The 57,671-nt window shown below is 71.4% G+C and carries 44 protein-coding genes (1 of these 44 running past the window's edge); 22 read left to right on the forward strand and 22 right to left on the reverse strand.

What is annotated here, in order from left to right; genetic code table 11:
* Positions 1 to 769 precede the first annotated feature (769 nt).
* Together ABIA35_RS42840 and ABIA35_RS42845 are read right to left on the reverse strand one after the other, a co-directional pair.
* A complete protein-coding gene (locus ABIA35_RS42840; RefSeq protein WP_370361834.1) occupies positions 770 to 2,047 on the reverse strand; it encodes an MAB_1171c family putative transporter in 1,278 nt (425 codons plus the stop codon).
* A gap of 25 nt (positions 2,048 to 2,072) precedes the next feature.
* Positions 2,073 to 2,597 (reverse strand): hypothetical protein, encoded by a 525-nt coding sequence (locus ABIA35_RS42845; protein WP_370361835.1) that lies wholly within the window; start codon positions 2,595 to 2,597, stop codon positions 2,073 to 2,075.
* 100 nt (positions 2,598 to 2,697) lie between these two features.
* On the opposite strand from ABIA35_RS42845, the gene ABIA35_RS42850 reads away from it, so the two are divergent.
* Complete coding sequence (locus tag ABIA35_RS42850) at positions 2,698 to 3,651, forward strand: D-2-hydroxyacid dehydrogenase family protein (RefSeq protein WP_370361836.1); 954 nt, start codon at positions 2,698 to 2,700, stop codon at positions 3,649 to 3,651.
* 86 nt (positions 3,652 to 3,737) lie between these two features.
* Positions 3,738 to 8,072, forward strand: a complete 4,335-nt coding sequence (locus tag ABIA35_RS42855; protein ID WP_370361837.1) for a hypothetical protein — start codon at positions 3,738 to 3,740, stop codon at positions 8,070 to 8,072.
* A 5-nt stretch (positions 8,073 to 8,077) separates the two neighbouring features.
* On the opposite strand, the gene ABIA35_RS42860 is transcribed toward ABIA35_RS42855, so the two are convergent.
* Positions 8,078 to 9,352 (reverse strand): cytochrome P450, encoded by a 1,275-nt coding sequence (locus ABIA35_RS42860; RefSeq protein ID WP_370361838.1) that lies wholly within the window; start codon positions 9,350 to 9,352, stop codon positions 8,078 to 8,080.
* A 176-nt stretch (positions 9,353 to 9,528) separates the two neighbouring features.
* Positions 9,529 to 12,444, reverse strand: a complete 2,916-nt coding sequence (locus ABIA35_RS42865; RefSeq protein ID WP_370361839.1) for a cell wall-binding repeat-containing protein — start codon at positions 12,442 to 12,444, stop codon at positions 9,529 to 9,531.
* A gap of 359 nt (positions 12,445 to 12,803) precedes the next feature.
* Between ABIA35_RS42865 and ABIA35_RS42870 the strand changes: the two genes are divergently transcribed.
* Entirely contained in the window at positions 12,804 to 14,714 is a 1,911-nt protein-coding gene (locus ABIA35_RS42870; protein WP_370361840.1) for a BTAD domain-containing putative transcriptional regulator, read from the forward strand.
* Positions 14,715 to 14,812: 98 nt separating this feature from the next.
* Here the strand turns inward: ABIA35_RS42870 and ABIA35_RS42875 are convergent, their stop codons facing one another.
* Positions 14,813 to 15,256, reverse strand: a complete 444-nt coding sequence (locus ABIA35_RS42875) for a MarR family winged helix-turn-helix transcriptional regulator (protein ID WP_370361841.1) — start codon at positions 15,254 to 15,256, stop codon at positions 14,813 to 14,815.
* Positions 15,257 to 15,339: 83 nt separating this feature from the next.
* Between ABIA35_RS42875 and ABIA35_RS42880 the strand changes: the two genes are divergently transcribed.
* The gene (locus ABIA35_RS42880; RefSeq protein ID WP_370361842.1) at positions 15,340 to 15,696 is read left to right on the forward strand and encodes a VOC family protein; all 357 of its coding nucleotides are present in this window, start codon (positions 15,340 to 15,342) and stop codon (positions 15,694 to 15,696) included.
* 65 nt (positions 15,697 to 15,761) lie between these two features.
* On the opposite strand, the gene rhaS is transcribed toward ABIA35_RS42880, so the two are convergent.
* The 5 genes from rhaS to ABIA35_RS42905 form a co-directional block, all read right to left on the reverse strand.
* The gene (gene rhaS, locus ABIA35_RS42885; RefSeq protein WP_370361843.1) at positions 15,762 to 16,844 is read right to left on the reverse strand and encodes a rhamnose ABC transporter substrate-binding protein; all 1,083 of its coding nucleotides are present in this window, start codon (positions 16,842 to 16,844) and stop codon (positions 15,762 to 15,764) included.
* A gap of 23 nt (positions 16,845 to 16,867) precedes the next feature.
* Positions 16,868 to 17,875 carry an ABC transporter permease gene (locus ABIA35_RS42890; protein ID WP_370344418.1) on the reverse strand — a complete coding sequence of 336 codons (1,008 nt, stop codon included), beginning with the start codon at positions 17,873 to 17,875 and terminating at the stop codon, positions 16,868 to 16,870.
* On the reverse strand, positions 17,868 to 18,887 hold the full coding sequence (locus ABIA35_RS42895; RefSeq protein WP_370361875.1) for an ABC transporter permease: 1,020 nt from the start codon (positions 18,885 to 18,887) through the stop codon (positions 17,868 to 17,870). Before ABIA35_RS42895 ends, ABIA35_RS42890 begins: the two co-directional genes overlap by 8 nt.
* 32 nt (positions 18,888 to 18,919) lie before the next feature.
* Positions 18,920 to 20,470 (reverse strand): sugar ABC transporter ATP-binding protein, encoded by a 1,551-nt coding sequence (locus ABIA35_RS42900; RefSeq protein WP_370361844.1) that lies wholly within the window; start codon positions 20,468 to 20,470, stop codon positions 18,920 to 18,922.
* A gap of 126 nt (positions 20,471 to 20,596) precedes the next feature.
* On the reverse strand, positions 20,597 to 23,251 hold the full coding sequence (locus ABIA35_RS42905) for a trehalase family glycosidase (RefSeq protein WP_370361845.1): 2,655 nt from the start codon (positions 23,249 to 23,251) through the stop codon (positions 20,597 to 20,599).
* Between the two features lie 337 nt (positions 23,252 to 23,588).
* Here ABIA35_RS42905 and ABIA35_RS42910 point away from each other — a divergent pair, with 337 nt between their 5' ends.
* The 14 genes from ABIA35_RS42910 (at position 23,589) to ABIA35_RS42975 (ending at position 39,168) form a co-directional block, all read left to right on the forward strand.
* Positions 23,589 to 24,350 carry a DeoR/GlpR family DNA-binding transcription regulator gene (locus ABIA35_RS42910; RefSeq protein WP_370344421.1) on the forward strand — a complete coding sequence of 254 codons (762 nt, stop codon included), beginning with the start codon at positions 23,589 to 23,591 and terminating at the stop codon, positions 24,348 to 24,350.
* Positions 24,347 to 25,462 (forward strand): 1-phosphofructokinase family hexose kinase, encoded by a 1,116-nt coding sequence (locus ABIA35_RS42915; protein ID WP_370361846.1) that lies wholly within the window; start codon positions 24,347 to 24,349, stop codon positions 25,460 to 25,462. Before ABIA35_RS42910 ends, ABIA35_RS42915 begins: the two co-directional genes overlap by 4 nt.
* A 152-nt stretch (positions 25,463 to 25,614) precedes the next feature.
* Positions 25,615 to 26,754 (forward strand): mannitol-specific PTS transporter subunit IIC, encoded by a 1,140-nt coding sequence (gene mtlA, locus ABIA35_RS42920; RefSeq protein ID WP_370361848.1) that lies wholly within the window; start codon positions 25,615 to 25,617, stop codon positions 26,752 to 26,754.
* Positions 26,751 to 27,059, forward strand: coding sequence for a PTS lactose transporter subunit IIB (locus ABIA35_RS42925; RefSeq protein WP_370344424.1), 309 nt, complete (start codon positions 26,751 to 26,753; stop codon positions 27,057 to 27,059). Before mtlA ends, ABIA35_RS42925 begins: the two co-directional genes overlap by 4 nt.
* Entirely contained in the window at positions 27,052 to 27,513 is a 462-nt protein-coding gene (locus ABIA35_RS42930; protein WP_370344425.1) for a PTS sugar transporter subunit IIA, read from the forward strand. The genes ABIA35_RS42925 and ABIA35_RS42930 overlap by 8 nt, the downstream gene beginning before the upstream one ends.
* On the forward strand, positions 27,510 to 28,550 hold the full coding sequence (locus ABIA35_RS42935; RefSeq protein ID WP_370344426.1) for a zinc-dependent dehydrogenase: 1,041 nt from the start codon (positions 27,510 to 27,512) through the stop codon (positions 28,548 to 28,550). The genes ABIA35_RS42930 and ABIA35_RS42935 overlap by 4 nt, the downstream gene beginning before the upstream one ends.
* Positions 28,551 to 28,578: 28 nt before the next feature.
* A complete protein-coding gene (locus ABIA35_RS42940) occupies positions 28,579 to 28,860 on the forward strand; it encodes an HPr family phosphocarrier protein (RefSeq protein ID WP_370344427.1) in 282 nt (93 codons plus the stop codon).
* On the forward strand, positions 28,853 to 30,613 hold the full coding sequence (gene ptsP / locus ABIA35_RS42945; RefSeq protein WP_370361849.1) for a phosphoenolpyruvate--protein phosphotransferase: 1,761 nt from the start codon (positions 28,853 to 28,855) through the stop codon (positions 30,611 to 30,613). Before ABIA35_RS42940 ends, ptsP begins: the two co-directional genes overlap by 8 nt.
* A gap of 85 nt (positions 30,614 to 30,698) precedes the next feature.
* Positions 30,699 to 32,336 carry an APC family permease gene (locus ABIA35_RS42950; RefSeq protein WP_370344429.1) on the forward strand — a complete coding sequence of 546 codons (1,638 nt, stop codon included), beginning with the start codon at positions 30,699 to 30,701 and terminating at the stop codon, positions 32,334 to 32,336.
* 74 nt (positions 32,337 to 32,410) lie between these two features.
* Positions 32,411 to 33,628 (forward strand): TetR/AcrR family transcriptional regulator, encoded by a 1,218-nt coding sequence (locus ABIA35_RS42955; RefSeq protein WP_370361850.1) that lies wholly within the window; start codon positions 32,411 to 32,413, stop codon positions 33,626 to 33,628.
* 31 nt (positions 33,629 to 33,659) lie between these two features.
* On the forward strand, positions 33,660 to 34,805 hold the full coding sequence (locus ABIA35_RS42960; RefSeq protein ID WP_370361851.1) for an acyl-CoA dehydrogenase family protein: 1,146 nt from the start codon (positions 33,660 to 33,662) through the stop codon (positions 34,803 to 34,805).
* Between the two features lie 49 nt (positions 34,806 to 34,854).
* Positions 34,855 to 36,072, forward strand: coding sequence for an acetyl-CoA C-acetyltransferase (locus tag ABIA35_RS42965; protein WP_370344432.1), 1,218 nt, complete (start codon positions 34,855 to 34,857; stop codon positions 36,070 to 36,072).
* Between the two features lie 17 nt (positions 36,073 to 36,089).
* Entirely contained in the window at positions 36,090 to 38,243 is a 2,154-nt protein-coding gene (locus tag ABIA35_RS42970) for a 3-hydroxyacyl-CoA dehydrogenase NAD-binding domain-containing protein (protein WP_370361852.1), read from the forward strand.
* Between the two features lie 166 nt (positions 38,244 to 38,409).
* Positions 38,410 to 39,168: a DsbA family protein gene (locus ABIA35_RS42975; RefSeq protein WP_370361853.1), complete on the forward strand. Its 759-nt coding sequence runs from the start codon at positions 38,410 to 38,412 to the stop codon at positions 39,166 to 39,168.
* 17 nt (positions 39,169 to 39,185) lie between these two features.
* Here ABIA35_RS42975 and ABIA35_RS42980 read toward each other — a convergent pair whose 3' ends face one another.
* Together ABIA35_RS42980 and ABIA35_RS42985 are read right to left on the reverse strand one after the other, a co-directional pair.
* Positions 39,186 to 40,310: an epoxide hydrolase family protein gene (locus ABIA35_RS42980; protein ID WP_370361854.1), complete on the reverse strand. Its 1,125-nt coding sequence runs from the start codon at positions 40,308 to 40,310 to the stop codon at positions 39,186 to 39,188.
* 65 nt (positions 40,311 to 40,375) lie between these two features.
* Positions 40,376 to 40,852 carry a hypothetical protein gene (locus ABIA35_RS42985; protein ID WP_370344436.1) on the reverse strand — a complete coding sequence of 159 codons (477 nt, stop codon included), beginning with the start codon at positions 40,850 to 40,852 and terminating at the stop codon, positions 40,376 to 40,378.
* A gap of 161 nt (positions 40,853 to 41,013) precedes the next feature.
* Here ABIA35_RS42985 and ABIA35_RS42990 point away from each other — a divergent pair, with 161 nt between their 5' ends.
* A complete protein-coding gene (locus ABIA35_RS42990) occupies positions 41,014 to 42,984 on the forward strand; it encodes a glycoside hydrolase family 9 protein (RefSeq protein ID WP_370361855.1) in 1,971 nt (656 codons plus the stop codon).
* Between the two features lie 40 nt (positions 42,985 to 43,024).
* On the opposite strand, the gene ABIA35_RS42995 is transcribed toward ABIA35_RS42990, so the two are convergent.
* The 6 genes from ABIA35_RS42995 to ABIA35_RS43020 form a co-directional block, all read right to left on the reverse strand.
* Complete coding sequence (locus tag ABIA35_RS42995; RefSeq protein ID WP_370344438.1) at positions 43,025 to 44,806, reverse strand: WD40 repeat domain-containing protein; 1,782 nt, start codon at positions 44,804 to 44,806, stop codon at positions 43,025 to 43,027.
* Positions 44,807 to 44,827: 21 nt separating this feature from the next.
* Complete coding sequence (locus ABIA35_RS43000; RefSeq protein ID WP_370344476.1) at positions 44,828 to 45,256, reverse strand: GtrA family protein; 429 nt, start codon at positions 45,254 to 45,256, stop codon at positions 44,828 to 44,830.
* Between the two features lie 245 nt (positions 45,257 to 45,501).
* Complete coding sequence (locus ABIA35_RS43005; protein ID WP_370344439.1) at positions 45,502 to 46,698, reverse strand: ROK family protein; 1,197 nt, start codon at positions 46,696 to 46,698, stop codon at positions 45,502 to 45,504.
* Positions 46,699 to 46,743: 45 nt separating this feature from the next.
* A complete protein-coding gene (locus ABIA35_RS43010; RefSeq protein WP_370344440.1) occupies positions 46,744 to 48,078 on the reverse strand; it encodes a KamA family radical SAM protein in 1,335 nt (444 codons plus the stop codon).
* Between the two features lie 9 nt (positions 48,079 to 48,087).
* Positions 48,088 to 49,245, reverse strand: coding sequence for a hypothetical protein (locus ABIA35_RS43015; RefSeq protein WP_370361856.1), 1,158 nt, complete (start codon positions 49,243 to 49,245; stop codon positions 48,088 to 48,090).
* 27 nt (positions 49,246 to 49,272) lie between these two features.
* The gene (locus ABIA35_RS43020; RefSeq protein ID WP_370361857.1) at positions 49,273 to 50,079 is read right to left on the reverse strand and encodes an SDR family oxidoreductase; all 807 of its coding nucleotides are present in this window, start codon (positions 50,077 to 50,079) and stop codon (positions 49,273 to 49,275) included.
* Between the two features lie 88 nt (positions 50,080 to 50,167).
* Between ABIA35_RS43020 and ABIA35_RS43025 the strand changes: the two genes are divergently transcribed.
* The 3 genes from ABIA35_RS43025 to ABIA35_RS43035 all read left to right on the forward strand — a co-directional run bounded on the left by ABIA35_RS43025 (position 50,168) and on the right by ABIA35_RS43035 (position 54,723).
* Positions 50,168 to 51,349 (forward strand): NADH:flavin oxidoreductase, encoded by a 1,182-nt coding sequence (locus tag ABIA35_RS43025; RefSeq protein WP_370361858.1) that lies wholly within the window; start codon positions 50,168 to 50,170, stop codon positions 51,347 to 51,349.
* 36 nt (positions 51,350 to 51,385) lie between these two features.
* Positions 51,386 to 54,004: a cell wall-binding repeat-containing protein gene (locus ABIA35_RS43030; protein WP_370361859.1), complete on the forward strand. Its 2,619-nt coding sequence runs from the start codon at positions 51,386 to 51,388 to the stop codon at positions 54,002 to 54,004.
* Positions 54,005 to 54,258: 254 nt separating this feature from the next.
* On the forward strand, positions 54,259 to 54,723 hold the full coding sequence (locus ABIA35_RS43035; RefSeq protein WP_370344445.1) for a DUF2690 domain-containing protein: 465 nt from the start codon (positions 54,259 to 54,261) through the stop codon (positions 54,721 to 54,723).
* A gap of 151 nt (positions 54,724 to 54,874) precedes the next feature.
* On the opposite strand, the gene ABIA35_RS43040 is transcribed toward ABIA35_RS43035, so the two are convergent.
* The 4 genes in view from ABIA35_RS43040 to ligD (ABIA35_RS43055) are tightly spaced (at most 30 nt apart) and all read right to left on the reverse strand, a layout consistent with a single transcriptional unit that may run on beyond the window.
* The gene (locus tag ABIA35_RS43040; RefSeq protein WP_370344446.1) at positions 54,875 to 55,504 is read right to left on the reverse strand and encodes a histidine phosphatase family protein; all 630 of its coding nucleotides are present in this window, start codon (positions 55,502 to 55,504) and stop codon (positions 54,875 to 54,877) included.
* Complete coding sequence (locus ABIA35_RS43045; RefSeq protein WP_370361860.1) at positions 55,504 to 56,175, reverse strand: HAD family hydrolase; 672 nt, start codon at positions 56,173 to 56,175, stop codon at positions 55,504 to 55,506. The genes ABIA35_RS43040 and ABIA35_RS43045 overlap by 1 nt, the downstream gene beginning before the upstream one ends.
* Before the next feature lie 30 nt (positions 56,176 to 56,205).
* The gene (ligD, locus tag ABIA35_RS43050; RefSeq protein ID WP_370361861.1) at positions 56,206 to 57,084 is read right to left on the reverse strand and encodes a non-homologous end-joining DNA ligase; all 879 of its coding nucleotides are present in this window, start codon (positions 57,082 to 57,084) and stop codon (positions 56,206 to 56,208) included.
* Positions 57,074 to 57,671, reverse strand: the final stretch of a protein-coding gene (gene ligD, locus ABIA35_RS43055; protein ID WP_370361862.1) for a non-homologous end-joining DNA ligase. The gene runs 863 nt beyond the window's last position; the window shows 598 of its 1,461 coding nt (coding positions 864–1,461); its start codon lies beyond the right edge, outside the window; its stop codon occupies positions 57,074 to 57,076. Before ligD (ABIA35_RS43055) ends, ligD (ABIA35_RS43050) begins: the two co-directional genes overlap by 11 nt.

The raw sequence follows: 57,671 nt of genomic DNA on the forward strand, positions 1-57,671 counted from the left end.
GTTGCTTGTGGTCGCCTTCGTCCCGGATTCCCCGTCGCATCGTCGCCTTACGGAAGCAGACCGGTCCGGTGGTATCAAGTCGGATCGCCCAGCTGTTGGTCGAGTATCAGAGACTTGACACCACCGGCCCGGCCTGCTTGGCTTCGCCCGCCGAAGCGACGGGGAATCCGGGACAACCCCGGTCTGTGGTGTGGACCGGGTCCACTCCGTGAGGCACAGCGGCGGCCAGGCGGTGTGTGCGTGTGGTGCGGGAACCGTTCCCACAGGCGGGGGTTGTCCCGGATTCCCCGTCGCTTCGGCGGTGCTTGCACAACCATCCCGGACTGGGCGGTGTCCAGCCGGACGGAACCGGTGGCCAGCAACAGTGATCCGGCTTGACACCGCCCAGGCCGGGATGGTTCCCTCCGGGCGACGAAGCGACGGGGAATCCGGGACAAAGGCGACCACAAGCAACGACCGCCGCCCGACTACGCGACCCCCACTCCCCGGAGCGAGGCCGCTCGCCGCGTAGGCGCCGCCGGAGGCGCCCTTGACTGTCGCCCTTTGACTGTTGCCCTTGACCTTCGCAGTAGAGCCGACCGCCTGCCCACACCACCGCCGCCCCGCGAAACCAGCGCCACCACCGACCCGCGCCACCAGCGGATCCCGCCAACCATGCGCGAAGCCGTCAAGAAACGCCTGTGACTATCGGCCCACGAACAAACCGCAACCAGCCACACCCACCCACACATAAGTCAGGGCCGCGACGGTGGTGTGACGGGGCGAGCGGTCAGCTCCCACTTCTCGTGCGCGGCCTGGACGATGGAAAATCAGAGCTCTTGCGAACTCGTGTGAACGCGGCGGCGACCTCCGCCAGCCACGCGGCCTCCACCGCCACGGTCCGGGCGGCCTCGGTGTGCCGGACCGGCGCACCGGGCGCGCCGACCCGTCCGGCCCGCCGGTTCTCCAGCGCGGCGGCGATGGACGCGGCCTCGGCGAACGCCTCGCGATCGGTGTCGGGCTCGGCCCCGCGATCAGCCCCGCGATCGGCCCTGCGGTAGGCCTCGCGTTCGGCCTTGCGAACAACGCGATCGGCCCCGCGGTCGGCCTCGGGCGCTGTGTCCGGCCCCCGCCCCCGCCCCGGCTCGTGCTCCGGCGCGTACGGGCGCAGCGCGAGCCGGCCGTCGTGGATCTCGATGACCCGCCGGTACAGGGCGAAGTCCAGCGACCGTCCGCTGAACAGCAGCCGCCGATCGTCCTCGAGCGCGATCTGCGGCAGCTCGGTGCGGATGGCCTCCCACAGCGGCGTGAGCCGCCGGTAGACCAGGTAGGTGTGAACCCGGTCCCGGACCGCGGCGTATCCGGCATGCCACTTGGCGACCAGCGTCGCCGCGACGATGAAGGCCGCGCACAGTGCGCCGAGCGCGTTCGACACCAGGTCCTCGCTGCCGTCCTGGATCCCGGTGCGCAGCACGTGGACGACGTCGTCGACGGTCCACGCCGTCCACACCATGCCCACCGCCAGTGCCGCCAGCGACAGCCGGATCCCGGTCCGCACCGGTCCCGGGCCCGCGCGGCGCGCCTCGCGGGCGAAGGCGGCGGTGGCGGCGGCCAGCGACCAGGCCGCGTACCCGGCGAAGACCAGGTCGTGCCCGGCCAGCAGCCACCGGCCCGCGCCGTGGACGACCAGCGCGTCGTCCGGGCCGATCGCGGGGCGCGCGGCGAGGAACAGCGTGATTCCGGCGGCCTGGCCCACGGCGGCGGCCACGACCGGCAGGCCGCGCGCCGGACGCCCGGCGACGGCGCAGGCCAGGAACATCAGAACGCTGATGGCCGCGGTGCGGACGCTGTCGCCGAGCAGGATCACCGCGACCTGGTCCACCCCCGCGTCGGCCATCAGGCGCGGCGTCGCGGGCGCGAGCATCGCCATGGCCGCCGCCAGGCAGATCATCAGGCAGTACCCATAGCGCTGCACCTGGTTCGGGCCGCCGCGCCGGTCGGTGCTCAGGCGGTACACCGAGAACGTCAGCAGTGCGGCGGCCGCCAGGTACGCGGCGAGATCGGACACGGTCAGCCCTCGAAGTCGGTCACAGTCAGCCCTCGAAGACGGCGAACAGCGCGTCGAGGGTGGAGGCGCGGTCGGTCGTGCGGGACCGGTGCCGGTCGCGCCGGGCGACGCGTTGCAGGATCAGCGACGCGACGAGTTCGGCCTCGCGTTCGTCGGGCTCGCTGTAGACGGTGCGGCCCAGGACACTGCGAACCAGTTCGGCCGGCAGATGCGGCATCAGCCTGCGCGCCGCGGCGGCCATCATGTCGTCGTCGCCGCGCTCGGTGTGCCCGCACAGGATGTGCGCGGCCTCGTGCAGCAGGATGTGCTGACGGTGCAGCCCGTTGGTGTCCGAGCAGTAGACGATCCAGTCGGCGTTGCGCGTGGTGATGACCAGCCCGCACGGCGCGTCGGGGCGGGCGGTGGTCGGCAGCAGCCCGATCGGCCGGCCGCGTTCCCGGGCCAGTACGCCGATGAACACCTCGGCGTCGAACGGATCCGGCAGGTCGAGCTGTTCGACAGTGCTCTGGCACCGGTCCCACAGCTCGGTCTGGCTGCGGTCGTTGGACATGGCCCCACCCCCTGGCGACCGTAGCGATCATAGCGGCCCGTGCGGACCACGGCTGTCAGCACCGTACGCTGCTTGAGGGCCGCATGAGAGGCTTTCAGACGTGCCTACCCCCACGAAGATCGCCGTCCTCGACGATTACCAGAACGTCGCCCTGACGCTGGCCGACTGGCCGTCCCTGGACGCCGAGACCACCGTGTTCACCGCCCCCTTCGCCGACTCCGCCGAAGCCGTCCGCGCCCTGGCCGGCTTCGACGTGATCGTCGCGATGCGCGAGCGCACCCGCTTCCCGGCCGAGGTCCTGGAGCAGCTGGGCGATCTGCGCCTGCTGGTCAGCACCGGCCCGCGCAACGCCGCCATCGACCTGGACGCGGCCCGGCGGCTGGGCGTCACGGTGTGCGGGACCGGATACTCCCCGACGCCCACCATCGAGCTCACCTGGGCCCTGATCCTGGCCGCGGCCCGGAACCTGCCCGAGGAGACGGCCTCGATGCGCGCCGGCGGCTGGCAGGTGGGGCTGGGCACCGGGCTGCACGGCAAGACCCTGGGCCTGCTGGGCCTGGGGAGGATCGGCTCCGCGGTGGCGCGGATCGGCCAGGCGTTCGGCATGGAGACGATCGCCTGGAGCCAGAACCTGACCGCCGAGAAGGCCGCCGAGCACGGCGTCCGGGCGGTGACGAAGGAGGAGCTGTTCGCCGGCAGCGACGTGCTCAGCATCCACCTCGTGCTCAGCCAGCGCTCCCGCGGCCTGGTCGGCGCCGCCGAGCTCGCCGCGATGAAGGACTCGGCGATCCTGGTCAACACCTCGCGCGGCCCGATCATCGAGGAGGCCGCCCTCGTCGAGGCCCTGCGGGACAAGCAGATCGGCAGGGCCGCGATCGACGTCTACGACGCCGAGCCGCTCCCCGCCGACCACCCGCTCAGGACACTGCCGAACGCGCTGCTCACTCCGCACATCGGGTACGTGTCCCGCGAGCTCTACACGACCTTCTACCAGGACGCCGTCGCCGACATCGCCGCCTTCCAGGCCGGCAGCCCGATCCGCCTGATGACCTGACGGCTCGGTACCTCGGTCTGCACACGCGACAGTGGACTGATTCGTCGGCCTGATCCGTCGAGCTGATTCGTTCTAAAGTGGCCACTGTGAAGCGCGGTGGCAGCCCGTACGCCTCCGGCGGGGGAGGGGTGACCCTGGAACGCCGGGTCGCGGCCCTCTACCTGGCCCGGCTGCTGACCGGCACGACCGCCCCCGAGCTCGACGGACGCCGCGTGACCCGCGTCGCCTTTCAGCAGGGACCCGAGCACGCCGTCGACGACCTGCTGATCTGCGCCGTCCGCGACGACGGCGCAGACCCGCTGCGCCTGGCCGTCGCGGTCCGGCGCGCGCCGAGCTTCCAGGCCAGCGATCAGGCTACGGAGAAGCTGGTCAGGACGTTCGTCCAGGACCTTCTCGCCGTAGCCTCACCACAGGACCCTGAGACTCGCCTCGCCGTGTGCGTCGGCGGATGGCAGCCTGCCGCGAAGCAGGTGGCGACGCTGGCCGCCCACGCCCGATCGCAGGCGACCGCCGACGGCTTCTTCCGCCTGGTCCGCACCCCGGAGTGCTTCGAACGCGCGGTGGTCGAACGGCTGGGGCACCTGCTCGCACTGGTCACCGCCGCCCTGACGACGCTCGGCCGGGACGCCTCCCCGTCCGCCGCCGAGGCGGTCAGCTGGCGCCTGCTGACCCGGCTGGACGTTCTCATGCCGCGCGTCGAGCCGCCGGACGAGACCGACTGGACCGGCGCCCTGATCGACCAACTCACCCCCTGGTCGCGCACGGCGACCTCCGACGCCGCGAGCTCACTCCGGGACCGCCTCGAAAGCCTGGCCGCGAAGTACGCCCCGGTCGCCGCCGACGTCGACCGCGCCCTGCTGTGCCGCGACGCCCGCGAGGCGATCCGCGACCGTCCGCCGGCCACCATGCGCGCACTGGCCGCGACCCCGGCGCCGTACCTGGAGCAGGTCCGCCAGATCGCCCCCGCCGTCCTGCACGACCGCGAGCCCGAACTGGCCGACCTGGCCCGCTTCTGCGCCGAACCGGACCCGACCCAGGGCCCTTACACCTGGTGGCGCGCCGACGCCTGGTCGGGCAAGTCGGCCCTGCTGTCCTGGCTCGTCCTGAACCCGCCACCCCGCACCCGCATCGTGTCCTTCTTCGTGACGGCCCGCTGGGGCGCCCAGAACGACCGGGCGGCATTCACCGACGCCGTGGCCGACCAACTGGCGCACCTCCTCGGCGAGCAACTGCCGACCTCCCTGACCGACACGACCCGCTACAGCAACCTCCTGCGCCTCCTGCGCGACGCCGCCCACCTCTGCCAGGACAACGGCGAACGCCTCCTGCTGGTCGTCGACGGCCTCGACGAGGACCGCGGCATCGATGGCCCCGCCGGCCACAGCATCGCCGGCCTCCTTCCGCCGTCCCCACCCGCCGGCTGCCGCATCGTGGTGGCGAGCCGCCCGAACCCCCCGCTCCCCCTCGACGTCCCAGACCACCACCCCCTGCGCGAGGCACGCATCCTGCGGCCCCTGGCGCCCTCGGAGCACGCCGGCGGCATGCGCACCGCCATGGAGCGCGAACTGCATCAGCTGCTGGCCGGCACACCGTTCGGCCAGGACCTGCTCGGCCTGCTTCTGGCGGCCGGCGGCGGCTTGAGTGCCCGAGACCTCGCCGAGCTCACCGGCACCAAGGAATACGAGGTCACCTGGAGGCTGAAGACCTCCGCGGCCCGCAGCTTCAGCCTGCGTCCGGCTCGCTGGAACCCGGACGCCGATCCGGTCTACATCCTCGGCCACGAAGAACTCCGGGTCATCGCCACCAAGGCCCTGGGCTCCAGGCACATCGCCGAGTACCGTGCCAAGGTCCACCGCTGGGCCGAGGGCTACCGCACCGGCCAGTGGCCCGCAGAGACGCCCGAGTACCTGCTCGACGGCTATCACCGGATGCTGATGGCGGAGGGCGACCTCGGCAGGGCGGCCGATTGCGCCGCTGATCGCCATCGCCACGAGCGTCTGCGGACCGTCACCGGCGGCGACAGCGCGGCGCTCGTCGAGATATCCGCCTCGCTGGACGCCCTGAAGCTGCGCGCCGACCCGGACCTGCTGGCCATGACCCGGCTCGCGATGCACCGGGGCACCCTCAGCGATCGCAACCGGCTTCTCCCTTCGAGCCTGCCCGGTCTGTGGGCCAAGCTCGGTCAGTTGTCTCGGGCCGAGGCCATGGCGCGCTCCCTGCCCGAGAGACTTGACCGGGTCAGGGCGCTGAGTGACGTGGCCGGGATCCTGGTCGCGGCCGGACAGCACGACCGTGCGCGGACGGTCGCCGATGACGCCGTCGCGTCGGTCACGGCCGTGTTCCACGACCTGTCCTCCACCGTCGACCCGTCGATTCCGGTGTCGATGTTGTTCGTCCTCGTCCCGATCCTGCGGCAGGCCGGTGCCGGCCGCGAGGCGTCATCGGCGCTCGCCGTCGCCGAGACCGTGGTCCGCGCGGGAGGGCAGGACGGTCCCGATCACGCGTATCTGCTGATGCAGCTCGCGCAGGCTCTGCGGGAGAACGGCGACCATCATCGTGCCCTGACAGTCCTGGGGGAAGCCGAGAGTCTGGTCATGCAGGCGAGCACGCAGTCGTACGGCCGCAGGCACACCCTCGCGACGCTCGCGCTCGACCTGGAAACCGCGGGGCAGCACGAGCGCGCACTGGCCGCCGCTTCGGTCGCGGTGGACGCCATCGAGTCAGTGACCGGCAGGTGGCACGAGAACCTTTCCGTGGCCCAATACGTGTCCGTCGTCTCCAACGTGGCCGAAGCACTGGGACGTATCGGGAAGCGCGACGAGGCGCTGGCGACGCTCCGCCAGGCGGAGACCGCTGTCCGGGCCCTCGTCAGCGGGGGAGAGGCCGGCAACGGATGGGTCCTGGCCCGTCTGGCGCGCGCCATGGAAGGCCTCGGGGACACCGACCGGGGGCGTGCCCTCGTCGATCATTTCGAGGCCACGGCCGAGGCGATCACCGACCGGTACGAACGCATGTGGACCCTGGCGGACGTGGCCCGAGCGCTGGCGGGCTTCGGCGACTTCGATCGTGCCTTGAGGGTGTTCGCGCGCGCCGAGACCCTGGCTTGTGCCGAGGACGGCGCAGCAGGCTGGGGCGACGCGGTGGGCTGGGCCGAGAACGCGCTGATCGCCATCGCCGGGGGTTTGCAGCGATCGGGCGACGTCCGTCAGGCGTGCGCCGTTCTCGAGCGCGCCGAGGCGCTTGTCCGCTCCGGGCCCGAGGCAGCCATGCGCCGGCAGGCTCGCGGGCTGGCGATCATAGCGCTGCTGTGGGAGGAGTTCGGAGACCGGGATCGTGCGGCCCGCCTCGCCGAAGAGGTGGGGCGACTTGCCGAGACCGCCGTCGATCTGCACCGGCGTGCCCGGACTCTGACGGAAGTCGGGCTGGCTCTGGCCAGAACGGATTCCGGGCGCCGGGTTCCGAAGATCGCCTTCCATGTCACGGCCATGGCGCGGATGGCCCAGGACGAAGATGACCGGGACCTGTTGCTCGGACTTGCCGCGCGAGCGGTCACCGCCGCTCGGAACTTCGACCGCGTTCGCTCCGTCACCGACCTGATCGCCGCTCCGGAGCAGGTGATCCACACCCTGGCCAAGATCGCCGACATCCTCGATCTGCTCGGCGAGCAGGACCGGGCGCCGTCCGTGCTGCGGCGTGCCGATGCCGCCGTGATCCTCGAGCGCGCGATCCAGCGGGACCAGTCGGCGCTGACCAGCTTCGTCCGCGTCCTGGTGGCGATCGGGGACCTCGACGGCGCGCAGGCCGCGGCCGGTTCGACCTCCGACCCCGGCGAGCAGGCCATGGCGCGGGGAGCGCTGGTCCAGTCACTGCTCGCGGCGGGCCAGCTGGAACGCGCGGAACCGCTCGTGCCCACGATCACCCGGCCAGGAGAGGCAGCGGCCGGCGGAGTGCTCGCCTACGCTCAGATGCAATCGATCGCGAGGATCAATGCTCTGAGTGACCTGGCCCGTGCGCTGATGGCGGCGGACAGGCCGGAGCAGGCGGCCGATGTTGTGCGCACCGCGGTCGATCTCGCCGGCCCGGCACCGAATCCGCGGCTGATCCGTGACACGATCCCCACTCTGGCCCGGGCCATGGCGGCTGTGGGGAGGCAGGACGAAGCGGAGTACCTCGCGGATTCGGTCGCCGACGTCGACACCAAGGCCCAGTCCCTTCTCGCCGTCGCCACCCAGACAAGCCCGGCCGATACCCGCAGGCTTGTCGCCGAGGCGCTCGTGCTGAGCCGCTGGACCAAGCCGCTGGAGCTCCTGGCGGAGATCGAGCCCCACGTCGTGATCGCCGTCGCCGACGAGTTCATGGACCTCGTCGAGCCGGCGTTGGCGGCGATGCCCGAATCAGCCGTACCCAAATCAGAGGCCTGAACCTTTTACCCCCGATCAGCCCCGAGCCGCACCGGCAGTGCGACCACGACGTTCCCCACAAACGTATGTGAGAACTCCAGCTCCGCCTCGCTGACCGCCACATCCAGCTCCGGGAACCGCTCGAACAACCGCGCCAACGCGATCTCCGCCTCCATCCGAGCCAGCGGTGCGCCCGGGCAGTAGTGCGGCCCGTACCCGAACGCCAGCAGTTCCACCCGCTCCTCCCGCCGCACGTCGAAGCGGTCCGCGTCCGGGCCGTACGCCGCCGGGTCGCGCCCCGCCGCCGAGTAGCCCGCCAGGACTGCCGTGCCCGCCTCGATGCAGTGCCCTGCGATGTCCATGTCCTTCATCGGGTAGCGCATCGGGAAGTAGCTCACCGGGTCGTCCCAGCGCAGGGTCTCCTCGATCACCGCCGGCCAGCTCGCCTTGCCCTGGCGGACCGCCTCCAGTTCCTCCCGGTGCGTGCACAGTGCCCGCACCGCGTTCATCACCAGTCCCATGGTGGTCTCGTGGCCGGCGATGAACAGGCTGCGCAGGGTCGCGGTCAGCTCCTCCACGCTCAGCTGCTCCGGGTCCTCGGTGCGGGCGATCATCTCGCTGAGCAGGTCCTGCCGCGGTTGCCGGGTGCGCTCGGCGACGATGGCGGCGAGGATCGCGATCATCTCCTGGCTCGCGGCGATCACGCGGGCGGGCTCGACGTCGGTGTCGACCATCAGGGTCGCGATCTCGTGCAGCCGGGCGCGCTCGGCCGCCGGGATGCCCAGCAGTTCGCAGATCACCTCCAGCGGCAGCGGGACCGCGAAGTGCGAGCGCAGGTCGACCACCCCGTCCGGGGAGTCGGAAGCGGTCTGCGCCATCTCCTCCAGGAGCCGCTCGACCAGCGCCTCGACCGCGGGCCGCAGAGCCTTGATACGCCCGCGCGTGAACGTGTTCCCGATGACCGCCCGCAGCCGCCGGTGCTCGGCGGCGTCGGAGGTCAGCATGCTGCGCGGCAGCGTGAACCCGGACAGCGGCCACCCGTCGGGGACCCGGCCCTGCTGGTACTCGGCGAAGTTCGCAGGGTTCTTCGAGACGTCGGGGGAGGCCAGGAACTCCTTCAGCGCCGCGTGCCCGAGCACCATCGCGCCGGGGACGTCCCCGGGCATCACCACGCGCAGCGTCGGGCCCTGGGCCAGCCAGCGCGCGTTCTGTGCGTGCGGGCTGCCGCCCAGCGGGTCCAGGCGGTGCATGGGGCAGGCGTCCGGGGTGGCGGCGTTCGTGGCGGTGGCGTCCGGTTCCATGCGCGGCTCCTTAGGCAGAGGTCTGAGATCTGGGTCCACGATCTGGGTCTGCGATCAACGGCGGCCGATCCGCCCAACCGGTACGTGCTCAATCCCGGCCCGGTTCATGCAGAAGTCCGCGCCCCGCCTGCCACAGCAGGCGGGGCGCGGACTCAGAACCGGGTCACCGCCGTGTATCAGCCCTCGGCGATCGCCCCGGCCGCGGCGGCGATCGCGTACTCGGTGGCCTGGTTGATGGCCACCGGGCCGCCGAAGATCTCGATCAGGCCCGCGCCGCCCAGGGAGGCGCCGATGCCGTGCAGGGCGTTGGCCGAGAAGGAGGGCAGGTTGGTGACGTTGGTCAGGACCAGCGGGCCGTCGGCCTCGGCGAGCTGCGCGGCGCCGGTGAGGGCGTCGGCGAAGTTCAGGCCGGTGGCCACGCCCGCGATGTGCTCGCCGGTGAAGGTGGCGGCCACGCGGGCGGCGGTGTCGTAGCGGTCGAAGCCGGCGAAGCCCTTGGTGAGCGGGACGTGGGCGTTCGCCGCCGCGGCGACGGCCTGGGCGCCGACCGCGGCGACGGCCTTAGCGCCGTGGGCGTAGGCCGCCACCTGCGGGTTCATGACCTTGTCGTTGGTGAGCAGGATCGCCGCCGGGTTGCCGTTGTCGGCGAAGGTGTTGCCCGCGAGCGGGCCGGCGGACAGGGCGTCGGCGAAGCCGGTGCCGGTGGCCAGGACGACGTGGTCCGGGTGGCCCATGGCCGTGGCGATCTGCAGCGAGGTGGCGTAGCGGTCCACGCCGCCGATGCGGCTGATCTGGCTGGCCGGCAGGCCCAGGCCGTTGACCACGGTCTGGCTGATGGCGCCGGTGCCGCCCAGGACGTAGACCTTGCCGCCGGGCTTGAGGACCCGGTGGATCTCGGCGACGACCTGCGAGTCGACCGTGGTGCCCGGGGTCAGCAGCAGCGGCCCGCCCACCTTCTTGGCCAGCGGGGCGCCGGACAGCGCGTCCGGGAAGTTGGTGCCCACGGCCAGCACCACGTTGGCGGCCGTGCCGGGGTTCGGGTACTGCTGCTGCGAGATCTGGATGCCGGTCTGGTACCGGTCGTTGCCGGCGATGCGGCCCACGCGGTTGGCGTCGTACCCGGCCTGCAGGTACGCCAGGGTCGGGGAGCCCACGCCGGTGGCCTCGTCGTAGCCGGCGCCGGCGCGCAGCGACGTGTCGTGGCCCATGATCTCCTCCTGGGCCTTGGTCAGCGTGGTGCCGTTCCAGCCCTCGGGGATGATCGTGGCCATGTTGTCGTTCGCGGTGACGTCCCGGAACTTGCCGGCGTTCGCGTAGATCGTCGGGTTCTCGAAGCCCGGCGCCGTCCCGCCGTGCGCCTGCATCTGCAGCGCCGTCTCGGCGGCGAACAGCGGCGCGGCCAGCGAGGTGCCGCCCATCGGGGTCCAGTCCGGCTGGCCGTTGACGGTGTGGAACAGCGCCATGCCGGTCAGCGGGTCGGCGTCCATCGCGACGTCCGGGACGGTGCGCATCGGGGTGTTCAGGTGCGCGCCGTTCGGGGCGGTCTGCGACAGGCTCGCCGGGACCACGGGCCGCTGGTAGAAGGGCTGCGGGATGTCGGTGGAGGTACCGCCGCCGCCACCGCCGGTGAACTGCCCGGGCTGCAGGTTGTGGGGGTCGCCCGCGGGGGTCTCGTAGTCGCCCCAGGCCTCCTCGCCCCCGTAGTTGTTGTTCGCGTCGACCTTCAGCGCCGTGCCGCCGACCGCGGTGACCCACGGCGAGCTGGCCGGGAACTCGGTCTGCTTGCCGGCCGAGTCCGGGGAGCAGTTGAAGCCGGTGGTCGCGTTGGCCGGGTTGTCGTCGCCGCAGTCGCCGGTGGAGAAGTTGAAGCCGATGCCCTCCAGCGCGCCCTTCATGAAGATGCGGTCGAAGGCGGCGGTGGTGGCCGTGTCCTGGTTCCAGCCCTTGGTGTGCATCAGGCCGCCGATGGAGACCGACACGACGTCGGCGGCGTGCGTGTTGACCACGTACTCGTAGGCCGCCATCAGGTCGTTGTCCTCGCAGGAGGCCGCGCCCACGTAGACGACGTTGGCGTCCGGGGCCATGTTGTGCACGGCCTCGACGTCCAGGCTCTCCTCCTCCGACCACTTCGACGGGTCGCAGGCGGCCTGGTTGTTGTACGCCGCGGTGTCGGTGACCTCGCGGTACTGGCCCGGGCGGAACTGCTGCTGGTGGAACTGGTTGTTGTACGTCGTCTCGTCCTGCGCCATGGTCGGGCTGGCGTAGGCGTCCACGATCGCCACGGTCGCGCCCTTGCCGGTCAGGCCGGAGCTGGCCACGCCGTAGGCGCCGCGCAGCTGCGCGGAGTCGTAGCCGCAGAGCGGCGCCGGGATGCCGTCGTAGCTCTTGGAGCCCCACGACGTCGAGCACCACGAGGTGTCGAAGCTGGTCGAGGCCGGGTGCGTGGCGGCGGCCGGGGACTGCACGGCGCCGGGGGTGTTGATCTTCGGCGCGTCGTAGAGCCCGGAGATGCCGGTGATGGCGTGGGCGACGGCGGCCGGGACCCGGGCGGCCGTGGCCGGCGCGTAGTGCGCCTGGCCGTCGGGCGCGGTGTAGTTGGCCAGCGTGGTGCCGAAGGCGGCCTGGACCACCTCGGCCGAGCCCTGCAGGTCGACGTAGCTGTCGGCGACGTTCTTGATCGTCAGGCCGGCGCTCTTGGCCCAGTCGGTGACCGTCTTGACCTGCGCCGCGGTGGCGCCGAACTCGGACTGCACCTGCGAGGGACTCAGGTACTTGTGGTACTGGTCGCTGTTCGGGTCGGCGACCTCCTGCGCCAGCGCCGCCAGCTCGCCCTGGTTCTGGCCGGCCAGGTACACCCGGGTGCTGATGGTCTGCGTGGCCGGCACGGCGGCCTTCTCGGTGGCCGGGGTCGCCCAGTCGGGCTGGGTCCCGGCGACCGCGACCCGGCCGAGCGAGTCGGTCTGGCCGTTGTTGGTCGTGTCGTTGCTCTGGGCCTGCGCGGACGACATGCCGACGGCCGCGATGACGGCCGTGGCCATCGGTATGGTGCCGACGGCCAGTATCTTCGAGCGCTTCTTTGCGGCGTGGGACATGGTGGAAAAACAACTCCCCGAGTGATGTGAACTGCGTTGACGAGAGGGTGAGGGTTCAGTCCCGGGCCCACCCGCCGACGCTGTAGAAGACGGATCCGGTGCCGGGCAACGGGAATCCCGCTCGTGTGTGGCTCCGGTGTGAGATCGACGACGAGGCCCCAGGGGCCTCGCGGGTGAGCTGGTGACGACCGGCGGGGGTGCGGCAGGCGCACACCACGATCACGTTCGTCACTCTTCACCTCCCCCGAGTGTCGTGGACAGCGAGCGTCAGGCGCCCGCGTCGACATATGACCGCGCCAGTCTCGCGGTTTGGTGTTGAATACCTGTTGAACAAGGGTTTGGGGGGAAGGGGCACGGGGGTGGGCTCTACCGTTTGGTTCGGACTGCTGGGTCCGGTGGACATCCGGCTGGACGGGGAACCGGTCCCGCTGCCGTCGGCCCGGACCAGGGCGCTGCTGGCCGCGCTGCTGTGCCAGGCCAACCGGGTGGTCAGCGTGGACGGGCTGGTGGACGCGGTCTGGGGCGCCGATCCGCCCGACGGCGCCGTCACGACCCTGCGCAGCCACGTCATGCGGCTGCGCCGCTGCCTGGGCTCCGAGGCAGCCCGCCTGGAGACCGTCGCGCCCGGCTACCGCCTCCTGCTCGACCCGGCCGTCGAGCTGGACACCCGGATCTTCGTGGCCCGCTACCAGGCCGGCCAGCAGGCCGCCGACGCCGGCGACTGGCGCTCGGCGGCCCGCCACGCCGCCGAGGCGCTGTCGCTGTGGCGCGGCGAACCCCTGGCCGACGTGCCCTCGGAGCTGCTGCACCTGGAGGAGGCCGCGGCCTGGGCCGAGATGCGGGTGGAGGCGATCGAGCTGCGGGCCCGCGCGGACATCGAGCTGGGGCGCGCGTCCGACGCCGCGGCGGCGCTGCGCCGCCTGGCCGCCGACCACCCGCACCGCGAGCCCGCCTACGCGCTGCTGATGGCGGCGCTGGCCGCCGCCGACCGCCGGGTCGAGGCGTTGCGGGTGTACCGGCTGCTGCGGACCGTGCTGGTGCGCGACCTGGGGATGGAGCCGAGCCCCGAGTTGCGCGCGCTGCATCAGCGGATCCTGGCGATGGACACCGGCCTCGGCGCGGCCGCGCAGGAGCAGCACGAGGAACCGGGCACCGGATCCGGATACGTGGCCTGGCCCACCCCGCACACGCTGCCGTGGGACACCGCCGACTTCACCGGCCGCGAGGAACCCCTGCGCCGCGTCACCGAGGCGCTCGGCGACCCGAAGGGCCCGAACGCCGTGGTCGTCGACGGCATGGCCGGCGTCGGCAAGACCGCCCTGGCGCTCCACGCGGCCCACCGGCTGGCCGGCCGCTTCCCCGGCGGCCAGCTCTACGCGGACATGCGCGGCACCTCGGCCGAGCCGGCGCAGCCGTTCGAGGTGCTGGCCGCGTTCCTGCGCCTGCTCGGCATAGCCCCGGCCGACCTGCCGGGGTCGGCCATGGAGCGTGCGGCGCTGTACCGGAGCCTGCTGGCCGTGCGGCGGGTGCTGGTGGTGCTCGACGACGTCCACGACGTGCGGCAGATGGCGCCGCTGATCCCGGCCTCGCCGGGCTGCGTGCTGCTGGTGACGACGCGGGACCGGCACGTCGGCGTCGCCGGGGCGGTGCGGCTCTCTATCAGTCCTCTGGCACACGATGAATCGCGGATGCTGCTGGAGCAGATGGTCGGGACCCATCGGACCGCCGCCGAACCCGAGGCGGCCGAGCAGGTTCTGGCCGCTTGCGCCGGACTGCCGCTGGCCATCCGAGCCGCCGGAGGCCGGCTCGCCGCGCGGCCCGGATGGAGGATCGCCGATCTGGCCGCCCGCTTGGCGAACGCTGCCGGTTCCGCGCTCCTCGACGAGCTCAGATTCGCCGACCACGATGTGCGGGCGGGCCTGGAGGCCGGGTTCACCGCACTCGGCGAGACCTCTGCGACCGCTTTGTGTCTTCTCGGTTTGTGGCGCGGACCAGAACTGGGCCTTCCAGTCGCGGCGTCCCTGCTCGGCAGTTCGGCGGCCGAAGCCGAGGACATCTTGGAACGCCTGGTCGACCTGAACCTGCTCCAATCGCCCCGGCACCGCCGCTACGCGCTGCACGCCCTCGTCCGCGAGTTCGCCGCCGAGAAGGCCGGCACCCTGCTGACCGACGACCAGCGCGACCGGGCCGCCGCCTTGTGGCGGCTGCCGCACGCCCGATCGGCGGAGGGCTTCGCAGGGCGCTCACGGCCGCCGGCGCCCGGTTCGTAGCCCGGGCAGAAGCCCGTCGAGCCCCGTCTCTCGCCGAGACGGGGCTCGACGCTTGTCAGGGCCCTCCGGGTGTGTCCGACTGCGCCGGGTTCAAGGGTTCAAGGGTTCAAGGCGGCGATACAGCTGCGCAGTGCCGAAGCGAGTTGGCGGCGCTGGCCGGCATCGAGATCGGCGAGCATGCGCTGTTCGATGACCGTCACCGTCTCCTCGCAGGCCTGAAGGGTCGCGCGTCCGGCGTCGGTGAGTTCGATCCGCAGGATCCGTCCGTGCGTCGGATGGCGGCTGCGCGTGACCCACGCTCGCTGCTCCAGGTCGCGCAGCGTCTCGTTCATGCTCTGCGGCGTGATGAACGCGCGCCGGGCCAGGTCGGCGTTGGACAGGCCCGGTTCCTCGGCCAGGGCGGTGAGCACGGCGAACTGCGTGAGGGTGACGCCGTGCTCGTGGAGCGCCCGGGTCATGTGGGCGTGGAGCGCTGCCTGGGCCTTCTTGATCAGCCAGCCGGGCCGGTCGACGGTGGTCTTGTGCCGTTCTGAGCCGCTCATGGTTATCAGGTTACCTTGCATTGTTCGAGCGGCGGGCCTACCCTGGATATCAGGTTTCCTGACATCTAAGGAGAGGTGCCGCCATGGCTGCCGTCGGACCGTCGTTCATCGCCCTGCAGGTACACGACCTGGAGGCGTCCGCACGCTTCTACGAGGAGCGGCTGGGCCTCACCCGCGCAGCCGTCTCCCCGCCTCACGGAGTGGTGTTCGACACCCAGCCGATCCCGTTCGCGGTGCGCGAACCCCTCGTCGACCTGGACGCCACCGACAAGCTCGGCTGGGGCGTGGCCCTGTGGCTCAAGGCCGAGGACGTCGACAAGATCCACGCCGGCCTGGTCGAGCACGGCGTGCCGATCGTGACCGAACCCTTCGACGGCCCCTTCGGCCGAACCTTCGCGTTCGCCGACCCCGACGGCTACGTCGTCACGCTGCACAGCTGACGGCCCGCCGCCGCGCCGCGCGCCGCGCGCCGGGCCGCTCGCGCAGCCCCGGCGGCGGCCGGCCGCTAGAAGTTGAACTGGCTGATGTTCGAGGAGTCGAACACAGTCGGCGCGCCGAGCGTGACCACCCCCTGCGCCCCGACCGTGAAGCTGCCCAGCGATCCGGCGGTGAAGCTCTGTCCCTGCGCGCCGGAGATCTGTCCGGAGGCCAGGGCCACGGCGGTGTACGCGGCGAGCTGGCCGAGTTTGCCCGGGTCCCACAGCTCGAAGGCCTTGACCGTGCCGTCCTGGACGTAGGAGCGCATGTCGTTCGGCGTGCCCAGGCCGGTCAGCAGTACCTTGCCCTTGTACTGCGAGCCGTCCAGATACTGCGCGGCAGCCTTGATCCCGACCGTGGTCGGGGAGATGATCCCCTTCAGATCCGGGTACTGCTGCAGCAGTCCCTGCGTCTGCTGGAACGACATCTGCGCGTCGTCGTTGCCGTAGGCGATCTTCACCAGCTTCATGTTCGCGAACTGCGGCTTCTTCAGCTCGTCCTGCATGTAGCCGATCCACGCGTTCTGGTTCGTCGCGGTCTGCGCCGCCGACAGGATCGCGATCTGCCCGGTGTAGTTCAGCTCCTTGCCCAGCAGGTCCACCTCGCTGCGGCCCAGGTCCTCGGAACTGGCCTGGGACACGAACACCTGCCGGCAGCCGGGGTCGGTGTCCGAGTCGTAGGTGACGACCTTGATGCCCGCGCTCATCGCCTGCTTCAACGCCGTGCACAGCGCGCCGGGATCCTGCGCCGACACCGCGATCGCCGACACGTGCTGCTGCATCAGGGTATTGACGTACGACACCTGTCCGGCGGTGTCGGTGGCGCTGGTGGTGCCGACCTCCTTGTAGCTCTCGCCGAGCGCGCTCAGCGCGGTGTCGCCGCCGGCGTCGGAGATGGTGAAATAGGCGTTGTTGACCTGCTTGGGCAGGAAGCCGACGGTCAGGCCCTTCTTCGTCGCGGCGTTCGGATCGGCCGCGCCGGACTGCCCGGCGGCCGGAGCGGTGGACGCCGCCTTGTCGGTGGAGCTCTTGGTGGCCCCGCCGCACGCGCTCAGACTCAGCGCCAGAAGACTGCCGGCGGCCAGGGCCGCGATTCTTGTGCCTGTGCTCATGGCTTTCCCCTCATCGCTTTCCCTCATCGGATCGATGGCGACATCTGCCGGGCCACGCGCGGCCCGAGGACGGAGACGGTCAGCAGCACGCCCGTGACGATCGTCTGGGACTGCGCCGAGACGTCGGCCAGACTCATCACGTTCTGCAGCGTGCCGAGCAGGAAGACCCCGGCGATCGCACCGCCCAGGGTGCCGCGGCCGCCGTCGAAGTCCACGCCGCCGAGCAGGACCGCGGCCACGACCGACAGCTCCAGACCGGTGGCGTTGCTGTACGTGGCGCTGGCGTAATGCAGCACCCAGAACACGCCGGTGAGCGAGGACACCAGGCCGGTGGCCACGAACAGCGACAGCTTCACCCGCCTGACCCGCACCCCGGCGAACCAGGCGGCCTCGGCCGAGGCGCCGACGGCGAACACCGAGCGGCCGAAACCGGTGGCGTGCAGCACCACGGCCGCCGCGACGGCCAGCACCAGCCAGGGCAGCACGGCGGTCGGCAGGAACGAGCCGGCCAGGCGGCCCGAGCCGAAATCCAGGTAGTTCTGCGGGAAATCGGTGACCGAGTTCGACCCGAGCACGATCTGCGCCACGCCCCGGTACAGCGCCATCGTGCCGATCGTGACCGCCAGCGAGGGCAGCCCCAGTTTGGTCACCAGCAGGGCGTTGACCAGGCCGCAGACCACGCCGAGCACCGCGCAGACCACGATGATCGCGTTGATGTTCATGCCGTGGTTCCACAGCGCGCCCATCACCGCCCCGGACAGGCCCACCGTGGAGCCCACCGACAGGTCGATCTCCCCGGCGGCCACCAGCATCGTCATCGGCAGCGCGATCGCCGCGACCGGCAGGGTGTTGCCGATCAGGAAGCTGATGTTCAGCGCGTTGCCGAAGCCGCCGACGGTGCTGAACGAGATCGCGAGCAGGATCACCAGCAGTGCGCCGACGACCGTGTCCCAGCGCAGTCCGCCGATCAGCGTCGGCCGGTGAACCCGGTGACCCCCCAGAACGGCGGTCGTGTCGGTGGTATCAGCCATCAGCGATGGTCCTCGCCTGTCGGGCCCGGCTGCGCAGCAGCCCGGCGATCCGCAGCGCCACGATCCGGTCCACCGAGATGGCCAGGAGCAGCAGGATCCCGTCGATCGCCTCGACCCACACCGAGCTCACGCCGATCGCGGGCAGGACGCTGTTGATGGAGGTGAGCAGCAGCGCGCCCAGCGCCGCGCCGTACACGCTCCCCCGACCCCCGGTGAAGCCGACACCGCCGACCACCACGGCCGAGACCACCGTGAGCTCGTACCCGCTGCCGGTCCCGGCGTCGGCGTACCCGAAGCGCGCCAGGTACAGCGCCCCGGCCAGTCCCGCGAGCGCCCCGCACAGGACGAACGCGCCCCAGACCCGCCGCCGCACCGGAACCCCGGCCAGCGCCGCGGCCTGCGCGTGCGAACCCAGCGCGTAGCACTCCCGGCCGCCGCGGTAGTTCGCCAGGAAGTACCCGACCGCGATCAGCACGACCGCCGCCAGCACCGCCAGATACGGCACCGCCCAGATCCCGTCGTGCCCGAAGCTCTTGAACCCGCTCGGCAACCGGCTGGCCGTGATCTCCCGCGAGCCGACCCAGATCGAGTCCAGAGCGCGGATGATGTAGAGCGTTCCCAGCGTGACCACCAGCGAGGGCACCTGGCCCAGGCCCACGAGCGCCCCGTTGAACGCGCCGAAGCCCGCTCCCAGGACGACCGCCAGCCCGACCGCCAAGACCGGATTCCCGCCGTGCCGCAGCAGATCGCCGGCCGCGAACGCGGTGACGCCCAGCACCGAGCCCACCGACAGATCCACGTTGCCGGTGATCACCACGACCGCCTCGCCGACCGCCACCAGCACCAGGATCGTCGCGTTCAGCAGCAGATCCTTGATGCCCTGCTCGGACAGGAACGAGGTGTTGTCGACCTGTGTCGCCACCAGCATCACGGCCAGCACCACCAGGATCGCCAGCTCGCGCATTCGCAGCACCCTGTCGAGCAGGGCCCGCGGTGCCGTGGCCGTCAGCACCGGCTGCTCGGTCGCGGCAGTCGTGGACGCCGTCACCGTGCACCCCCGACTGCCGCCGCCGCGCCGGTGGCCGCCGCCATCACGCTCTGTTCCGTGGCCCCCTCGCGGGAGATCTCGGCGCTGATCCGGCCCTCACGCATCACCAGCACGCGGTCGGCCATGCCCAGGATCTCCGGCAGATCCGATGAGATCATCAGCACCGCGACACCGTCCGCCGCCAGCTGCGAGAGCAGCCGGTGCACCTCGGCCTTGGTGCCGACGTCGATCCCGCGGGTGGGCTCGTCGACGATCAGCACCCGCGGCCCGGTCGCCAACCACTTGGCCAGGACCACCTTCTGCTGGTTGCCCCCGGACAGCGTGCCCACCAGATCCGACAGGCGCGCGTACTTCACCTGGAGCTTGGCCGCCCAGTCGACCGCGCGGTCACGCTCGGCGCGCCGGCTCACCAGTCCGGCGTTCGTCGAGGCCTTCAGATCCGCCAGGCCGATGTTGCGCTCCACGCTCATCTGCATGATCAGGCCCTGTGCCCGCCGATCCTCCGGCACCAGGGCCAGCCCGGCGGCCATCGCCAGGCTCGGCGAGCCGGGCTTCAGACGGCGTCCGCCGACGGCGACGTGGCCGGCGTCGAAGCGGTCGATGCCGAACACGGCGCGCGCCACCTCGCTGCGTCCGGCGCCGACCAGGCCGGCCAGGCCCACGATCTCGCCGGAGCGGACCTGGAAGGAGACGTCGGTGAAGACCCCCTCGCGGGTCAGCCTGCTGACATCGAGGGCCACCTCGCCGACCGCGCTCTCCTGCTTGGGGTAGAGCTCGTCCAGCGTCCGGCCGACCATCCGCCGAACCAGATCGGCCTCGGTCAGGCCGGCCAGCGGTTCGGCGGCGACCAGCGCGCCGTCCCGCAGCGTGGTGACCCGCTGGCAGAGTTCGAAGATCTCCGACAGGCGGTGCGAGATGAACAGGACCGCCGCGCCCTGCTCCCGCAGCGCCCGCACCACCGTGAACAGCCGGGCCACCTCGCTGCCGGTCAGCGCGGCGGTCGGCTCGTCCATGATGAGCACCCGGGCGTCGAAGGACAGCGCCTTGGCGATCTCCACCAACTGCTGGTCGGCGATGGACAGCCCGCGCGCGGGCCGCTCGGGGTCCATCGCGACTCCGAGCCGGGCGAACAACGCCGCCACCGCTTCGCGCACCGCGCGGTGGTCGACCCGTCCGAACGAGCGCGTGGGCTGGCGCCCCATGAAGATGTTCTCCGCCACGCTCAAGTCGGGGAACAGCGTGGGTTCCTGGTAGATGACGGCCACACCGGCGTCCCGCGCGGCGGCCGGCCCGCCGAACTCGACCGGCACCCCGTCCAGCAGCACCGAACCCTCCTCCGGCCGGTGCACACCGGCCAGCACCTTGATCAGCGTGGACTTGCCGGCCCCGTTCTCACCGGCCAGCGCGTGCGCCTCGCCGGCGTACAGCTGAAGCGACACCGAACGCAGAGCGCGGACAGCGCCGAAGGACTTGCTCACTCCCTCCAGCGCCAGGACCGGAGTCGCGGGGTTCGGATCGGGGTTGTCAGGGCTGTCGGGGTTGTCCATGAGACTCCCGAGTGAATTGTTTCAATGAAATTGCGGTGAAGTTAGCTCCGTGAGTGAAGTGCGTCAAGGGTTACGGAGCCGGTTTCGGTGAATCAGTGAGCTGATCTATGCTGAATCGATTCATGACTATTGGACGTAGCAGGCCTTCGCCGTTCCGAACACCGGGTCGCCGAAGACCGTGTCCGTGCAAGGCGTCCCGCCGCTGTAGCTGCCGAAGTAGTACCGGCCGTTCACGCCGAAGGCCACCTCGTGCGTCCCGGAGAAGGAGCAGCTCCCGTTCTCCACGGCACAGGACGTCCACGTCGTGAAGCCGGGGGGAGGGCCGAGCAGGAAGCAGGCCTTGGCCGCGTTCGGCGCCGGGTCGCCGAAGACCGCGTTGTCGCAGGCGGTGCCGCCGCTGCCGAGCGTGGCGAACTTGTAGGCGCCGTTCGCGCCGTACGCGATCGTCATCAGGCCGCTGTAGGCGCAGTTCTGGTTCTCGGTGGCGCACTGCTGCCAGCCCGGCGCGGCCGGCTGTGCGGTCTGCACGTAGCACCACTTGGGGACGTTCGGCGCGGGGTCGCCGAAGACGGTGTCGTTGCAGGTGGTGGCATTGCTCGTCTCCAGGTAGTTGAAGTCTCCGCCGGCTCCGAACGCGATCACCGACGATCCGCTCACCGCGCAGCTGCCGTTCTCGGCGGCGCAGCGGGTCCAGGTGCCGGGCAGTTCGCGGTAGGAGATCGGCGGCGCGGTCGCCGAGGCGCTGTAGGCCACCGTGTACGCACCGGGGGAGACCCCGCGGAAGTAGACGTAGTGCCCGTCGGTGTCCGCGCTGGTGATCCCGGAGGCTCCGACGAACGCGCCGCCGTTCCACGCGGTCTGCCCGTTCACCGTCACGGTCCGGCTCTGGCCCCACGTCGGCACCGCGATGACACCGGACGAGCCGCTGTTCGTCGAGGAGTCCACCTGCATGCTGAAATCGCCCGCGGCGTCATGGTCGTAGCCGGCGTGGATCTGCTTGCCGGCGGCCACCGTCAGCGTCCCCTCGACGTGTGTCAGATCGCCGGGGTGCGGCACGACCTGGTACGCGGTCCCCGACGGCGCGGTGGGGGAGATGCCGAGCACGTCGGTGGTCAGCGCGCCGGTCGGGCCGGTCGACCAGCCGTGCGCCAGGCTGGTGAACGGGCTCGAGTACGCGTTCAGCGTGCCGTTGTTCGCGTAGCCCTCCCAGAAGGTGCTGCCGGTGCCGATCGGGGAGTCGAGCATGTAGCCCCACTCGTCGCGGATCAGGTTGAGGGCGTTCACGTCGTCGCCGGCGGCGAAGTGCGCGTAGAGCTCCATCGAGCCGGAGAACGGCGAGATGTTGTTGCTGAACTCAGGGGCCTGAGCTCCCAGGCTGTTCCAGTTGCCGCGCAGGTGCGTCATGATCGCAGTGGCTTGCGAAGCGCTGGCCAGGCCGTACCAGACCGCGAGGGAGTTCCCGTCCTGCGGGTACAGCGTGCTGCTCGGGTTGTCCTTGTACGCGCCGGTCGCGGAATTCCACAGCGTGGCGTTGACGGCGCTCTGGATGCTCGCTGCCTTGCCGCTGTAGGTCGTGGCCAGCGAGCTGTTGCCCTCCGCCTTGGCCAACTGCGCGCCGGTGGTCAACGCCTCGTACATCAGGGCATTGGCTTCGATGTTCTCCCCGCCCTGGTCGCCGCGGGCCCAGTCGTTGGTGCCGGTGACGTTCAGCAGGCCGTTGCCGTCGATCTTGGCGGTGATGAAGTTCATGCCGAGCTGGTACTTGCTCCAGATGCCGTCCAGCCAGGTCTTGTCGGCCGTGTACAGGTAGTACGTGTACGTCCCGACCAGCGACCATATGTGGTAGGTGTCCGAGCTGTAGAAGTCGAACTCCGGACCGCCGTACGGCAGCTCGCCGGTCGACTTCTGGTTCTGGTACATCGTGGTCAAGGAGTTGCGGACGCCGAGCATGTCGTCGGTGCTCACGTACGCCGTGGCCGCCGAGACCCCCATGTCGCCGGGCCACACCGACCGGTCCCGCTTCGCGCCGTCGGTGAGCACCTCGGTCCCGGTGCCCACGACGCCGTTGTTCTCCCAGCCAGAGGACGGCGGCGGCCAGACCCGGCCCTCGGTCGGATCGATGGTGTCCAGCTGCGTGGTGTAGGCGCCGGCGTACCAGGCCTGGTTGAGCGCGGCGTCGTTGGAGCAGAAGTAGTCCGGGTACGCGGCCGGGTCCGAGGTGTCGGGGGCCGCGCTGAACGCCAGCGAGACGCCGTCGAGATCGGCGTAGCCGCCGGAGTTCAGGAAGAGTGTCAGATACCTGAATCCGCCGCGCAGCTTGTCCTTCGGCATCGTGTAGCTCCCGCCGCCGACCGGAACCGCCGCCGCCACGAAGCCGTCCGCGCCGCCGCCGCTGGAGGCGTCGCTGGCGTTGCCGACGAACTGGTCGGACTCGGAGAACGCCAGGCCGACGCTCTGGCTGGAATCGCTGGCGTCGGCGAAGCGCAGCGTCACCAGGCCGCCGACCTCCTTGCCGAAGTCGAGTGTCACCGCCGATCCGTTGCCGGTCAGCCGGGTGTTCTGCCCGGACAGCACGGCGGAAGCGTTTCCGACGGTGCCGTTGGTGGCGTAGACCGAGACCGGGGCGACGGTGCGGGACGTGGGGGACAGGTTGTCCGCAGCGCAGGGATTGGCGGCCGCGCTGTGGGCTTCGGCCGGATGTGGCGCCGGGGCGGCGGTGGCGGTGCCGAAACCGCCGACCGTCAGGCCGAACGCGAGCGCGGCGATCGGTAGGTGTCTCACGGTGGTACCCCTCCTGAAACGTTTTCGGGCATGGGGGAACGAGCTCACGGGAGGCGCTGGGAGTGCACAGCTCGCACTGGTGGAGCTGAAGATTAAATCGATTCAATCCTCGAAGTCACCGGGGATGCTACTCCCGCCCGCGGCGGACGGCCAGGGTCCGTGCGCAAAGAATCAGAAGCCTGTGACGGCCGAGGTCGGAGCCTTGACAGCGGTACCGGCGAGGCGTAAAACCAACACGAACAAAGGGAAACGGCGTGGAAACCAAGCGCTGATGTTCCGCGCGGTTCCCGAAGAGATTGCTGATCGCTGAGCTCACTGAGCACACTCGGGGTGGCCCATGTACGCAGAGGAACGACAGCAGGCGATCCTGCACAAGGCGCGGGTCGACGGCCGGGTGGACGTCGTGGTCCTGGCCGAGGACCTGACGGTGACCACCGAGACGATCCGCCGGGACCTGACCGTCCTGGAGCGGGCCGGTTTCGTACGCCGGGTGCACGGCGGGGCGATCCCGGTCGAGCGGCTCGGCTTCGAGCCCGCGCTGGCCGTGCGGGACCAGAGCATGACCGCGGAGAAGGAGCGCATCGTCAAGGCCGCGCTGGCCGAGATCCCGCAGGAGGGCTCGATCATCATCGACGCCGGGACCACCGCCGGCCGGCTGGCCTCGGCGCTGCCGGCCGACCGCGAGCTGACCGTCGTGGTCAACGCCCCGGCGCTGGCCGCGCAGCTGGTCGCCCGGCCCAATCTCACGGTCCTGATGCTCGGTGGCCGGATCCGCGGCCGCACCCTGGCCGCGGTGGACGAGTGGGCGCTGGCCCCGCTGTCCCAGCTGTGCGTGGACGTGGCCTTCATGGCGACCAACGGGGTCTCGGCGGCGCGCGGCCTGACCACCCCGGACCTGGCCGAGGCGGCGGTGAAGCGCGCGATGATCGGCGCGGCCCGGCGCACCGTGCTGCTGGCCGACCACACCAAGGTCGGCAACGACTGCATGGCCCGCTTCGGCGGCCTGGACGACGTCGACGTGTTCGTCACCGACGCCGGCCTGGACGAGGAGACCGCCGCCGAGTTCGGCGCGGCCGGGGTGCGGGTGGTCCGGGCATGATCGTGACCCTGACCCTCAACCCCAGCCTGGATCGCACCCTGGCGCTGGACTCGCTGCGCCGCGGAGAGGTGCTGCGCGCCACCTCCGTGCGCATCGACCCCGGCGGCAAGGGCGTGAACGTGACCCGGGTCCTGCGGGCCTTCGGCGTCGACTCGCACGCGGTGATCCCGTGTGCCGGCCCGGACGGCGAGGAACTCGCACGCCTGCTGCAGAACGCCGGCGTCCCGGTGACCGAGGTCCAGGTCGCCGGCTGGACCCGCTCGAACATCACGCTGGCCGAGGCCGACGGCCGGGTGACGAAGGTCAACGCCCCCGGCGGGGCGCTGACCGGGCAGGAGGTGGCGCTGCTGGCCGAGGCGGTGCTGGAGCGGTGCGTGTCACAGAATGCTGCGAACGCCGGTACTGCGAACGGCGCTGCCGCGAATGGCGGCGTTGCAAGCGGCGGCACTGCGAACACCGGCACTGCGAACGGCGGCGCGTCTGCGAGCGGCGGCTTTGCGAACGTCGGCATGCCGAACAGCGGCGCGTCGAACACCGGCGTCTCCTGGGCCGTGCTGTCCGGCAGCCTGCCGCCGGGCGTCCCCGACGACGTCTACGCCCGCCTGACCGCACAGTTCGCCGAGCACGGCGTCCGCGTCGCCGTGGACACCAGCGGGGCGGCGCTGCTGGCCGCGGTCGACGCCGGCCCGGATCTGATCAAGCCCAACCGCCAGGAGCTGGCCGCCGCCGTCGGCACGCCGCTGAACAGCATCGGCGAGGTCGTCGCCGCGGCCGAGAAGCTGTGCTCCCGGGGCGTCAAGGCGGTGCTGGCGAGCCTGGGCGCGGACGGCACCGTGCTCGTCGACGGCTCCGGCGCGGTGTTCGGCGCCGCCGAGGCGATCGAGCCGGTGAGCACCGTCGGGGCCGGCGACGCGCTGCTGGCCGGGTTCCTGGCCGCCGGCGGTCAGGGCCCTGAGGCGCTGATCGAGGCGATGGCGTGGGCCAGGGCCGCGGTCGGCCTGCCGGGCAGCCAGATGCCCGGCCCGCCGGACGTGGTCCGGGAGGGGATCCGGGTCGTGCGCGACCCGGGAGGCAAACCGGCCGGGGCGCTCCACCTGGCCGACAACGGCTGACCGCGTCCCCCCCCCGGGGTCCGCCGCGCTACCAGCACCAGCACACCAGCACCAGCACCAGCACCAGCACCAGCACCAGCACCAGCACCAGCACGACAAGTGAGGAACCACCAACCCCCAATCGATCCGCTTGACGTCCCTAGGAGGACGCGATGTCTTCGATGGCTTATACGCCGGTCCCCACCGGCACCGGATTGAAGGCCAAGGTTCAGAAGTTCGGCTCGTTCCTGGCCTCGATGGTGATGCCGAACATCGGCGCGTTCATCGCCTGGGGACTGATCACCGCGCTGTTCATCCCGACCGGCTGGACCCCGAACTCCTCGCTCGGCGAGCTGGTCTCGCCGATGATCACCTACCTGCTGCCGATCCTCATCGGCTACACCGGCGGCCGGATCGTGCACGGCCAGCGCGGCGCGGTGATCGGCGCCATCGCCACCACCGGCGTGGTCGTCGGCTCCTCGGTGCCGATGTTCCTCGGGGCGATGATCGCGGGCCCGGCCTCGGCGTGGGTGCTCAAGCAGTTCGACAAGCTCACCGCCGACCGGCTGCGCGCCGGGTTCGAGATGCTGGTCGACAACTTCTCGCTGGGCATCATCGGCGGCGCCTTCGCGGTGCTGGGCAAGTTGGCGATCGGCCCGGCCGTGAACCACGTGACGGACTGGGCCGGGCACGGCGTCAACTGGGTGCTGAACCACCACCTGCTGCCCTTCGTCAGCATCCTGATCGAGCCGGCCAAGGTGCTGTTCCTGAACAACGCCATCAACCACGGCGTCCTGGACCCGCTGGCGGTGGCCCAGGCCGCCGGACCGCACCACAGGTCGATCCTGTTCATGCTGGAGTCCAACCCCGGTCCGGGCCTGGGCATCCTGTGCGCCTACCTGCTGTTCGGCCCGCGCGCGCTGCGGCCGACGGTCCCGGGCGCCATCGTCATCCAGTTCCTCGGCGGCATCCACGAGATCTACTTCCCCTACATCCTGATGAAGCCGCGCCTGATCCTGGCCGCGATCGCGGGCGGGTTCGCCGGTATCTCAGTGTTCTCCGTCACCGGCGCCGGCCTGGTCGCCTCGCCCTCGCCGGGCTCGATCTTCGCCTACCTCACCGAGACGCCGCGCGGCAGCTACTTCGGGGTCCTGGCCGGTGTCGTGGTCGCCGCGGCCGTGTCGTTCGTCGTGGCCTCGCTCCTGCTCGGCTTCGGACGCGGTGAGAAGGCTGAAGAAGCCGAAGAGACCCAGGACGCTGACGAGGCCGCCGCCGTCCCGGCGCAGTCCTCACCGGAAGGAGCCACGGCATGAGCACGATCCCCGCCTCGGACATCAAGAAGATCATCGTGGCCTGCGACGCGGGCATGGGGTCCTCAGTGATGCTGGCCGGCACCTTGAAGCGGCAGCTGAAGAACAGCGGCGTGACCGTCGAGCACGCGCCGGTCTCGGCCATCCCGGCCGACGCCGACCTGATCCTGACCCAGCAGGGCCTGGCCGAGCGGGCCCGGGCCGCCGCCCCCGGCAAGCCGGTGGTGACGTTCCAGATCTTCCTGGGCGACCCGGCCGTGAACAAGGTGGTCAAGGCCGTGAAGGAAGGCGGCAGCATCGATGTCTGACACCGGCGACGGCCTGCTGGCCGAGCAGGCCGTCCGGTTCGGCGTCGTGGCGTCCGACCGCTACGACGCGGTCCGCCGATGCGGCGAGCTGCTGGTCGAGGTCGGAGCCGTGAGCCAGGACTACGTCCCCTCGATGCGCGAGCGCGAAGACGAGATCTCGACCTACATCGGCGCCGGGGTGGCGATCCCGCACTCCACCGCCGCCGGCAAGAAGCACGTCCGCCACGACGCGCTGGCCGTCCTGGCGCTGGCCGAACCCGTCGACTGGGGCGAGGGACAAGAGGTGTCGATGTGCGTGGCGATCGCCGCCCTCGGAGACCGGCACCTGGACATCCTCGCCGAACTCGCCGAGGTCCTGATGGACCCCGAGCGGGCCGGGCGACTGCACAAGGCAACGACCGCGAACGAAGTGATCCGGCTGCTCCAGCCGGAGGGAAAGGCAGAGAACGTATGAAGGCCGCTGTGTTCCACGGACCCGGGGACGTCCGGATCGAAGACGTGCCCGAACCCACCGCCGGCGCCGGCGAGGTGAAGATCCGGGTGCTGGCCTGCTCGATGTGCGGGACCGACCTGAAGATCTTCCGCTCCGGGCACTTCCGCATCGCCCCGCCGCGGGTGATGGGGCACGAGATCGCCGGGGAGATCGTCGAGATCGGCGCCGGGGTCGAGGGCTGGGCGCCGGGGGACCGGGTGCAGGTGATCGCCGCGATCCCGGACGGCACCTGCGAGGAGTGCGCCCGCGGGCACCAGACCGTGTGCCTGAACCAGGAGTCGATGGGCTACCAGTACGAGGGCGGCTTCGCCGAGTACATGGTGGTCCCGCGCAGCGTGCTGGCCGTGGACGGGATGAACCGGATCCCCGACGGCGTCGGCGCCGACGAGGCCTCCGTGACCGAGCCGCTGGCCTGCGTGCTCAACGGCCAGGAGCTGGCCGGCACCGGCCCCGGCGACGTGGTGGCGGTCTTCGGCGCGGGCCCGATCGGCTGCCTGCACGTCCGCCTGGCCCGTTCCCGCGGCGTGTCGCGCATCATCATGATCGAGGTCAACCGCGAACGCCTCCACCTCGCCGCCGACCTGGTCCACCCCGACGACACCGTCTGCGCCGAGGACGGCGACATCATCGAGCAGGTCCGCAAGCTCACCGACGGCCGCGGCGTGGACGTGGTGATCACCGCCACCGCCGCCGGGGCGGCCCAGGAGCAGGCTCTGCAGATCGCCGCCCCCCGCGCCCGTATCAGCTTCTTCGGCGGCCTGCCCAAGGACAAGCCGACCATCACCCTGGACTCCAACCTGGTCCACTACCGCGAACTGACGATCGTCGGCGCCAACGGCTCCTCCCCGGCGCACAACGCCCGCGCCCTGGAGCTGATCGCCACCGGCGAGGTGCCCGTGAAGGACCTGATCTCGGTCCGCCTGCCCCTGGAGCGGGTGCTGGACGCCCTGGACATCGTGGCCAAGGGCGAGGCCATCAAGGTCACCATCGAGCCCTGAGCCGAGCCCCGAGCTGAAGGAGACAGACATGGCAGAGCGCACCGTCGTGGTCGGATCCACCAGCGGGCTCCACGCCCGTCCGGCGAAACTGCTGGTCCAGGCAGCCGCGAAGCAGCCGGCGACGGTGCGGCTGCGCGTGGGCGACCGCCCGCCGATCGACACCCGCAGCATCCTGGCGGTCCTCGCGGCCCGGGTGAAGCAGGGGACGGAGGTCACCTTGCAGGCCGAGGGCGAGGGCGCCGAGGAGGCGGTCGCGGCGCTGGCCGAGCTGATCGCCCGGAACCTGGATGAGGAGACTGAGGATGCCTGAGGCGCAGGCCGGCGGCGCGGCGGCTGATGTGGCGCAGGTCGCCGGGCTTGCTGCTGTGGCAAGCGCAAGCGCGGGCGGGCAGGCGGCTGGTGTGGCGCCGGCCGGCGTTGCCGTCGGGCTTGCTGCGGCAGCGCGGCTCAGCGGCGTCGGGGTGAGCGCGGGCACGGCCTCTGGTCCGGTCGTGCGCATGACCGTCCCGGCGCCCCTCCCGCCGCCGCACCAGGTCACCGACTCCGCCGCCGAACTGTCCTCGGCCTGCCAAGCCATCACCGTCCTGGCCTCCGACCTCAACACCCGCGCCGCCCGCCTGTCCGGCGAAGCGCGCGACATCCTCGAAGCCCTGGCGATGATCGCCGAGGACCCTCTCCTCGCCGAGGACATCGGCCGGCGCACCGCCGCCGGCACCGACGCCGCGCACGCCCTCACCGAGGCCTTCGACGCCCAGGCCGACCTGCTGCGCGAGGGCGGCGGCTACCTCGCCGAGCGTGCCGCGGACCTCGAAGACCTGCGCGACCGTGCCGCGGCCATCGCCCTGGGCCGTCCGATCCCCGGCATCCCGGATCCCGGCCACCCCTTCGTCCTGGCGGCCGCCGATCTCGCCCCCGCCGACACCGCGAACCTGAACCCCGACCAGGTCCTGGCGATCCTCACCGAGCGCGGCGGCCCGACCAGCCACACCGCGATCCTGGCGCGCGGCCTCGGCATTCCGGCGATCGTCGCGGTCACCGGCGTGACCGCCGTCGCCGACGGCACCCTGGTCGCGGTCGACGGCACCACCGGGACCGTCACCGTAGGCGTGGAACATGCCGGCGACACCGTGCCCCGCCCCCGCACCCGGGCCGACCTCGCCGCCCTCGGCCCCTGCCACACCGCGGACGGCCACCCGGTATCCCTCTACCTGAACATCGGTGCGCTGAAAGACGCCCGCCCCGGCGCCCAAGGCGTAGGCCTGCTGCGCACCGAGTTCCTGTTCCTCGGCCGCAAAGACGCGCCCTCCAAAACCGAACAACACGACGCCTACCTCGAACTCTTCAACGCCTTCCCCGAACCCGGCACCCGCGTCGTCATCCGCACCCTGGACGCCGGCGCCGACAAGCCCCTGCCGTTCCTCGGCCTGCCCGCCGAGGAGAACCCGGCGCTGGGCGTCAGGGGCCTGCGCACCGCGCGCCTGCGCCCCGAGGTCCTCGACGACCAGCTCGCCGCCATCGCCTCGGCCGCCGCCCAAGCCTCCTGCGAGGTCTGGACCATGGCCCCGATGGTCGCCACCCCCGGCGAGGCCGCGGACTTCGCCGCCCGGGCCCGTGCGCACGGCCTGGAGCACGTCGGCGCCATGATCGAGATCCCCGCCGCGGCGCTGCGCGCGGCCCGGCTGCTGGCGCACCTGGACTTCCTGTCCATCGGCACCAACGACCTGGGCCAGTACACGATGGCCGCCGACCGCCAGGACGGCCGCCTGCCCGACCTGCTCGACCCCTGGCAGCCCGCGCTGCTGGAGCTGATCGCGCTGGCCGCCGAGGCCGGGCGCGCGGCGGGCAAGCCGGTGGGCGTGTGCGGAGAGGCGGCGGCCGATCCGCGGCTGGCCCCGGTGCTCGTCGGCCTGGGGGTGACCTCGCTGTCGATGGCCGCCGCGGCGGTTCCCGCCGTCCACGCCGCGCTCAGTGCGCGCACCCTGGCGCGGTGCCGGGAGCTCGCGGCACTGGCACGCGACGCGGGAGATCCGGCCGAAGCCAGGGAGCTGGTGTCGCGGTCCTGACAAGAAACCGGCCGCCGCCGCTCCGGGTGACCCGTTCGGAGGTAGAAAGGTTACAAAGGCAACCTTTCTGACCACACCACCGAATATGGCGGTACAAGATTCGGCCGGCGGCTCCGGGCACTCGACCCACCTGCGGCGCGACATCGGGCTGATCGGCCTGCTGTGGGCCTCCGAAGGGTCGATCATCGGGTCGGGCTGGCTGTACAGCGCGCAGAAGGCACTGGTCGCGGCGGGCCCCGCCGCCCTGATCAGCTGGGGCATCGCGGCGGTGGCGATCATCGCGCTGGCGTTCGTGCACGCCGAGCTCGGCGGCATGTTCCCGGTCGCCGGCGGCACCGCGCGCTACCCGCACTACGCCTTCGGCGGCGCGGCCGGGGCCTCGTTCGGGTGGTTCACCTGGCTGCAGGCCGTGACCGTCCCGCCGATCGAGGTCCAGGCGATGATCGGCTACGCCCAGCACTACGCCTGGGCCGACAGCTGGCAGCACAAGGACGGCACGCTCACCGGCTACGGCGAGCTCGTCGCGATCCTGCTGATGGCGATCTTCACGGCCGTGAACTTCCTCGGCATCCAGAAGCTGGCCACCGTGAACAACGCCGCGACCTGGTGGAAGGTCGGCGTGCCGCTGCTCACCATCTTCGTGCTGGCCCTGACCCACTTCCACGCCTCGAACTTCACCGCCTCCTCCGGCGGCGGCTTCATGCCCTTCGGCGCGCACGGCATCATGTCGGCGGTCTCCACCTCCGGCATCATCTTCGCCCTGCTCGGCTTCGAGCAGGCGATCCAGCTGGCCGGGGAGTCGCGCAACCCGCGCAAGGACATCCCGCGCGCGACCATCCTGTCGATCCTGATCGGCGCCGCGATCTACATCATGCTGCAGGTGGTCTACATCGCCGCGCTGCCGGCCGCGACCTTCGCCGCGGGCTGGGCGCACCTGGACTACAAGAACATCAGCGGCCCGTTCGCGGGCCTGGCGACGCTGGTGGGCCTGGGCTGGCTGGCGACGATCCTGTACATCGACGCGATCATCTCCCCCGGCGGCACCGGCCTGATCTACACCACGTCCACCTCCCGCATCACCTACGGTCTGAGCCGCAACGGCTACATCCCGGTGCAGTACGAGCACGTCACCCGGCGCGGCGTGCCGTGGCTGGGCATGCTCACCGCGTTCGTGGTCGGCTGCATCTGCTTCCTGCCGTTCCCCAGCTGGCAGCAGCTGGTCTCGTTCATCACCTCCGCCAGCGTGCTGATGTACGCCGGGGCGCCGCTGGCCTTCGGCGTGTTCCGCGACAAGCTCCCGGACGTGGAGCGGCCCTACCGCCTGGCGGCCGGGGCGCTGATGGCGCCGTTCGCCTTCATCGTCGCGAACCTGATCATCCTGTGGGCCGGCTGGGACACCGACTGGCGGCTCGGGGTGGCGATCGTCATCGGCTACGTGCTGCTGGCGATCTCCCGGATCTTCCACCTGAACCCGGCCCAGCCGCCGCTGGAGCTGCGCTCGGCGCAGTGGCTGCTGCCGTACCTGCTGGGGATGGGGATCATCGTGCGGGTCAGCGCCTTCGGCCCGATGAAGAACCCGTGGCTGACGGAGTGGACGTCGCTGATCGTGGTGGCCGTGGTGAGCCTGGTGATCTACTACTGGGCCAAGGCCGTGGCGCTGCCGCCGGAACGGATCCGCGCGCACGTGGCCGACGTCGCCGTGGTCGACCTGCCGGAGCACTGACGGGCCGGAGCACCGCCCGGCCGCGGCCTTGTGCCGCTTGTCAGCGGCGGCGGCGCGGGATCAAGCTGACTTCCATGACGACCCGGACCCCGCGGACCAGCGCACGCCGCGACCAGCTGACGGCGATCGCCGCCGGCCTGTTCGCCCGCGACGGCTACCACAACGTGACCGTCGGCGACATCGCCGCCGCCGCGGGCCTGTCCGGACCGGCCATCTACCGCCACTTCCCCGGCAAGCAGGCCATCCTGGCCGAGGTGGTGCGCTCCGGCTTCGACGAGATGGCCCAGGTCCTGGCCGCCGACCTGGCCGGCATGTCCGACCCGGCCGAACGGCTCCGCCGCACCTACCGCGACCTGGCCGCCTTCGTGATCCGCCGGCCCGAGTTCGGCGTGATGTGGCGCCGCGAGTACCGCCATCTCGCGCCCGAGGACGCCGCCGACCTGGCCAAGCGGATGGGCGAGGCCACCGACGCGGTGGTCGCCGAGCTGCGCGCGCTGCGCCCGGAACTGGAGCCGGCGGACGCCGAACTGGTGGCGTGGGCGGCGCTGAGCGTGATGGGCAGCATCTCCGACCACCGGGTCCGGCTGCCGCGCGCGGCCTTCGAGGAACTGCTGGCCGGGATCGCGATGGACGTGGTGTCGGTGGAGTTCGCCGACGTCGGCGGCGATAACAGGCCCGACGAACCGGCAGCGGGGGACCGGAAAGAGCAGATCCTCGCAGCCGCCGCACGACTGTTCTGGGACCGCGGCTACCACGAGGTGACCCTCGACGAGATCGGCGCCGCCGCCGGCATCGCGGGGCCGAGCGTCTACAGCCACTTCGCCGGCAAGACCGAGCTGCTGCGCACGATCACCGAGCGGATCGGGGAGCGGCTGCGGCAGGACCTCGCCGAAAGCTATGCGGCTGCACCCGATCTCAGGGCTCCATCCGCCGCCCTCACCGTTCTCGGCGACCTCACCACCCGCTACGTCTCCACCGTCCTGTCCTCCCGCGACCTGGTCGCCGCCTACTTCACCGAGGGCCACAACCTCCCCGACCGCGACCGCGCCGAGACCCGCCGCTTCCAGCGCGCCTACACCGCACGCTGGTGCGGTCTGCTCGGCGCCGCCAATCCGTCCGCATCGCCCGAGGAGATCCGCATCCGCGTCCTCGCCGCGTTCGCCGTCGTCAACGACACCGCCCGCACCCGCCGCCTGCTCGAACGCCCGGGTTTGGCCGGGCGGCTGCGGGCGCTGATGCTGGCAGTGCTCTTGACACCGGTGTCCGAGGCGCGCGATGTTAATCGCCGTTAGGCGGTGGGCCTCGGCAGACAGGGAGTCCTAGATGAGCAGATCGGCCTGGGCGGGCGAGGACGTGGAGGCGTTGCGGGAGCTCGCGACGGCCTTCTTCACCAACGAGGCGCTGCCCCGGGAGGAGGAGTTCGCGGCGCAGGGCTTCCCCAGCGGCGACATCTGGCAGGCGGCCGGCAAGCTCGGGCTGCTGTGCGCCTCGATCCCCGAGGAGTACGGCGGCGGGGGCGGCACCTTCGCCCACGAGGTCGCCATCACCGAGGCGCAGATGCGCTCCGGCGCCGGCGCCATGGCGATCACCGTGCACGCCGGGATCGTCGCGCACTACCTCAACGCGTACGCCACCGAGGAGCAGAAGCGGCGCTGGCTGCCGCGCATGGCCTCCGGCGAGCTGGTCGGCGCGATCGCCATGACCGAGCCCGGGACCGGCTCGGACCTGCAGAACGTCGCCACCAAAGCGGTCCGCGAGGGCGACGAGTACGTCATCAGCGGCGCCAAGACCTTCATCACCAACGGCCACACCGCCGGCCTGGTCGTCATCGTCGCCAAGACCGACACCACGCAGGGCGCGCACGGTGTCTCCCTGCTGGTCGCCGAGGTCGGCGAGGACACCCCCGGCTTCGCGCGCGGCCGCGTCCTGAAGAAGGTCGGCCAGCACAGCACCGACACCGCCGAGCTCTTCTTCGACGGCCTGCGCGTCCCGGCCGAGAACCTGCTCGGCGGCGTCGAGGGCCAGGGCTTCATCCAGCTCATGCTGCAACTCCCGCAGGAGCGCCTGCTGGTCGCCGCGATCGGAATGGCGATGCTGGAGGCCGCCGTTGACTACACCGTGGCCTACACCAAGGAGCGCCAGGCCTTCGGCAAGCCGCTGTTCAAGCTCCAGAACACCCGCTTCGAGCTGGCCGAGTGCGCGACCATCGCGCGCGTGGCCCGGGTGTTCTTCGACGACTGTGTCCTCAAGCACCTGGAAGGCGGCCTGGACGCCGCGACCGCCTCGATGGCCAAGTACTGGATCACCGACCGCCAGACCGAGGTCGTGGACCGCTGTGTGCAGCTGCACGGCGGTTACGGCTACATGCTCGAGTACCCGATCGCGCGGCTGTTCGCCGACGGCCGGGTGCAGCGCATCTACGGCGGCGCCAACGAAATCATGAAGGAACTGATCGCCCGCTCGCTGTAGCGGAAGCGACCGGACGAGACAGAGACTGAAGATAGAGAGAGGAACTGCGATGTCGAACGCGTACGTCTACGACGCGATCCGGACACCGCGCGGCCGGGGCAAGCAGAACGGCTCGCTGCACACCGTCAAGCCCATCTCCCTGATGGTCGGGCTCATCCAGGAGGTGACGGCCCGCCACCCGAACCTGGACCCGGCGCTGATCGAGGACGTCATCCTCGGCGTGGTGTCCCCGATCGGCGAGCAGGGCTCGGACATAGCCAAGGTCTCGGCCCTGGCCGCGGGCCTGCCGGACACCACCGCCGGGGTCCAGCTCAACCGGTTCTGCGCCTCGGGGCTGGAGGCTGTGAACACCGCCGCGCAGAAGGTCGCCTCGGGCCTGGGCGAAGACCTGATCCTGGCCGGCGGCGTGGAGTCGATGTCGCGGGTGCCGATGGCCTCCGACGGCGGCGCCTGGTTCGAGGACCCGGAGACCGCCTACGACATCTCCTTCATCCCGCAGGGCATCGGCGCGGACCTGATCGCCACCATCGAGGGCTTCTCCCGCACCGACGTCGACGAGTTCGCCGTCCGCTCGCAGGAGCTGGCCGCCGCGGCGCGCGCCGCCGGCTACTTCAAGAACTCGGTGGTCCCGGTCCGGGACCGCAACGGCCTGACGATCCTGGACGAGGACGAGTTCATCCGTCCCGGCACCACCGTGCAGACCCTGTCGGGCCTGAAGCCCTCGTTCGAGGCGATCGGCGACCTCGGCGGCTTCGACGCGGTCGCGCTGCAGAAGTACCACTGGGTGGAGAGGATCGACCACGTCCACCACGCCGGCAACTCCTCCGGCATCGTCGACGGCGCCGCCCTGGTCCTGATCGGCAACGAGCAGGCCGGCCAGGCCGCGGGCCTGACCCCGCGGGCCCGGATCCTGGCCACCGCGGTCTCCGGCGCCGACTCCACGATCATGCTCACCGGCCCCGCGCCGGCCTCGAAGAAGGCGCTGGCCAAGGCGGGCCTGGGCATCGAGGACATCGACCTGGTCGAGATCAACGAGGCGTTCGCGGGCGTGGTGCTGCGGTACGTCCGCGACATGGAGAACCTCCCGCTGGAGAAGGTCAACGTCAACGGCGGCGCGATCGCCATGGGCCACCCGCTGGGCGCCACCGGCGCGATGCTCATCGGCACGATCGTGGACGAGCTGGAGCGGCGCGACCTGCGCCGCGGCCTGGTCACGCTGTGCGTGGGCGGCGGTATGGGCATTGCCACCATTGTCGAGCGGGTCTGAGGGCGGGTACGAGGAACATGAGCGAGCAGAACCACATCGGCTGGGACAAGGACGCCGACGGCGTGGTCACCCTGACCATGGACGCCCCCGGCCAGTCCGCCAACACCATGAACCGCGCCTTCGTCGAGGCCCTCGGCCCGGTCCTGGACCGGTTGGAGGCCGAGAAGGACGAGATCGCGGGCGTCGTGGTCACCAGCGCCAAGAAGACCTTCTTCGCCGGCGGGGATCTCAATGAGCTGATCCAGGCCCGCCCCGAGGACGCCGCCGACATCATGGCGCGCAACATGCTGATCAAGGCGCAGCTGCGGCGCCTGGAGACGTTCGGCAGGCCGGTCGCGGCGGCGATCAACGGCGCGGCGCTCGGCGGCGGTTTCGAGATCGCGCTGTCGTGTCATCACCGGGTGGCCCTGGACGCTAAGGGCTCTGAGATCGGCTTCCCCGAGGTGACGCTGGGCCTGCTGCCCGGCGCCGGGGGAGTGGTGCGTTCGGTGCGCCTTCTCGGCATCACGGACGCGCTTCTCAAGGTCCTGCTTCAGGGTCAGCGGTACAAGCCGCAGGCGGCGCTCGAAAACGGCCTGGTGCATGAGGTCGTGGCCACTCCTGAGGAGATGCTGGCCGCCGCCAAGGCGTGGGTGTCGGCCAATCCTGAAGCCAAGCAGCCGTGGGATGTCGCCGGCTACCGGATCCCCGGCGGCGACCCGAAGAACCCGAAGTTCGCCGCGAACCTGCCGGCGTTCCCGGCGAACCTGCGCAAGCAGCTCAAGGGCGCGAACTACCCGGCGCCGCGCAACATCATGGCCGCCGCGGTCGAGGGCGCGCGCGTGGACTTCGACAACGCGATGATCGTCGAGGCGCGCTACTTCGTCGAGCTGGTGACCGGTCAGGTCGCGAAGAACATGACGCAGGCGTTCTTCTTCGACATGCAGAAGGTCACCAACGGCGCCTCGCGTCCGGCGGGCTTTGAGCCGTGGCAGGCGACCAAGGTCGCGGTGCTCGGCGCGGGCATGATGGGTGCCGGGATCGCCTACGTCTGCGCGCGTGCCGGGATCGAGGTCGTGCTGAAGGACGTCAGCGTCGAGGCCGCCGAGAAGGGCAAGGCGTACTCGGCCGGGATCCTGGACAAGGCCGTGTCACGCGGGAAGATGACGCGCGAGGCCGCCGACGCCGTCCTGGAGCGCATCCACCCGACCGCCGACCCCGCGGACGCCTCCGGCGCGGACCTGGTCATCGAGGCCGTCTTCGAGTCGCCGGAGCTCAAGGGCAAGGTCTTCCAGGAGATCCAGGACGTCCTGGCCCCCGACGCGCTGCTGGGCTCCAACACCTCCACGCTGCCGATCACCGGCCTGGCCCACGCGGTCACGCGCCCGGCGGACTTCATCGGCCTGCACTTCTTCTCCCCGGTGGACAAGATGCCGCTGCTGGAGATCATCGTCGGCGAGCAGACCTCCGACGCGGCCATCGCCAAGGCCTTCGACCTGGCCCGCCAGATCAAGAAGACCCCGATCATCGTCAACGACAGCCGCGGCTTCTTCACCTCCCGCGTCATCGGCCGCTTCCTGGACGAGGCCATGGCGATGGTGAACGAGGGCCTGCCCCCGGCCTCCATCGAGCAGGCCGGCTCCCAGGCCGGCTACCCGGCCCCGCCGCTGCAGCTGATGGACGAGCTGACCCTCACCCTCCCGCAGAAGATCCGCAACGAGGCCCGCGCCGCCGCCGGGCAGGACTGGGTCGAGCACGGCTCCGAGGCCGTCATCAACCGCATGGTCGACGACTTCGGCCGCGGCGGCCGCTCCGCCGGCGCGGGCTTCTACGACTACGCGGACGGCAAGCGCACCACCCTGTGGCCGGGCCTGCCCGAGGCCTTCCCAGCGCAGGCCGAGATCCCGTTCGAGGACATGCAGGAGCGCATGCTCTTCGCCGAGGCCCTGGACAGCGTCCGCTGCCTGGACGAGGGTGTCCTGCGCTCGGTCGCCGAGGCGAACATCGGCTCCATCCTCGGCATCGGCTTCCCCGCCTGGACCGGCGGCGTGATCCAGTACATCAACGGCTACGACGGCGGCGTCACAGGCTTCGTGGCGCGAGCCAAGGAACTGCACGAGAAGTACGGCGAGCGCTTCGCCGTGCCGCAGTCGCTGATGGAGAAGGCCGAGCGCGGGGAGCGGATCGAGTAGTCCGCGAGGAGGCAAGGCCGGTGGCGGCGCCGGGGCGGGTTCGTGACAGAACCACCCGGCGCCGTCCGGCGTTCGTCGTCGCCCGGAACGGGGCTGCCGGCCGAGTGATCGCCATCGCCAGGCCCCCGCGATGACGTGTGGGGTGTCGCCCTCTACGATGACAGCCATGAGGGGGAGACTGTCTTTGCTGATCCTGACCGGTGCGCTCGCTGCGGGGTGCACTTCGCAGGGCACTGTGGGGCCCGCGCCCGGCGCGGGTTCGGGCCCGGGTGCGAGCACCGGTTCGCACTCGAGCGCCACCGGTGCGCCGACTTCGGGCTCGTCGCCGTCCGGCACGGCGTCCGGTTCGCAGACCGGCGGCGGCTCCGTCCCGGGCGAGGACGCGACCGTGGTGGTCGGCACCGGCAAGGTCAAGGTCACCATCTACGAGGACTACCGCTGCCCGCCGTGCAAGGCGGTCCACGACCAGCTGCAGCCGGTGATCAACGCCAAGCTCGCCGCGGCGGGCATCCAGGTGGAGTACCACGCCGTGGACCTGGTCGACCACAGCGGCAGCGGCGGCAAGGGCTCCCTGGCCGCCGCGAACGCCGCCAGCTGCGCCTTCCAGGCCGCCAAGTTCCAGCCCTACCGCGAGGCCTTGTTCGCCGCGCAGCCCGCCGACGAGACCGTCGACGCCTTCGCCGATCCGGCCAAGCTGATCAGCGTCGCCCAGACCGTCCCGGGCCTGGACAGCCCCACCTTCGAGGCCTGCGTCCGCACCCAGCCCTTCGCCGGCTCGATCGAGAACACGTACACCGCGGAGTTCGCCTCGAACAAGTTGCAGGGCGTGCCGTCGGTGCTGATCAACGGCACGCAGTGGCCGGTGCCCAGCTCCGGGGACCTGGCCACGGCGTTCAAGCAGGCGCTGGCCGCCGCAGGGGCCTGATCCGGTCGCCGGACCAGCTAGGTCAACCCGCCGAAGAACTCCGCGATGTCCCCGGCCAGCAAGTCCGGCTCCTCCATCGCCGCGAAATGCCCGCCGCGCGGGAAGACCGTCCACCGCCGCACCTGGTACAACCGCTCGTACCAGGAGCGCGGCACCTGGCCCTCGGGCACGAACTCGTTCGCGAACACCGCCATCGCGGTCGGCACCCGGACCCGGTCCTCCGGCCCGATCGGGCTGCCGTGCCATCGGTTGTCGTAGTAGTCGCGCATCGAGGCGGTGATGGAGTCCGTCGCCCACCACAGCGTCAGCATCGTCAGCAGGCTGTCGCGTCCGAATGTGCCGTCCAGGTCGCCGTCGCTGTCCGACCAGGAGCGCCACTTGTCCAGCACCCACGCCGCCAGGCCCGCGGGGGAGTCGTTCAGCCCGTAGCCGAGCGTCTGCGGACGCGTGGACTGCACCGCGCTGTAGCCGCGCTCGGTCTCCTCCCAGCGCGACAACTGCGCCAGGTACGCCTGCTCCTCGCCGGTCAGCGGCGGCGTGCCGGGGCCGGTGTACGGTTCCATCTCCGGCGTGCTCAGATGGATCCCGATCACGCGCTCGGGTTCCAGCAGCGCCATATGCGTGGCCACACCGGCCCCGAAGTCGCCGCCGCACGCGCCGTACCGCTCGTACCCGAGCCCCCGCATGAGCCGGTGCCACATCCCCGCCACGTACCGCCGGTCCACACCGACCTGCGCCGGACGCTGCGAGAACACGTATCCCGGCAGCGAGGGCACCACCAGGTCGAACCGGTCGCCGAGCCGGTCCACCAGTCCCAGCATCTCCGCGAACGTGCTGGGCCAGCCGTGCGTCAGGATCAAACGGGTCCGCTCGTCGCCGCTGCCACGGTGATGTACGAAGTGGATCCGCACCCCATCGACCTCAGCCACCTGATGCCGATACCGATTGAGCTCACGTTCCGCAGCGCGCCAGTCGAACCCATCGGCCCAATAGGCCAACAACTCGCGCAGATACCCCACCTCGACGCCCTGACTCCACGCCTCCCCGGGCGCCGCCTCCGGCCACCGGGTCCGCCCGATCCGCTCCCGCAGATCGGTCAGGACCTCGTCCGGCACGGAGACGGTGAAAGGATCAACGCGCATCGCCCCATGATAGGAAGCCGCACCCACAATGTGCGCCAGTCCGTGCTGGTCCGAGCCAATCCAGGCTAATCCTTGCAGTACGGGCTCTGGTTCGACGTGGTGAGGCTGACCAGCTTCCACTTGTCGTCGTCCGACAAGACGTTCACCCTGATGCACGCGTGCTGATTCGCCGCGTCCTTGGCCGCGTGTGCCACATAGTCCAAGCTCACGCCCTCGCCGAGCAGGCACAGGATCCCGCCGCACAGGACCGTCACGGCCGCGTGCAGCGCCACCGTGCTCAGGATCGGGTGGTCGGCGATCGTGGTGGACAGGGTCTTGGTGTCCCCGCGCGAGACGAAGCGCACGCACGGCGGTGCCCCGCAGATCTTCTGCGCCTGGCCGGTCGTCGGCGCCGAGGAGGCCGCCACGACCGTCGTGCCGCCGGAGGATCCCGAGGAAGAGTCCGAATCAGCGGTCGATTGGCACGCTGCCACGAAGAGCATCAGCACCGTCAGGATCAGCGCCAAGCCGGCCCGGCTCCGGGCAGCCGTGTGCTCGCCCATGTCCCCACCCCCACAATTCGTCACAGGCTTCGCGGATAACCCTAGCGTGGCGGTGCTCTCTGTTCCCGGGTGATGAGTCCCTTGACGTCCCGCGGCCCTCTGGGTAGGTTCACCGGCACATTCTCGTTAGGAAGCTTTCCTAACCAAGGAGGGGCACCCCCATGGTTTCCAGGGCACGACCGCGCGTCCGCCGCCGCAAGACGGTCGCCGCGCTCACCGCCGTCGGCCTGGCCGGCCTCACCGTCGGCGCCGCCACCGTCCTGTCGCAGAGCGCGCAGGCGGCGCTTGTCCAGAAGGCGCAGACCACCGGGCTGGTCCGCGTCGACCAGGCCGGGTACCTGGCCGGCGAGGTGAAGCAGGCGTACCTGATGACCGGCGGGGCCGTGTCCGGGGCGACGTTCTCGGTGCTGGACGCCGGCGGCAAGTCAGTGCTCACCGGCAAGGTCGGGGGAACCAGCCTGGGCAAGTGGAACACCGCCTACCCGGACGTCTACCCGATCGTCTTCAGCGGTCTGAAAACGCCGGGGACCTACCACATCGCCGTCGTCGGCAGCGCCTCCGGGACCTCGCCGTCGTTCACCGTCACCGGCGCCGACTCGCTGTACGGCAAGCTGGTCAACGACGGCGTCACCTTCTTCCAGACCCAGCGCGACGGTTCGGACGTCATCCCCGGCGCCCTGGACCGCAAGCCCTCGCACCTGAACGACTCCTCGGCGAGCATCTACGCCTGGCCGAAGTTCGCCGCCGGCGGCTCGGACGCCATCACCACCTCCGACCTGACCAAGCTGTCCGGTACCGTCGACGTCTCCGGGGGCTGGTTCGATGCCGGGGACTACCTGAAGTTCTCCAACAACGAGGCCTTCGGCGACATCACACTGCTGGCCGCGCAGCGCGCCCTGGGCTCGGCGGCCCCGGCCACCCTGACCGCCGAGGCGCACTACGGCGAGACCTGGCTGAACAAGGCCTGGAACCAGAACACGAAGACGCTGGTCCTCCAGGTCGGCATCGGCTCGGGCAACTCCGCGGGCACCTTCTTCGGCGACCACGACCTGTGGCGGCTGCCGCAGAAGGACGACGGCGACACCGCCACCGCCGACCGCTACGCCGCCGCGCACCGCCCGGTGTTCCTGGCCGCAAGCCCTGGCGCGAAAATCAGCCCGAACATCGCCGGCCGCGTGGCCGCCGCGTTCGCGCTGGCCGCGCAGGTGGACGCCACCGCCAACCCCAAGCAGGCCGCCGCCGAATACCAGGCCGCCGCCTCGGTCTACGCCCAGGCCGACACCACCGCCCCGCCGAGCCCCCTGACCACCGCGCTGCCGAACGCGTACTACCCCGAGTCGATCTGGCACGACGCGATGGAGCTCGGCGGCACCGAACTCGCCCTGGCCGCGCAGAAGCTGGGCCACAGCCCTTCGGCGTACCTGTCGCAGGCGGCCACCTACGCCAAGGACTACATCGCCTCCGACACCGGCGACACGTTCAACCTCTACGACAACAGCGCCCTGGCCCACGCCGACCTGATCAAGGCGATCGCCGCCGCGGGCAACCCCGCGGGCCTGGCCGTCACCCCCGCGGCGCTGACCGCCGACCTGAAGCGCCAGGTGCAGTCGGCGGCGAGCAAGGCCGCCTCCGACGTCTTCCACGCCGGCGGCGACTACGCCGACTTCGACGTCGACGCCCACACCTTCGGCTTCCTCACCGAGGAGGCGCTCTACCGGCAGGCCAGCGGCGACACCTCGTTCCAGGCCTTCGCCACCGAGCAGCGCGACTGGCTGCTGGGCGCCAACGCCTGGGGCCTGGCGTTCATGGTGGGGGAGGGCAGCAACTTCCCCAAGTGCATGCAGCACCAGGTGGCCAACCTGTCCGGCAGCCTGACCGGCACCGGCGCGATCGCCACCGGCGCGGTGATGAACGGCCCGAACAACACCAGCAACTTCTCCGGCGGCCTGGGCTCCTACCAGGACGGGATGAAGCAGTGCCCGGCCGGCGGCACCGACGCCTACACCAAGTTCACCGGCCACAGCAGCCGCTTCTCCGACGACGTCCGCTCCTGGCAGACCGACGAACCGGCGCTGGACATGACCGGCTCGGCGGTCCTGGGCGCGGCGATGCAGGAGGTGCTGGGCGGCTGAGCCCCGTCCAGCGCCTCCTTCGGCCCCTGATGCTGGCGGATCAGGGGCCGAAGTCGATGGTGATGGCCCCGCGGCGGTGTCCGACGATCAGCGTCCCGCCCTCGGCGGCCAGCGCCGTGACCGTGACCCCGACCTCGACGGTGACCACGTCGTCGGTCCCGGGCTCCCAGACCCGCAGGCTCCGTCCATCACTGGCGCAGACGACCACCAGGACGCGGCCGTCGGGGTGGGTCGTCCCGACCATGGCGACGGGAGCCCGTTTCGTGGGGTCCGGCGGCAGCGTCACGCCGGTGGGCTTCCAGGTGGCCGGGTCCCACAGCGCGATGGAACCGTCGCGGCCGGCAATGGCCAGCAGCGCGCGATCACCGTCCGGGACCGCGGCTATGAGCTCGCCGACCGGACGGTCGCGTGTCGGACTCAGCTCGGCGTCCCAGGGATCTGACACCTGCGGATCCCACAGGTGCACCTCGCGGTCCCGGGCCACGGCCGCGACCGCCGTGTGCCCGGCCGCCAGCGGGAGGCCGATGATCGCCGTGAGGTCCCGGCCGCGGGGATTGAGGCCGCCCCGTACTGTCGTGCTCAGTGGGTCGCGGAGTTTCGCCCAGCCGCGATCGGTGGCGGTGGCGAACAGGGTCCGGCCGTCGGGCATGGGGACGGCGCAGATCCCGACCAGCGCGCCGGTCGCGTTGCCGACCGGGGCTTGCAGCGGTACGGACTCCTCCTCCGGCGCGTACGGATCCCAGAGCCCGACGGCTCCGGAGTCGCCGCCGCTGGCCAGCAGGGTCCGGCCGTCGGACAGTGGGACCGCCGCCAGCGTCCGGATGCGGTCCGGATGGCCGGTCAGCGCCTTACCGTACGGCTCACCGGTGGCCAGGTCCCACAGGTGGATCAGCTTTCCGTTCCCGCCACCGGCCACGAGTGTCGGGTGGCCGGCACGGGCGATGAGCGCCACCGCGTCGATCCCTGAGCCTTCAGAGGAAAGCAGGGTTCTTTTATAGGTCTCCACGGAGACCGGTCGAGGCGCGGGGAGAGCGGAGGCCGGCAGAGGAGTCTCCTGCGTGCTGTCGGCCAGCGGACGCGCATCTTCGCGCCGCGCCTCTGAACAATCAGCGACGGTCCAGTCGTTGCCGCAGTAGTCGCAGTGGCAACCTCCGGTGAGCTTCAGCAACTCCCGGGCCCACTCCAGCCCGGCCCACCGAGGTGTGCTCCGTACCGCGACGATGACGGCGACCAGGCACAGCACCGCTTCGGCCGGCGCATCCGCGGGGACCCCGGCGGCTGCCACGGCAGCGGCGATGTCGAGGAACGGGGACCACGCCGCATCCAGACCGCCGCTGTCGCGCGCCTGCTCCACCAAGGCGACGGCGGCACCCCAGGGCCCTGCATCCGGCGTCTCGATCCGAGGCAGCCCTAGACCGACGGGGAAAATCTCGCTGTCGATCTCCGCGTCGCACCCGGGACAGATGAGTTCTATGGAGAGTTCGGGAGGAGCGAGGTGGTTCCACAGCATGCGGCCGACCCGGTGCCCGGCGAAGGCGACACAGGCCAGTGCCAGATCGGCGCACTGTCTGGTCGACAGCTCGGCGGAGATCAGGGTGCGCAACGCTGCCTGTTCCGCACGCCGCAGCCAGACCTCGGACGCGGCCGCCTCGTCATCGGGAATCTCCTCATCCCGTTCCGCGGTATAGAGGTACCCGATGTCGATCCAGAGGTCGGCCAGGGTCTCGGGGGCGAGCGCCTGCGCCTCCTCGACCATGTGGGAGGCGGCGGCAAAGGCCTCGCTCTGCGGAACCTCGTGGTGCAGCAGCGCTTCGTCGATCATGCGCGCACGTTAGCAGCGGCCTCAGACCGTCGGGGGGTTCCGGAACACCACCCAGCGCATGACGCAGTACATGTACGCCCCCTCGGCGAGCCCCGACAGAATGCGCGCCACGGTGTACCCGACCCCCATCGCGGTCAGGCCACTGCCGACCCCGAGCACGAACACCAGATAGTTCACCCCGACCGCCACCGCATACTGAGCGGTCTGCGCCCCCAGCGCACCGTGCGACCGGAAGTTGAACGCCCGGTTCAGCACGAAGCTCAGCGCGAACGCGGCCAGGTAGGACACCGTGACCGCCGCCGGATACGGCCAGTGCAGCAGCCGGTGCGCCAGCGTCAGCAGGACCAGGTCCACCGAGAAGGTGAACCCGTTGATGACCGCGAACCCGAGCAGGCTCGGCGCCACGACGCGCGAGAGCCCGAACGGCAGCCGGCGCACCACGGCGGCCATCAGCGCGGTGAAGCGTTGCCCGCGGCGGGTCGCGCGGTCGGTGGGCGGGGGAGCGACGGCGATGTTGTCCTGCGGCACGCCGGAAGGCTAGTCGGGCGAGCGGTCTTCTCGGCGAACATCCGGCAACAGCCAGGCCGGTCGGCGCGCTCGCCGACGCGTGCTCCGCCGCCCCTGCTCCGCGGCGAAGCGCCTGCCCCTCCGGCCCGCTTGGCCCGCCCGGCCCGCCCAGCCCGCGCGTGCCCCGCCTACCCCCGGAAGTAGTCCCGGATCAACTGCTCCACCGTCAGCGAAGCCGCCAGCGCCTCCGCCCCGGCCAGCACCGCCCCGCTGCCCAGCGCCGAGGTCTCCAGGCGCGGCGGGTACGGCAGCCGGCCGGCCAGCCGGTCGGCCACCGGGCCCAGCAGCAGGTCGCCGTTCAGGCCGATCCCGCCGCCGAGCACCACCAGTTCCACGTCCACCACCGCCGCGGCCACCGCGACGTAGTTCGCGATCCGCCGTGCCTCCTCGCCCACTACGTCCAGCGCCCCCGGGTCCTGCGCCCGCGCCAGCTCGAAGACGCGCTCCATGGCCAGGTCCTTCTCGCCGGGCAGCTTGTCCGCGGCGTACTGCAGGATCGCCATGGCGCAGGGGTCCATGTGCGTCGGCACGTCCGCCTCCAGGCCGTCGTCGCCCTCGACGAAGACCGGCTCGAAGGCGCTGTCCAGCTCGCCGGCCGCGCCCTTGAACCCGCGCAGCAGGTTGCCGCCGAGTACGAGCCCGGCGCCGACGCCTGTGCCGATCGACAGGAACAGGAAGCTGTCGGCGCTGCCGCCGCTGCCGCGGGCGTACTCGCCGTGCGCGGCCAGGTTGATGTCGTTCTCGACGGTGACCGGGATCTGCAGGGCCGCGCTGAACGTCTCCCGGGCGCCGAAGCCCTCCATCCCCGGGACGTTGGCCGCCTGCCACACCCGGCCGTCGCGCTGGTCCACGACACCCGGCACGCCGATGACCGCGTGCTGCACCGACTCCGGCCCGACCCCGGCGGCCGCGGTGAGCTCCTGGGCCAGCCGGACCGAGGCGCCGACCATGCCGTCCGCGTCCAGCCCCTCCACCTCGGCGTCGCGCCGCACCACTTCCTCGGCGTCCAGTCCGACCAGCGCCGCCCGCAGATGGCGCGCCCCCACGTCGAAGGCCAGCGCGTGCGCCGCCTCCGGGCGCGGCTTGAAGAACACCGCGCCGTAGGTGAAGCCGCGCGAGGCGTCGGCGGTCTCCACCACCAGCCCGATCTGCAGCAGGTCCTCCAGCACCGCCGAGACCGTCGGCTTGGAGATCCCGGTGGCCCGCGAGATCTCGGCCCGCGAGATCGGCGCGTGCTCCCCGATCACGCGCCACACCGTCCGCAGGTTCAGCTCGCGGACCGTGGCCGACGTGGCCGGGGTGGGCCTGGCGCCTGGTGTGTTCATCGCCCCAGGATATTGAACGGGGTGGGGCTGGTCGATCATCTGGGGTCAGTCCCGGCCGGCCGCCACCGCCGCGCGGATGTCCGCCGGGGTGCCGGGCGCGAGTTCGAGGTCGTCGATCCATGCGGCATCTGCTGAGTAAACAGCACGGAAAGGCCTGCCGACCAGGCGGGGATCCCTGGCTTGCAGATAGCGCAGTTCGAAGAACCGCCTGGTGCCGGAGTCGCCGGACTCCTCGGTCACGCCGTCCACCGCGACCTTCCCGCCGGTCGTGGACATGACCGGCCCGCGCACCGTGCGAGCCAGCCCGGGCAGGGAGCTGTAGGCGTCGCGGAACACCTCGGCGGCGCGCGCCAGCGGCACCTTGAAGTAGTCGCGCGGCCCGGTGTCGCGGGCCACGAACATGTAGTACGGCACGGCGCCGGCGCGCTGCTCGGCGCGCCACAGCCGGGCCCAGGCCGCGGCGTCGTCGTTGACCCGGCCGATCAGCGGGGCCTGGCAGTAGACGACGGCGCCGGTGTCGCGGATGCGCGCCAGCGCGGTGCGCGCGATGGCCGGCTCCAGCTCCACCGGGTGGCTCAGGTGCGCCATCACCGCCGGGGTCTTGCCGGCCTCGGCGATCTGCTCGAACAGGCGCAGCGTGGCGTCGGCGTCGTGGTCGGTGACGTAGCGGTGCGGCCAGCTGGCCACCGACTTGGTGCCGATGCGCACCGTCTGCAGCGACTCCACGGACAGGAACGGCTCGATGTGCTGCCGCAGCCGCTGGGCCGACATCACCATCGGGTCGCCGCCGGTGACCAGCACGTCGGTGATCTCCGGGTGCCGGCGCAGGTAGGCCACGGCGCGCGAGGGCTCGGCTGCGGCGAAGCGCAGCTCCGGCTCGCCGACGAACTGGGCCCAGCGGAAGCAGTAGGTGCAGTAGGCGTGGCAGGTCTGGCCGGCCGAGGGGAAGTACAGCAGCGTCTGTTCGTACTTGTGCTGCGTGCCCGGAACCGGCCCGTCGGCGTCGTTCGGAACGTTCAAGTCCTGCTGATGCTCCGGATGCGGGTTCATGCCGGCCCGGATGCCGGCGATGGTCCGGGCCAGCTCGCCGGCGTCGCCGCCGTCGCGGGCCGCGGCCAGCCGGTGTTCGTCGTCGGGCGAGAGCATGCCCGGCTGCGGGAAGAACAGGTGGAAGACCGGGTCGCTGTCCGGTGCCGACCAGTCGATCAGTTCACTGAGTACGTATTCGTTGATCCGGAAGGGCAGGACCAAGGAGAACAGGCGGACGCTCTCGCGAAGCTGCGGGTCCAGTCCGTACTTCGCGGCGATCTCGTCGAGCCGGTTGGGTCCCAGGGCCTGGAACCGGTTCGCGCCGGGGCGGCCGGCGGCGGTGTGTTGCACGCCCTGACGCTACCCGACGGGGCTGACCGATGGTTCCGATGCTTGAAGCAGGAGATAGGCCGTGTCGGGGATCTCCCCGTAGATCCGCCGGAACGCGGTGTCCAGCAGCGTACCGACCTGGTGCCGGTCGGCGGCCTCCAGCCGGTAGTCCCGGCCGCCGTTGGCCGCCACCACCTCGCCGACCGCGCGCCGCAGGAAGCGCTCGACCCGGCGGGAGGCCACGAAGCGGCGGCCGTCGGCCAGGTCCACGAAGCGGACCAGGTAGGTGCGCTCGATGTTGTCGTCGGCGACCGTGATCGGGGTCAGCGCCTGGTGCGGGGCCGCGGCGTGCCAGACCGCCTGGAAGCGGTTGTTGACGAAGCTCCCCAGCGCGCTGTCCACCGTCACCTCCAGCTGCTCGGCCCGCCCGGAGAGCTTGCCGACCGGGTAGAAGGAGACCAGCGCGCGGTCGTCCCAGCGGTACATGGTGATGTCCGGACCGGAGGAGTACAGCCGCACCTGGAAGTCGGCCGCGGTGCCCAGCCCCCGCGGGCCGCCGGCCCGCTCGAACGCGCGGTGCAGCCGGGCCACCGTCTCCAGGTTGCGCTCCAGCATCGGCCCCAGCTCGTCGGCGCGTCCCAGTTCCAGGTCGCGCTGTTCGGCGGCCAGGGTGGTGGGGTTGATCAGCAGGACCCTGATGGACACCCCGCGTGCCACGGCCTCGCGCACCATCGTCTCGAAGCGCTGCGCGTACGGCTCGGCCAGCAGGTTGGAGTAGGTGTCCAGGATCCGGATCACGGAGGTCGCCCGGTCGGCGTCGCTCAGGAACTGCGAGTAGTCCAGTTCCGCGTGCTCCCGGACGCCGCTCTGCCCGGCGCGCTCGATGATCGGGGTGATCACGTAGATGGTGAACACGGCCCCGATCAGGTCCGCGGCGGTGTTCAGCGCGAAGTTCGGCCAGTACGGCTCGACGGCGCGGCCGATCCAGCCCAGCAGCAGGATCGCGGCCAGACCGATGACCAGCCCGGTGATCCAGCGCGGGTCCGGACCGTGCCGGGGCAGCCGCAGCGGCGGCCCGAGCCGCCGCGTCAGAGGTATGCGACGCCTGCGCAACCGCTCACGGCCGGCGAGCGCGCGGCGGCGGCGTCGGTCGTCGTCATCTGCGCGTGCCCGGTCCCCGAAAGCCATGGTGCCGAAGGGTACTGGTGATGATCGCTATATCGCCAGATTCCAGCGCGCCGGCCAGTCCTTGCCCCGCAAGGCCGCATCCGTTCCGCCGTCGCAGAACACGACCGATCCGGCCATGAAAGAAGCCTGCTCCGACAACAAGAACGCCACCGCCGCGGCCACCTCCTCCGGGCGTCCGGGGCGTCCGGCCGGGATGGTCTTCTCGAAGGCGGCCATACCGGCGGCGGTGAGCTCGTCGGCGCGGCCAGCCTGGGTCATCGGGGTGTCGATCATGCCGGGCGCGACGGCGTTCAGACGTATACCGTCGGCGATCCAGTCGGCGGCACGGGTGCGGACGTACCAGGCCAGGGCGGCTTTGGTCGCCGGGTAGGCCTGAAGGGACGCGAGCTCGCCGTGGGTGTCGGCCATCGCGCGGGCCCCCGGCTCGTCGCCGGCCAGGCAGGCCTCGGCAACCTCTTCCGGCCAGCCCGGCTGGCAGGTGACCGAGTTCGAGGACGGCAGCACCACCGCGCTGCTCCCGGCCGCCTTCAACGCCGGCCGCAGCCCTTCGAGCAGGGTGATGGCGCCGAAGTAGTTCACCGACACCAGCAGCGAGCCGGTGCGGCCGGCGGCGGGCGCCAGACCCGCGAAGGGGAGCAGGCCGTCCAGGCGGCCGTCACAGAGCTCTGTGATCGATGCCACGGCCTCGGCGCGGCCCTCGGCGGTGCCCAGATCCGCCTGGACGTCCACGCCGGCCAGGTCCACGCCGATGACCCGGTGCCCGTCGTCGGTCAGCCAGGCGGCCAGGGTCGCGCCTATGCCGGAGGCGGCGCCGGTGATGGCTATGGTGGCCATGGCGCGCACTGTATGCCGAACCGGCACACAATGTAAGGGCACCCATCGCCTCTGGCATGTTCGCGGACGCCGTTCTAGGGTCCGCGCCGTGACGACCCCTGCCGATCCAGCGCCCGACGTCCTGGCCCCGGCGACCCTCGGCCCGGTCCGCCTGCGCAACCGCGTGATCAAGTCCGCGACCTTCGAAGGCGCCACCCCGGACGCCCTGGTGAGCGACGACCTCATCGCCTACCACCGCCGCCCCGCGGCAGGCGGCGTCGGCATGACCACGGTCGCCTACCTCGCCGTCTCTCCAGAGGGCCGCACCGAGCGCCGCCAGATCCACTGGCGTCCCGAAGCCGTGCCGGGCCTGCGCACCCTCACCGACGCCGTCCACGCCGAGGGCGCAGCCGTCGCCGCCCAGATCGGGCACGCCGGACCGGTGGCCGACGCCCGCTCCAACCGTGCCACGGCCCTGTCCTGCTCGCCGATGCTGAATCCGGTCAGCTTCCGACGCACCCGCGCCGCGACCGCCGCCGACATCGAGCGGATCATCGCCGACCATGCCCGCGCCGCCCGCCTGGCGATCGAATCAGGGTTCGACTCCGTCGAGATCCACCTCGGCCACAACTACTTCGCCAGCGCCTTCCTGTCCCCGCGCCTGAACAAGCGCGACGACGCCTACGGCGGATCCCTGGCCAACCGCGCCAAAGTCGCCCTGGCCCTGGCGCGCGCCGTCCGCGACGAGGCCGGCGACCGGATCGCGGTGACGGCGAAGCTGAACATGGAGGACGGCTACCCCGGCGGCCTGCGCATCGAGGACAGCCTGCAGGTCGCGCAGTGGCTGCAGCGGGACGGCACCCTCGACGCCCTGGAGCTGACCGCCGGCAGCTCCCTGATGAACCCGATGTACCTGTTCACCGGCGACGTGCCCCTGCGCGAGTTCGCCGCGCAGTTCCCGCCGCTGCCCCGCCTCGGGATCCGCCTGCTCGGCAAGAAGTTCCTGCGCGCCTACCCGTATCAGGACACATATCTGATGGAGCGCGCCCTGCGCTTCCGCGCCGAACTCTCACTGCCGTTGATCCTGCTCGGCGGCATCACCACCCGCGCCACGATGGACCGCGCGATGGCGGCCGGATTCCAGTACGTGGCCATGGCGCGCGCCTTGCTGCGCGAGCCGGATCTGGTGAACCGCATCGCCGCCGATACGACGACCCCCTCGCTGTGCTCGCACTGCAACCGCTGCATGCCCACGATCTATACCGGGACCCGGTGTCCTGAGATACCTTGAGAACCCTCTCAGAGTTCTTACGTTCCGGGGGGAACCATGCGCGCACGGAACATCACGGTCACCGCGGTGTCGACCTTGGCGGCGATCGCGGGTATGGCGCCGATCGCGGCGCACGCCGCGGCGCCGGTGAACCTGGTCGTCACCACGCCGGACCAGAACTGCTCGGACGCCGACGCCTCCCTGCCGTTCTGCACCGTGGCCGCGGCGCTGGCCTCGCCCTCCCTGGTGCCGGGCAGCACGATCACCGTGGACGGCGACCACGCGGAGAACGTCACCATCACCGTGCCCGGGATCTCGCTGGGCGTCGGGCCGCGCGGCGCCCATCTCACGAGCGTCACCGTCTCCGGTGCCCAGAACGTGACCCTGGCCTCCTTCCGGAGCACGTTCACCGTCGAGGACTCCTCGAACGTGACGCTGCTCGGCGTCCACAGCAGCGGACTGACCGTCAAGGATTCGCAGAACGTCGCGGTGAACGACTACTCGCAGCTGACCGGCGCCGGTACCGCCGGGACGATCACGGACAGCGTGCGCACGTCCATCACGCAGACCATGGTCACCGCCGACGACGCGGGGGGTTCGGCCCCCGGTATCACCGTCACCGGCAGCGGGAGCACGGACACGGCGTTCATCGGCGACCAGTTCCAGGGCGGCGGCTCCGCCCTCGCCCTCACCGGTGGTTCGAGCGGTGCCACCGTCGCCGACGACGAGGTGCGCACCACCGCCGGTCCCGCTTTCGCCGTCACGGGCTCCACCGGGAACGCGATCGTCGGGGACACGGTGCGTGGCGCAGGGCAGGGCGTGGTCGCCACCGGCGGCTCGACCGGCCTGACCATCGCCGACGACATCCTGTTCGGCGAGACCGACGCGCCCGCGAAGGGGTTCCCCGGCCCGATGGTGGTGGTCGACGGCTCCTCCACCGACGGCACCACGATCGGCCACGACGTCGTCGACGCGGTCCAGACCGACGGCTACGCCTCCGTCCTGGCCCAGCCCTCGGCCGCCTCGCAGGTCCTGGGCTCGACCGACCTCGGCGGCCACGTGTCCGCGCAGGGCCCGGCCTACTCCTGGGGCGGAACCGTCTATCAGAACTCTGAGGATCTTCAGCTCCACGCCGGCCAGGGTCAGGCGGACATCAACGCCGACCCGCAGTTCTCCACCGCCGACGGCTTCGGGATCCGGGCGACGTCCCCGGCCGTGGACTCCGCCGACTCCTCGGCGCCCGGATGGCAGAGCACTGACTACTCCGGCGCCGCACGTTTCCTCGACAACCAGGTCCCGACCACCGGTACCGGGCCCACGCCGTATGCCGACCGCGGCGCGGTGGAGTTCCAGGGCGGGCCGACGCTGTCCGCGCTCCTGATCCCGGTCACCCGGCCGAGCCAGACCGGCAGCGGCCTCGACTACGGATTCCAGGTCGACATGTCGGCCACCAAGAGCCCGTTCGCCCCGGTGCAGTCCTACGGCATCGCCGATTCGGCGTCGGAGGTGCCGATCAGTGGCGGCGGATCCAGTCCGACCGGCTACATCTGGTACCCGGGCCTGTCCGGCCTGCGGTCGATCGTGCTCACCGCGACCGACGCCGACGGACACTCCGACCAGATCCACGCCGACGTCTACGTCGGTCCGCGCGGCGGCGCCGTCACCCCGCCGCCGCCGTCGGGCGGTGGTGGTGGCGGCGGTGGTCCCGTCGTCAATCCCCCGTCCGGGACCGTGGGCCAGGCGACGGTCCGTCAGATCGGCGGCAGCGACCGGTATCAGACCTCGCGCATGGTCTCCCAGGCGCAGTGGGCGAACGGTCAGGCCGACGCGGTCGTGCTGGCCCGCGGCGACGCGGCGCCGGACGCGCTGACCGGCGTCCCGCTGGCGGCCAAGGCGCACGGTCCGCTGCTGCTCACCGATCCGGCGAAGCTGGCCGCCGCCGATCGGGCCGAGCTGGACCGCGTGCTCGGCGGACCGGGCAGCCGCAAGACGGTGTACATCCTCGGCGGCACCTCGGCCGTCTCGCCCGGGATCCAGGCGGAGCTGCAGCGGGCCGGGTACACCGTGCGCCGGCTGTCCGGCAGCGACCGCTACGGCACCGCGCTGGCCGTGGCGAACCAGTTCGGGGCGTCCTCCCATGTCATCGTGGCCACCGGCCGCGACTTCCCCGACGCCCTGTCCGCCGGCCCGCTCGGCGCCGTCGAGGACGCACCGATCGTGCTGTCGCAGGACACCGCGATGGACCCGGACACCGCCGCCTTCGTCAAGGCGCACGCCGACGTGGACGCCGTCGGGATGCAGGCCTGGACCGCGACCAGGGCGCTGGCCGGCTCCGGGCACACCGTGACCCCGCTGACCGGGACGGACCGCTATCAGACCGCTGAGTCGGTCGCGAACCAGGTGGCGAAGGACTCCGGCAACGGCGGGCCGGCCGGCGTCGGCGTGGCCAGCGGCCTGACCTTCCCCGACGCGCTGACCGGCGGCGCCTTCGCCGCCAACGCCGGCCTGCCGCTGCTGCTGACGCCGCCGGACACGCTGGCCCCGGAGACCGCACAGGTGCTCGGCGCCTGGTCCCTGCACCTGTCCTCGGTGACCATCTTCGGCGGGCCGAGCGCGGTCGCCCGGCCGGTCGCGAACGCGATCACCTGGGCGGTCGGCGGTAAGTCCGACTACTGAGTTCCACGACCTCCGGCCGAACCACCCGATTGACGTTTCAACCTGCGCCGCGGCCCCGAAACCCGACCCCTCGGGCCCCCACCCCGCCACACCGCACGCTCAGCCTCCCCCGAACGGCGCATGGCGGTTCGCCACCCCCGGCCGGCCTCTGGCCACCATGGCGGAGGTGCCCGTGGCACCAGGCGCCGCTTTAGGGCCCGACGAGATCTCCCGCCGGCGACGGCGCCTCCTGATCCCCCTGAGGGGGAGTAGCCATGTTTTCTCGTCGCATCGCTTCCCGGATCGGTGTGGGACTCGGCGCACTCGCCCTGGCGAGCGCACCGCTCGCGGCCGCCGCGGCCACCTCGGCCGTGCCGGCCAAGGCGGCCCAGGCCACCTGCAGCAACCAGGGCTGCAACGGCAAGGACCCGCAGGCCACCGGCTGTTCCACCACCTTCCAGGCCCGCAGCATCCGCACCGCGGCCATCTGGAGCCACGGCAAGCAGGTCGGCTGGGTCGAGCTCCGCTGGTCGCCCTTCTGCGGCAACAACTGGGCCCGCGTGATCTCCCAGGTCGGCACCGCCAACCTCTCCGCCACCGCCACCCGCGCGGACGGCGCGAAGATGTCGGCCAGCGGCACGGGCACCGTCCTGTGGACCCGGATGATCTTCGGCCGCGACCTCTGCGTCTCAGCGACCGGCACCATCAACGGAGCCACCGCCACCACCTCCTGCGGATGACGGCACACCCCGGAAAGCGCATGATGGATGAAGCCGCGCGGATTGCCCCCGCACAACCGGCTGCAGCACTTGCCCCCCAGAAGCGGGGCGGGCCGCACGACATTGGCGGCCCGCCCCGCACCTTTGTGTCCGGAACCCGGCCCGAGAAGGCCTACGAACCCAGGTGGCGGGTGTCCCCGAGCCGGACGACTTGGCGGTTGTGCCAGAAGTCGTCCTCTCTCAAAGTCGTGATGCTGCCGGACGGTGCGCGAAAGCTCACCGATCCCACAGACTCGAAGGGCATCCGGATCCAGGCCGCGACGACGAACGTCATCGCGAAGCCGTGCGTCACGATGATCTGGTGCTCGCAGTCGCGTCCGAGGATCTGCGCCATGGCCGCATACACGCGGCTCGCGCACTGGCCCCTGGTCTCCGAACCCCGGATCCCCTCATCGTGGTTCATCCGGTCGCCGAGTGCGGGCGCCGGGATGAACCGCTCGTCCAGCCACTGCTGTGGCCTTCCCTCGGCGTCGCCGTAGGATTTCTCCCGCAGCCGGCGGTCCAAGGTGATCTCGACGTCGAACGCGCTCGCGACCTCCATGGCAGCCTGGCTGGCGCGCAGAAGGTCTGAGGAGATCACCTCGACGTCGGCGCCGACGGGGATCTCGGCCCGCAGCGTTCGCGCGATAGCAGCGGCAGCACTCTTTCCGGCGGGTGTCAGCACCGAGTCGTGCCACCCGCCGACAATCTTCTCCACGTGGTGAGTCGCCTCAGGATGGGCGATGACGTAAACGGTACGCACTAGACCAGATCCAGGAGCTCATCCAGCGAACCGATGACCGGTACCCCGTCACGCGCCCCCGCGCCGTCCCGCAGCATCGCGCACCCCTGATACCCCAGCGCGATCGCGGCCGCCACCAGCTCCGGATCGTCGTCCACGAACAGGCACTCGGCCGGGGCGAGCCCGAGGGCGTCGCTGGCGTGGTGGTACATCCGCGGGTCCGGCTTGCTACAGCCGAGCACCGCCGAGATCGCGTAGGCGGCGAAGAAGTCGCCGAGCCCGAGCGCGGCATGCAGGTCCGGCAGGTTCGGCCAGGCGTCGGAGACCACGGCCATCGGGACGCCGCGCGACCGCAGCTCCGTCAGCGTCGTGATCACCTCGGGGAACGTCTCCAGCACCGTGGTCGGCGGAACCTCCTGGACCAACGCCGCCAGCAGATCCGCCGACGCCTCGACGCCGATGTGCGCCAGCATCGCGCGGTGGTAGTCGTCCAGATCCGGTGTCGAGGTCGCGGCCGCCATGAAACGGTCGCCCTCGCGGACCGCCTCGGCCAACTCCTCGTCGGTGACGCGCGGCGCGTGGGCCCTGACCGTCGGCTCGAAGTCGGCACGCGGATGCCACCGGCCGCCGATGGGCCGCATCAGGACGCCGCCGGAATCCAACAAAAGGGCCTGGGGGGTGGAGGAAGTCACAGCCCTGATCGTGTCATAGCTCCAATTGTGTCATAGCCCTGATAGCAGATCGCCGTGCTGCGCCACCTGCTCCAAGGCGCGCTTCGGTCCGAACCTGAGGTCCTCGGGTGCCTTCGCCGCCGCCAACTGCTCCCACGTCACCGGTGTCGACACCGCCGGATGCGGCGTGGCGCGCAGCGAGTACGGCGCGATCGTGGTCTTGGCGTGCGTGTTCTGCGACCAGTCCACGAACACCTTCCCCGGCCGTTCGGCCTTGGACATGGTGGACACCACCAGGTCGCGGTGCGTGCCCTCCAGCGCCCGGGCGATGGTGTGCGCGAGTTCGCGGGCCTGCTCGCCGGTGACGCCGGCCAGCGGCGCGTACAGGTGCAGTCCTTTGGCCCCGGAGGTCTTCGCGCGCAGCTCCAAACCGTGCTCCGACAACAGGTCGCGGGCGGCCAGCGCGACCCGCACGCAGTCCAGCACCGTGGCCGGCGCGCCCGGATCCAGGTCCAGCACCAGCAAGTCGTGGTGCTCCTGGTCGGACACCCGCCACTGCGGGACGTGGAACTCGATCGCCGCCAGGTTCGCCGCCCACATCAGCGAGGACAGGTCCTCGATGAGGACGTACTCGATCTTCTTGCCGGAGCTGGAGGCCGCCAGGTCCGCGGTGCGGATCCAGGACGGCCGGTGCGCCGGGGCGTGTTTGGCGAAGAACCCTGATGTGCCCACGCCGTCCGGGTAGCGGATGAACGTCACCGGCCGGTCGGCCAGATGCGGCAGCATCACCGGCGCGATCCGGGCGTAGTAGTCGAGGATCTCGCCCTTGGTGAAGCCGTCGTCGGGATACAGCACCTTGTCCAGATTCGTCAGCTTCACCGCCCGGCCGTCCACCTCGACGGTCTGCGTGGCCCGCGTGTCAGGGCTCACGGACCACCTCCGCGGCGTCCTTGTCCGGCCGGATCCCCTTGAACACCGGGTGGCGCAGCCGGCCCTTCGACGTCCACTCCCCGAACGTCACCTCGGCCACCACCGCCGGCTCGACCCAGGTGGCCACCCGCGCGTCGGCGGCGTCCACGGCCGTGGCGAACGGGCTCCGGGCCACCGCCAGCTCGGTCAGCGCCTCCAGCAGGACCCTGCGATCGTGCTCGGTGAAGCCGCTGCCCACCTTGCCCACGTACCGCAGCTGCCCGGCCTCGTCGGGGACGCCGAGCAGCAGCGCCCCGACTTCGCGTGGCGGACGGCCGGCGGCGGCGCCCTGGCGCCTCACCGGCGTGAAGCCGCCGATGACCGCGGACTGCGAGGCGGTCAGCTTGATCTTGCGCCACGCCGGCGAGCGCGTTCCGGGCTGGTACGGCGAGTCCAGGCGCTTGGCCACCACGCCCTCCAGCCCGGCGGCGCGCGCGGCGGCCAGCACGTCGGCGACCGGGGTGTCGGGGAACGCCGGCGGGGTCTGCCAGTTCGGCCCGGACAGCTCCAGGGACTCCAGCAGCTGGCGCCGGTCGGTGTAGGGCAGG

It is taken from the genome of Catenulispora sp. MAP12-49 (assembly GCF_041262705.1).
Lineage (GTDB): Bacteria > Actinomycetota > Actinomycetes > Streptomycetales > Catenulisporaceae > Catenulispora.

Coding starts and splice junctions, on each gene's coding strand:
- ABIA35_RS43035 (WP_370344445.1), top strand. CDS start 54,259: ATGTTTTCTCGTCGCATCGCTTCCCGGATCGGTGTGGGACTCGGCGCA.
- ABIA35_RS42860 (WP_370361838.1), bottom strand. CDS start 9,352: ATGGAACCGGACGCCACCGCCACGAACGCCGCCACCCCGGACGCCTGC.
- ABIA35_RS42910 (WP_370344421.1), top strand. CDS start 23,589: ATGTACGCAGAGGAACGACAGCAGGCGATCCTGCACAAGGCGCGGGTC.
- ABIA35_RS42950 (WP_370344429.1), top strand. CDS start 30,699: ATGGCGGTACAAGATTCGGCCGGCGGCTCCGGGCACTCGACCCACCTG.
- ABIA35_RS42985 (WP_370344436.1), bottom strand. CDS start 40,852: ATGGGCGAGCACACGGCTGCCCGGAGCCGGGCCGGCTTGGCGCTGATC.
- ptsP (WP_370361849.1), top strand. CDS start 28,853: ATGCCTGAGGCGCAGGCCGGCGGCGCGGCGGCTGATGTGGCGCAGGTC.
- ABIA35_RS42925 (WP_370344424.1), top strand. CDS start 26,751: ATGAGCACGATCCCCGCCTCGGACATCAAGAAGATCATCGTGGCCTGC.
- ABIA35_RS42900 (WP_370361844.1), bottom strand. CDS start 20,470: ATGGACAACCCCGACAGCCCTGACAACCCCGATCCGAACCCCGCGACT.
- ABIA35_RS42980 (WP_370361854.1), bottom strand. CDS start 40,310: ATGCGCGTTGATCCTTTCACCGTCTCCGTGCCGGACGAGGTCCTGACC.
- ABIA35_RS42890 (WP_370344418.1), bottom strand. CDS start 17,875: ATGGCTGATACCACCGACACGACCGCCGTTCTGGGGGGTCACCGGGTT.
- ABIA35_RS43015 (WP_370361856.1), bottom strand. CDS start 49,245: ATGGCTTTCGGGGACCGGGCACGCGCAGATGACGACGACCGACGCCGC.
- ABIA35_RS42875 (WP_370361841.1), bottom strand. CDS start 15,256: ATGAGCGGCTCAGAACGGCACAAGACCACCGTCGACCGGCCCGGCTGG.
- ABIA35_RS42955 (WP_370361850.1), top strand. CDS start 32,411: ATGACGACCCGGACCCCGCGGACCAGCGCACGCCGCGACCAGCTGACG.
- ABIA35_RS42995 (WP_370344438.1), bottom strand. CDS start 44,806: ATGATCGACGAAGCGCTGCTGCACCACGAGGTTCCGCAGAGCGAGGCC.
- ABIA35_RS42930 (WP_370344425.1), top strand. CDS start 27,052: ATGTCTGACACCGGCGACGGCCTGCTGGCCGAGCAGGCCGTCCGGTTC.
- ABIA35_RS43030 (WP_370361859.1), top strand. CDS start 51,386: ATGCGCGCACGGAACATCACGGTCACCGCGGTGTCGACCTTGGCGGCG.
- ABIA35_RS43005 (WP_370344439.1), bottom strand. CDS start 46,698: ATGAACACACCAGGCGCCAGGCCCACCCCGGCCACGTCGGCCACGGTC.
- mtlA (WP_370361848.1), top strand. CDS start 25,615: ATGTCTTCGATGGCTTATACGCCGGTCCCCACCGGCACCGGATTGAAG.
- ABIA35_RS43020 (WP_370361857.1), bottom strand. CDS start 50,079: ATGGCCACCATAGCCATCACCGGCGCCGCCTCCGGCATAGGCGCGACC.
- ABIA35_RS42960 (WP_370361851.1), top strand. CDS start 33,660: ATGAGCAGATCGGCCTGGGCGGGCGAGGACGTGGAGGCGTTGCGGGAG.
- ABIA35_RS42990 (WP_370361855.1), top strand. CDS start 41,014: ATGGTTTCCAGGGCACGACCGCGCGTCCGCCGCCGCAAGACGGTCGCC.
- ABIA35_RS42970 (WP_370361852.1), top strand. CDS start 36,090: ATGAGCGAGCAGAACCACATCGGCTGGGACAAGGACGCCGACGGCGTG.
- ABIA35_RS43000 (WP_370344476.1), bottom strand. CDS start 45,256: ATGGCCGCCGTGGTGCGCCGGCTGCCGTTCGGGCTCTCGCGCGTCGTG.
- ABIA35_RS42845 (WP_370361835.1), bottom strand. CDS start 2,597: ATGTCCAACGACCGCAGCCAGACCGAGCTGTGGGACCGGTGCCAGAGC.
- ABIA35_RS42915 (WP_370361846.1), top strand. CDS start 24,347: ATGATCGTGACCCTGACCCTCAACCCCAGCCTGGATCGCACCCTGGCG.
- ABIA35_RS42880 (WP_370361842.1), top strand. CDS start 15,340: ATGGCTGCCGTCGGACCGTCGTTCATCGCCCTGCAGGTACACGACCTG.
- ABIA35_RS42965 (WP_370344432.1), top strand. CDS start 34,855: ATGTCGAACGCGTACGTCTACGACGCGATCCGGACACCGCGCGGCCGG.
- ABIA35_RS42865 (WP_370361839.1), bottom strand. CDS start 12,444: ATGTCCCACGCCGCAAAGAAGCGCTCGAAGATACTGGCCGTCGGCACC.
- ABIA35_RS42940 (WP_370344427.1), top strand. CDS start 28,579: ATGGCAGAGCGCACCGTCGTGGTCGGATCCACCAGCGGGCTCCACGCC.
- ABIA35_RS42975 (WP_370361853.1), top strand. CDS start 38,410: ATGAGGGGGAGACTGTCTTTGCTGATCCTGACCGGTGCGCTCGCTGCG.
- rhaS (WP_370361843.1), bottom strand. CDS start 16,844: ATGAGCACAGGCACAAGAATCGCGGCCCTGGCCGCCGGCAGTCTTCTG.
- ABIA35_RS42935 (WP_370344426.1), top strand. CDS start 27,510: ATGAAGGCCGCTGTGTTCCACGGACCCGGGGACGTCCGGATCGAAGAC.